This window comes from Vibrio sp. R10-SG3-ISO3 (genome assembly GCF_059834225.1).
In genome coordinates, this window is record NZ_JCBDHE010000043.1 from 57,672 (window position 1) to 115,342 (window position 57,671).

Consider the following 57,671-nt stretch of genomic DNA (forward strand, 5'->3'; position numbering starts at 1 on the left):
CTCGAGTGGAAAGTGCGCGCCGAGTAGGTAGTCACTCAACTGACGCTGAAAATCACCACTCTTTTGCCCCTGGCGCAAGGCGGCAGGTAACCACTCTTGAGCGTAACTTGCCCGCTCGCCAATAAACGCCTCAGCGCTGAACGGCACCATAGGATGAGACGTGCTCAAGTGGTGAACAAGGCGCGAGCCGGACTCATCACAGCCTAAACCTGAATCGCCTTCCAAACAGTAGTTTTGATGGCAATATTCCATTAACTCAGAGACCAACACCGATGGCATGCGCGGCGTGTTGTCTTGAATTGAGCGCCCGACATAACTGATGTAGAGCGTATCCTGCGCCGATAACAGCGCCTCTAAGAAAAGGTAGCGGTCATCATCACGGCGCGAACGGTCGCCATGCTTGGCGCGACCATTCATCAAATCAAACCCTTCCGGCGGCACAGACCTTGGGTAAACGCCTTCATTCATCCCCAATAGACACACAGTCTTAAATGGGATGGAGCGCATCGGCATGAGGGTACAGAAATTGACTTGGCCGGCAAGAAAGCGCTGACTAACCCGCGTACCAGAGAGCTTGTCACGCAAATATTGCGTCACAATCGCAGCAGAGAGCGGCGCACTGAACGCGGCATCATTCAGCTGCTCTTTGAGCATCGCCAACGTATCACGAATGGATTTGAGCGCCGCTTCACCATCCAAATCCACCAAAAAGAAATCATCCAACAGTTGAGTCAGCACTTCGCGCCACTGATCCACCCCCTGGCTCAGCGCTAACCTGGCGCGATAGTGAGCAACGGTTTCAATATAGTGAGCCAGTTTGCCCGCCAGTTCGGCGCCAAGACCTTGAACTTCGTTGAACGGCGCCAGTTCACCTTGTTCGGTGTTCAGCAGCCCTGCCGATGCAGGCATCGAATAGCCCAGCAACATGCGGTTGATACCAAATTGCCATGTATTTTGGCCAGTTTTAGGCAAATCAAATTCTTGCGCGGTGTGGCCGTCGAGCCCCCAGCGAATCCCCGATTGTTCTACCCACTGTTTTGCGCGAATAAACTCGTTATCGTCGAGACCAAATCGCGCCAAGATCGCCGGTGTTTCCAACAATTCAAGCAGCTCCGAGGCCAAACAGCGCGATTGCGGCAGCATGGTCAATAATAAGAAAGCGTTCAAGATCGGGCTTTCTTGGTTGGCACTGCGATCCGAGATAGAAAAAGGGATGAATCGTTCACCCGGCGCATTGCCAAACACAGCTTGAATGGCCGGACTGTAGGCATTGATGTCCGCCACCATCACAATCACATCACGCGGTTTGAGCGACGGATCCGCTTCAAACATTGCCAACAGTTGATCGTGCAGCACTTCCACTTCTCGCATTGGGCTATGACAAGCATGTAAGGTCAGTGAGCGGTCTTGCAGCGAAACGCGACGTTTATGGTGGCTCGTGTCGAGCAACGTATCATCTTGATGCTCTTCAAGATTGAGGATATCGGCCTGCAATTCGTGCAGCAATGAGTCTCGCTCGATATCCACAAAGGCTTCAATCTCATGGGATTCCAATTGAGAAAGCAGATACATGTTGTCGCGCCCCAATTTGCCCATTGAGGCCAGCAAGCTGTTCCCCACCACATCGGTGTGCAGCTCATCCACTATATTCTCTTCAAGGCTACCTTTGAGCGGTTCGCTCTCGCCTTGCCACTCTGAGTGATCCTCTTGCCACACCAGATGTTTGCGCCGCTTCGCCGCCAATTTTGCTAAGAATTTACGGTCACGGACCTCCCCCCAATAGTAGCGACACGGGTTGGTGAACATGAGGTGGACATCAATGTGCTCACCAATGGCTTTAAGCGCATCCATATAGCGCGGCGGTAAAGAAGTGATACCAAACACAAACAAGCGTTTAGGCAGATGGTCAAAACCACCCGTTCGATGTTCAAGCGCTTCGATAAATTCTTGATAGAGGTTGGCACGATGGTAAGGCGATTGCCCTAGCGCCAGAGTCTGATCGTAGAGCGCTTGCCAAAGGATGGGTTGCCAAGGGTGTTCATCGTGTATTTCAGCGACACCTTGCCCCGCCTCCCAACTGGCGATCCACTCAGGTCGATAAACCAGATACCCATCAAAGATGTCGGCAATTTTTTCTGCCAATTGATAGCATTTACTGCTGTCTTGATCGTCAGCCAAGTAACGGCGTAACGGTTCAAATTCGTCCCTTTCTAGCTGAGATGGCAACACTTGCATCAACTTCCATGTCATCGCCTCTTTATTAAACGCACTGCGAGTCGGCACATCGGGCAAGACCTGGGTAAACAAGTTCCAGATAAAGGTCGCGGGAAGAGGAAACTCTATGTTTGCAGCCACGCCGAACGCTTTCGCCAGTTCCATTTTCAGCCATTGAGACATGCCGGGGCTCTGAACCAAAATCTGCTCGGCTTCAAACGGGTTCTCAAGCGGCTGATGGCGAATGAGCTCCACCAACAAAGATTTCAACACATCGACTTGATTGGAATGATAGACAGTAAACACAAGGCGCTCACACGATAAGAGGACGATAGGGTGAGATTAGCATAAGCCGCCCGTAAGAGAGAGTATTTGTAACCATCTGATATCGTTCAAACAAAAATACCCATGGGCGCGAGCCTCATGGGTATTATACAAATCAATGTCGAGTTACTGGCCAATCAAATCTTTGTATGCAATGGTCTTGCCTTGAGGTTTCTCATTGGCGAGTTTAGGCTTCGGTGCACCCGGTTGAGACAACCAGTACTCTCTGTCCTTTTTCGGATTCAGTTTAGGTCCACACTCACCTTGCGCTCCACTGCGCTCTAGGCGTTGCAATACGCGATCTTGCGCTTCAGCTAATCCATCCAAAGCCTCTTGTGGCGTTTTCTCGCCACTGGCAGCTTCAGATACGTATTGCCACCAGAGCTGAGCCAGTTTCGGGTAATCTGGAACATTAGTCCCTGTCGGGGTCCATTGTTTGCGCGCATCACTGCGGTAAAACTCCACTAAGCCACCCAACATCGGCGCCGCATCGGTCATAGCTTGCGAGTTGATGTCCGATTCACGAATAGGTGTTAACCCTACAAGCGTCTTCTTCAAACTGACCGATTTTGAGACAACAAACTGAGCATATAGCCAAGCAGCTTGGCGACGATCCACTGGCGTGCTGTTGAGGAAGGTCCAAGCGCCAGCATCTTGATAGCCGAGTTTCATGCCCTCTTCCCAGTATGGTCCACGCGGTGACGGGGCCATGCGCCATTTTGGCGTACCGTCTTCATTGACGACTGGTAACCCAGGCTTGGTCATATCCGCGGTGAAGGCGGTATACCAGAAGATTTGCTGGGCAATTGCGCCTTGAGCGGGCACAGGTCCAGCTTCACCAAAGGTCATGCCTTGCGCTTCAGGTGGCGCATATTGTTTTAACCAATCTACATATTTCTGTGTCGCATATACCGCCGCAGGACCATTGGTCGCACCACCACGTGCAACATCAGAGCCGACAGGACTGCACCCTTCGATACGTATTCCCCACTCATCAACAGGTAAACCGTTAGGGATGCCTTTGTCACCCGCCCCAGCCATCGAGAACCACGAGTCTGTGAAACGCCAACCCAATGATGGATCTTTCTTACCATAGTCCATATGACCGTAGACACGTTCACCATCAATAGTTTGTACTTTGTTGCTGAAAAACTCGGCGATATCTTCATACGCTGACCAGTTCAAAGGTACGCCAAGCTCATACCCATACTCTTTTCGGAATCGATCTTTTAAATCATCACGCTCAAACCAGTCTGCGCGGAACCAATACAAGTTAGCAAACTGCTGATCTGGCAACTGATATACTTTTCCGTCAGGTCCAGTCGTAAAGTCGAGCCCGATAAAGTCATCCAGGTCTAAATAAGGGTTGGTCACACTCTTCCCTTCACCCTGAATAAAATCCGATATCGGAACCACTTTGCCGTAGCGCACGTGGGTACCAATCAAGTCAGAGTCATTAATGTAACCGTCATAGATGTTGCGTCCCGTCTGCATTTGCGTTTGCAACTTCTCAACCACATCCCCTTCTTGAATCAAGTCATGATTCACTTTGATACCTGTGATTTCGTAGAAGGCTTTCGCCAATACTTTGGCTTCATACTCATGCGTCGTGATAGTTTCCGATGCGACATTGATCTCCATACCTTGGAACGGCTTGGCGGCGTCAATGAACCATTGCATCTCTTGTTCCTGCTCTGAACTGGACAAAGTCGATGGGGTAAACTCTTCACTCATCCATTTTTTTGCTGCCGCCATGTCTGCGTAAGCACTCGGAACCAATGCCAGCGTCCCTAAAGAGAACGCTAAGCAGTGTGCAAGGTACGATTTTCTAATATCCTTTTTCATTATTGTTTCACTCCAGATTTGAGTCTTCTCGTTTTCGTCAGGAGAGCCCTCATACGATTTAGCTTCCTTCGGTTCACGTCGTTATTGGTAGTACTCGCGATCTCAAACGACCACACACTGTCTGTCACGAGTGATGGTGCAATCTGTTGTTATCCCCATTTCAATACTGTGCCTAGCCAAATTACGCACAACGTAAATGGCACCCAAATGGATAAGTCTGTTAGCCCCACAAACCCCAAGTGAAAAAATGCAGAGCTAAGCAAACCAATAAATAGTCGGTCACCTCGTGTTGTCGATATAGGAAGAAACCCTTTTCTCTCCACGCACGGAGAACGGATCTCTCGAATTGTCATGGTGAGCAATATCAAAGCGATACCGAGAAAAAACAGCGCCGACGGTGTTGTCCAAGCCATCCAAGCCATGTGTGCCTCCTTACACTCGTCCGAGGGCGAAGCCTTTCGCCACGTGGTTACGAACAAACCAAATCACCAAAATACCGGGCAAAATGGTCAACACACCAGCGGCGGCAAGCACCCCCCAGTCAATCCCTGACGCACTGACCGTGCGCGTCATAACGGCAGAAATAGGTTTGGCGTCAACGGATGTCAGGGTTCTTGCCAACAACAGTTCCACCCAGCTGAACATGAAACAAAAAAACGCCGAGACACCAATACCAGAACGAATCATCGGGAGAAAAATCTTGATAAAGAATTTCGGAAAACTGTAGCCATCAATGTAGGCGGTTTCATCGATTTCTCTTGGCACGCCCGACATGAAGCCTTCTAGAATCCATACTGCTAATGGCACGTTGAATAAACAGTGCGCCAACGCGACCGCGATGTGGGTATCAAAGAGTCCCACGGACGAATAAAGCTGAAAGAATGGCAATAGAAAAACAGCAGGTGGCGCCATTCGGTTGGTAAGCAACCAGAAAAATAGGTGCTTATCGCCGACAAACTTGTAGCGAGAAAACGCATACGCTGCTGGCAGTGCCACGGTGAGCGTGATGACCATGTTCATCACCACATAGGTGATAGAGTTGACGTATCCCATGTACCAACTCGAGTCAGAAAATATGGTGTGGTAGTTCTTAAACGTCCAATGTTGAGGAAAGAAACTCAAGCTACCAAGGATTTCCTGATTCTCTTTGAATGACATATTGAGCAGCCAATAAATCGGCAGCATCAAGCATAAGATATAAAGCGCTAAACCAATGATCTGCGTATAACGTGTGTATTTGGATTTGGTCTTATTCATAGTATTCCCTTACTTGTTCTCGCCGTGGGTCATCGCGGTGTAGAACAGCCAACTCACCAAAAGAATGATTAAGAAGTAAATGATTGAAAACGCGGCGGCGGGGCCGATATCAAACTGACCGACGGCCATTTTGGTTAATGTTTGGCTGAGAAAAGTCGTCGAATTACCCGGCCCACCCCCGGTGAGCACAAAAGGTTCGGTGTAGATCATAAAGCTGTCCATAAAACGAATCAGAACCCCGATCAGTAGAACGCTCTTGAGTTTGGGTAGTTGGATATAGCGGATAATGGACCACGTTGAAGCGCGATCGATGTTCGCCGCTTGGTAGTAGGCATCTGGAATGGCGCGTAGCCCTGAATAACACAACAACGCGATCAACGAAGTCCAATGCCACACATCCATTAAAATCACCGTCAACCAGGCATCGAGTGGATCACCGGCATAGTTATAGTCAATGCCAATACTGTTAAGTGTCCACCCCAACAGACCAATATCCGCACGACCAAAAATCTGCCAAATCGTACCGACGACATTGAGAGGGATCAGCAACGGGATCGCCAATACGATTAAGCAAAAGGCCGACCAACGACCTTTAGTTGGCATAGTAAGTGCGACGATAATGCCCAGTGGTACTTCAATCAGCAAAATGGTTAAGGTAAAACCGAACTGACGAAACAGCGCATCGTGAAGGCGTTCATCATTGAGCGTTTCTCGGTACCACTCGGTGCCGACAAAATAAGCGGTATTGGCATCGAAAATATCTTGTAGCGAGTAGTTCACCACCGTCATCAGCGGCACAATGGCGCTGAAGGCGACCAATGCAAAAACAGGTAGCACGAGAAGCCATGCTTTGTTATTTGTCACTTTATCCATTACTCGTCTCCTACTTTAACCAAGAACTCGTCGGCATAGAGCATGGTCCATTGCTCAGGAAAACTGATGTAAGCGTGACCACGTGGTACAGGTTGATCTTCTTGTAATCGCGCTTTGATCGTTTGAGTACCGATACTGAGTGTGACAATTTTGTAGGTGCCTAAGTCTTCAATATGCTCTACCTGACATCGCAAGGCAGCATCGTTGGCTTTCTCCCAGACATGAACAAACTCGGGGCGAATACCGATTTTGATGTTATCGGTATTCAGTTGACGAATAGCGTGCTGATAAACTTGAGATACAGGCAGCTCAATGCCATCAAACGAAACGCCATTCGCCGACGGCGTCACCTCGATAAGATTCATCCCTGGGCTACCGATGAAGTAGCCAACAAATGTATGATTGGGTTTTTCAAACAGCGCTCTGGGCGTACCAAACTGGACAATTTGGCCGTTGTACATAACGGCTATCTCATCGGCAAACGTCGAAGCCTCTAACTGGTCGTGAGTGACGTAAATCATGGTGATGTTGAACTGCTGATGGATTTGCTTAAGCTTTCGGCGCAGCTTCCATTTCAGCTGGGGATCGATGACGGTGAGCGGCTCATCAAATAAAATCGCAGAGACATCATCACGAACTAAACCGCGCCCCATCGAGACTTTTTGCTTTTCATCGGCGGTGAGATGTTGAGCCTTCTTACTCAACACATTAGTGAGCTCGAGAATGTCCGCAATTTCCGTTACTTTGGTGTGTATTTTGGCTTTGTGCACTTTCATGTTACGCAGTGGAAAAGCCAAATTGTCATACACAGTCATGGTGTCGTAGATCACCGGGAATTGGAAAACCTGAGCGATATTTCTGTCTTGCGGTCTGAGTTCATTCACACGGGTTTCATCAAACAATACATCGCCTTGAGATGGGATCATCAAGCCAGAAATGATGTTCAAAAGCGTTGATTTGCCACAGCCTGATGGCCCAAGTAACGCGTACGCGCCGCCCTGTTTCCACACATGATTCATCTCTTTGATGGCATAGAGTGAATCTGGAGAGGGCTTTTTGTCGTATGTATGCGCCAGTGAATTCAAAGTAATTTGGACCATCTTATTGCCCTCTTACATCACGGTTCGGGGCATGGATAAGGTGGTTATCCATACCAAATACGTAGAATTTGTGGATTGGAATATAGATCTTGATGCTTTCGTCCACGTCATAGCTGTGCACACCTGGTAGGTGAAGCACCATGTCTAAGTGAGCGTTTCGCACATGAAGGAACGTTTCTGAACCACTGATTTCCGCGACTTCAACCTGAACCGTTAGCTCAACATCGTCATCATTTTTCGGTAGCAGACTTAAGTGGCTCGGACGAATACCGAAGCAATACTTGCCAGGCTTCAAGCTGCTTAAGACATGATTGAGTGGAAAATGCGTCGTTTGATCGAAGGTCACTTCGCTGGTATTGACCTCCCCTGCAATTAAATTGATAGGAGGCTCACTGAACAAAGTCGCGGACTCGACGTTGTCTGGTTGATGGTATACGGAAGATGTCGGGCCCGCTTGAATCACTCGGCCTTCATGCAATATCGTGGTGGTTCCACCTAATGCTAGCGCTTCATTCGGCTCCGTTGTGGCATAGATGGCAATCGTGTTGCGTGTTTTGAATAGCTCGCGCATCTCTTGGCGTAACTCTTCTCGCAACTTGTAATCAAGGTTGACCAAAGGTTCATCGAAGAGAATGATATCGGCATCTTTCACCAGCGCTCTGGCCATTGCAGTACGCTGCTGCTGGCCACCAGACAACTCAAGTGGGTGCTTATTCAAATGCTCAGTGATCCGCAACATTTTGGCCGTTTCATGGACACGTTGCGCAATTTCATCATCAGACATCCCCGCTAAGCGGAGCGGAGACGCGACATTCTCGTACACCGTTAAGTTGGGGTAATTGATGAACTGCTGGTACACCATCGAGATGTTTCGTTCACGAACCGAAATCCCCGTCACATCGATACCATTCATGAGTACACGGCCAGAGGTTGGCTTATCTAGGCCAGCGATCAGCCTCATCAAAGAGGTTTTACCCGCTAGAGTTCTGCCCAGCAGTACATTGAATGATCCCGGTTCAAAGATCAGGTTAACATCGCTAAGATGTCTTTCACCGTCGACGATTTTGTTGATTTGTTCGAGTGTTAATGACACTAAAAGACTCCTTTCAATTCGAGCACTATGCATCCATTAGTGCTCAAATTGCGAAAGACGTGCCAACAAAACAAAATTAAAACATTTATTTAACAAATATCATTAAAAACTCAGTAAAAACCTTGCCATGGCTTCCCAACTCATTAAATTACAAAACATTAACCAGTAAAAACAGAGATGCGATCACTCGCACATTTGTTAACAAAATGTGTTCAGATCGTGTTCAAAATGTTCAGCTTGATGGTATGGTTATTGAGCGAATTATGAACATTTAATGTTCACTCGAAATAAAAACAATAATAAACATCTCATCTACGCTTGTTATTTGGCTAATCTATGAACGACGAACATCAACACATTATCAAAGAGTCTTGGCAACGCTGTAGACAAGCCGGGCTAGGTCATAGCAGTGCTCCAATCATTGAACAGCAGTCCCACCAGTTGGTCGCGCGTGCTCAAGATGAACACTCAGGGCTTATCACCACCACTCAACAAAAAGTTCTGCCGTTTTACGATAGTCTCCTGGCCAATAGTAATTGCTTAATTACGCTAGCTAACGCGCAAGGGCACGTACTCAACAGTTGGGGGGAACAACGTTTTTTCTCTCAGCGACAGCCGCACGTCTTTGAAAATGGCGTCAGTTGGCAAGAAAGCTTAATCGGGACCAATGCGATTGGAACCGCACTCGAAACGGGTTCAATTGTACAGGTGTTTCATGATGAGCACTTCCTCACATCCAATCGCTTTATGACTGGTAGCGCTGCACCTATTTTCGATGCACAACGAACAATGACGGGGGTATTATCGATTTCAAGTGACGCCTACATGCCTACGGCACATACGTTGGGTATGGTTAAATTGATGTCACAAGCCATTGAAAACCAACTCATCACGAGCCATTTTCAACAGCAACACTTTATGTTGTGGTTTAACTCTTCTCCTGAAAACATCGATAGTCAATGGTCTTCGATTTTAGTGTTTGATGGTTCTGGTACTGTAATTTCGGCGAATCGACGTGCCGAGGTCGTTCTCGGTCAAGATCTCGCGCTGGTGAACCTTCATCAGCTGTTTGATATTCAACTCGACAAACTCCTTTCCCACCCTGCATACACCCCTGTATCGATAACAAGCCACACTGGGCATCGTTTTTTCGCCATCATCACACCGCCAAGGCAACCGCAGGCTAGAGCCCTTGATTACCGTCTAAAGCCCACACAATCGGATCATCAAACCAACGACAAGCACATTGACTTAAAACGCCTCAACACCGGTGACCCTCGTTTATCCAAAGCGATTAATCACGCTGAGCGGATCTTAAATACCGATATTCCCATATTAATTCACGGTGAAACTGGCGTCGGAAAGGAAGTGTTTGTCAACGCTCTCCATCGCTCAAGTGAACGTCAGGCACAACCATTAATTGCGGTAAACTGCGCAGCGATTCCTGCGGAACTGGTAGAGTCAGAGCTGTTTGGGTATGAGAAAGGCGCGTTTACTGGCGCGAGCAATAAAGGCTACATCGGCCTGATTCGCAAAGCGAACAAAGGCACGCTTTTTCTTGATGAACTGGGCGACATGCCGCTCAATGTTCAAGCACGTTTGTTACGCGTGTTGCAAGAAAGGAAAGTTACCCCTCTTGGCTCAACAACCGCTTACCCAGTAGATTTCAAACTTGTCTCCGCAACAAACCGACAATTGAAGCTCGATGTCGACAAGGGACACTTTCGCCAAGACCTCTATTATCGCGTGACAGGACTCAACTTAACACTCCCTCCTCTGCGTGAGCGAACCGACAAAGACGCGCTAATCAAGGTGTTGCTGCGTCAGTTCTCCCCATCAGACTCTATAGCAACTCTCAGTTTGGAGGTATTGGCGATGTTTAAAGCCCATCCGTGGCCAGGCAACATTCGTCAAATGGTCAGCGTCATCCAAATTGCAGCTGCCATGGCTGAGGGGGGACGCATCAGTGTTGAGCACTTACCCGATGATTTCCTCGCCGATCTCAAACGCAATAATGAGTGTGTCGACAACAAAGAACCAAAAGCGAGAGAGCAAGTCACCACTCACCTCTCCGTCATCAAGTCTCCGGCAGAAAATTGGCTAGACGTATATGAAGCAAATGGTAGAAATGTATCCGCTACGGCTAAATCGCTTAATATCAGCCGCAATACACTCTATAAACGCTTACGAGAGGAAGGATTGCGTTAGGTTGCGCATCCACTGGCTATCTGTGACACTAACGATAATGTCCCGTTCCTCTACTCACTAATCTATGGCTGTAAACCTCACACTGAAACAACTGAAGGTGTTCCTTGCTGTCACTCGGTATGACACGCTCACCCACGCTGCTGACGCGCTGTATCTCTCCAAAGCGGCGGTTAGCATGACCTTGTCAGAGCTTGAGAAACAGCTTGGACACTCGTTGTTTGATCGTGTGAATAACCGTCTGCTGATCAATCAAGAGGGCATCAAACTACTGCCGATGGCCGATGAACTGTTAGAACGAGCCAGAGATATTGAACATCTGTTTGATGACACTCAAGGGTTAAGCGGCGAACTGAGAATTGGCGCTAGCGATACCATCGGCAATCAAGTAGCACCGTTTCTCCTGCGCTCCTTTCGTGACACAACTGGCCATGAGCAGCAAAGCTTATTGATCTCCAACTCCGCTTTGATCTGTGAAAAGCTGGTCGACTATGAACTGGATATCGCCTTGATTGAGGGTAAAACGCTTCATCCGGCTCTAAACTCGACCCCATTTAGTCGCGACGAGATGTGCGTTATTTGTTCGCCCTCATCACCGCTCGCGCGTCACGAACGAGTAGCAATGGATGAGCTGGAACACAGCCGCTGGGTACTGCGCGAGGCGGGGTCTGGCTCTCGCGAGTTCTTTCTGCGCGTTATCGCGCCGCGATTAGAACGATGGCAGGAATCATTTGAACTCAATACCACCGAAGCCCTGATAAACAGTGTCGCCGCTGACTTAGGTTTAGGCTGTCTATCGCGCTTATCGGCACAACCGGCGATCAATGATGGCCGAGTGATTGAGTTGCCGCTGCCCCTCGATATGACACGCCGCTTTTGGTTATTGGTGCACAAAGAAAAGTATCAAAGCCCGCTACTCAAATCCTTTATTGCTTTTTGTCAGCAGTGGAAAAATTAAGCACCTGTCTCTCATAGCGCGCACGCACACCTAGACTTAAGCGGCTCAAACCTGTATAAACAGCCAGTAATGAAACCTATCAATTTAAGTTAGAGGACCAACCATGGCTGTAATCGTCAAGTACGTGGTAGAACGCAACGGAGAAGAGAAAATGACTTTTACCTCTAAAGCGGAAGCGGACGCCTATGACAAAATGCTCGATATGGCGGACGAGCTTTTCGAGCTTCTAGGTAAAAGTGAACTGATGGAAGATGAAGCCAAGCAAGAAGATTTGGCGATGTTCCTAGCGCAAAATAAAGAAGAAGTGCTCTATGCATTAGGGGCAAAGCGCAAGCCCACTCCGAAGAAGAAAAAAGTGGTGGCCGTAGACACGGAAAACACCCCAGAAGAACAAGACGACGCGGCGTAATGCCCTCTCTTTATCGTTACCAAGCCTCTGCGATTGCAGGGGCTTTGTTTTTTATACATCCTCATAAATACCATGCTCACCAACAGGGCATCCCCAGAAACAAGGCCCCCATAAACAAGGCCCCCATAAACAAGGAAAGTATCCTTGCAGCACTTTACCCTAATACCCAACACGTTCTCTCGCTACAATAACGTAAATCCCTTTGGTAACAGAACCTATGACCACACACATTGAAGTCTGTATCGATCACATTGAATCTCTTCATCACGCCCTCAAGGGCGGTGCGACACGAATTGAGTTGTGCAGCGCGTTAGCGCTTGGCGGCCTCACCCCCAGTGCCGGATTGATGCGCCTGGCGGGCCGTTACCGTGCCCTGAGAGATATTGCCCAGAAAGAAAGTATCCAGAGAGACTTAGATTCAAACGCAAAAGGCATCCCTATTTACGCCATGATTCGCCCTCGCCAAGGCGACTTTATTTTCAGCGAACAGGATTTAGAGTGCATGTTGCACGACATCGACACCGCCGCGCAAAGTGGCCTGCAAGGCGTCGTAATTGGCGCTCTGACTGCCGATGGGAAAGTGGACACCCACATGACCTCACAACTCGTCGAACGCGCGCACGCCCATCAGTTGGGTGTGACTTTCCATCGCGCGTTTGATCAATGCCAAGAACCCGGTGAAGCCTTGGAAACCATCATCTCGTTAGGCTGTGAGCGAGTCTTAACCTCTGGCCTTGCGTTGACAGCCCCTGAAGGTGTTTCGATGCTAAAACAGTTAGTGACCCAAGCGCGCGAGCGCATTGTGATTATGGCGGGGGCGGGAGTGAATGCCAGCAACGCGCGCAAGCTCATCAACCAGACCGGCGTGACCGAGCTGCACCTATCAGGAAAAACCCTGCGCCCAAGCTTAATGCGCCCACACTCTCAAGCGGCGATGGGCGAGATTGATGACTATCAGATCCCAGTCACGGATCCAGATGCGATTGCCCAAGTGGTCAAAGCGGTAAAATGTGCCCATTCAAACACTATTGTCCCGAATAAGTGCTAACATATTGATAATAATAAAAGCTTAAAGGGATGCACCATGGCAAAGAACAGGCTTGATAAAGCCTTTTACGAAAGTGAACTGGAACGCTTGCAGATTGAACTGGTCAAGTTGCAAGAGTGGGTAAAGCAAGAAGGTCTGAAAGTCGTGGTGATCTTTGAAGGCAGAGACGCGGCTGGAAAAGGGGGCGTGATTAAGCGCATCACCGAAAAACTCAATCCGCGCGTGTGTCGTGTCACAGCGCTCCCTGCCCCAACAGAAAAAGAGAAAACGCAGTGGTATTTTCAACGCTATGTCGCGCATTTACCCAGCGCTGGCGAAATAGTACTGTTTGACCGCAGTTGGTATAACCGCGCTGGTGTTGAAAAAGTGATGGGCTTTTGTAGCGAAGCGCAATACGAAGAGTTTCTCCACTCTTGTCCGGAATTCGAGCGCATGTTGCAGCGCTCAGGCATCATCTTGATTAAGTACTGGTTTTCCGTCTCAGACGAAGAACAAGAAAAGCGCTTTCTTGGTCGTATCAATACCCCCATCAAACGTTGGAAATTCTCGCCTATGGATCTTGAGTCCCGCAACCGCTGGGCGGAATATTCAGAAGCGAAGGATAAGATGTTTGCCTACACAGACACCAAACAATCGCCGTGGTGGGTCGTTCCTTCAGATGATAAAAAACGCGCGCGCCTCAATTGCATCAGCCATCTCTTAAGCCAAATTGACTATCAAGAAATCTCTTATCCAGAGATCGTCTTACCGGACATCAACAAAGAAGGCTATATTCGTAAGCCGATGGACGACCAGACGTTTGTCCCAGAGAAGTATTAACGCTTAGGTCCAGAATTCAACGCATCATCAATGCTTTGTTCGCCCAAGTGGCGAACATCTTTGCCTTTGACAAAGTAAATGATGTATTCACAAATGTTTTGGCAGCGGTCACCCACACGTTCAATTGCCCGGGCAGACCACATCACTTGCAGGATGTTGGGGATGTTTTTCGGGTCTTCCATCATGTAAGTCATCAACTGACGAATCACGGCTTCGTACTCGGCATCTAACTTATCATCCAGCTTGTACACTTCTGCGGCGGCATCGACATCCATACGAGCGAACGCGTCCAACACTTGATGAAGCATGGTAATCGCTTGGCGACACAAAGGCTCGAGGGAAACTTGAAATTGGCGCTCTTTAGAGGATGGACTCTCAATCGCAACATAAGCCATCTTGGTGGCAACGTCGCCAATACGCTCCAGATCGGTAATGGTTTTGATGATGGCCATTATCAGGCGAAGATCTTTTGCGGTCGGCTGACGCTTGGCGATGATCCGAGTACACGCCTCATCAATCGACACCTCCATCGCGTTCACTTTATGATCGTCACGTACCACTTTTCGTGCCAATTCGATGTCCTCTTTGTGCAGCGCTTGCATAGCAAAAGAGAGTTGCTGCTCAACTAAGCCTCCCATGGTAAGCACATGGGTACGAATCGACTCTAGTTCGACATTAAACTGACCTGAAATATGACGACCAAAATTCATAAACTGTGTGTGACTCCTCTTTGATTATCCGTAACGTCCGGTGATGTAATCTTCGGTTTGCTTTTTCATTGGTGAGGTAAAGATTGAGTCGGTATCGGAGTACTCAATCAGTTTCCCCATATGAATAAATGCAGTGTGATCGCTAACCCGCGCCGCCTGCTGCATGTTATGCGTGACAATCACCACAGTATATTTGGTTTTGAGGTCATTGATCAGCTCTTCTATCGTCAAAGTGGAGATAGGATCAAGTGCTGATGTAGGTTCATCGAGCAAAAGGACCTCTGGCTCTATGGCAATCGCGCGCGCAATCACCAAACGCTGCTGCTGACCACCCGATAATCCAAACGCATTTTCGTGCAAGCGATCTTTCACTTCGTCCCATAATGCTGCGGCGCGAAGCGAACGTTCAACCGCATCATCAAGAATTCGGCTGTTTTTGACGCCTTGCAGACGCAAGCCATACACCACGTTTTCGTAAATGGATTTGGGAAAAGGATTAGGACGCTGAAACACCATCCCAACTCGGCGGCGCAACGTCGCAACATCGACCCCCGGATGGTAGACGTTTTTTTTATGCAGTTTCACTTTGCCTTCGACGCGGCAGCCTTCGACCAAGTCGTTCATACGATTAATGCAGCGCAGCAAGGTCGACTTTCCGCACCCCGATGGACCGATGAACGCCGTCACCTGACCTTTAGGGATGCGCATTGAAATATCACTCAGCGCTTGCTTGTGACGATAAAACAAGTTGAGGCCATCGATCTCGATCGCCGTTTGTTCATCGCTTAGGTTACGCACATCTAGCGGCGCTCGGTAGCCTAAGGTTTGGTTCACTGAAAACATGCTTAATCTTGTCCAAAGGTTCGATATTTTTCGCGTAAATTATTGCGAATACTGATGGCGGTTAAGTTGAGCCCGATGATGACCGTGACCAATAAAAAAGAGGTCGCGTACACTAAGGGACGCGCGCTTTCGATATTGGTGGTCTGAAAACCGACATCGTAGATATGAAAGCCCAAATGCATAAACTTGCGCTCAAGGTGCAAAAAGGGAAACTGGCTGTCAACGGGCAAACTGGAGGCCAACTTCACCGCTCCGACCAACATCAGCGGCGCCACTTCTCCCGCGGCGCGAGCAACAGCAAGAATCAATCCGGTAATAATCGCAGGGCTTGCCATCGGCAGAACAATGCGCCACATGGTCTCAAACTGCGTCGCGCCTAATGCCAAAGAGCCGTGACGCACCGAATTCGGGATGCGGCTTAAGCCCTCTTCAGTGGCCACGATGACCACAGGCAAGGTCAATACTGCCAAGGTGAGCGCTGACCAAAGTAGCCCTGGCGTTCCAAACGTCGGACTGGGCAGTTTTTCAGAATAGAAGAGTGCGTCAATCGAGCCACCTAAGGTATAGACGAAAAAGCCTAACCCAAAGACACCATAAACGATCGAAGGCACCCCAGCCAAGTTGATCACCGCCACACGAATCACTCGAGTAAACGCGTTGTTGTGCGCATACTCATGTAAGTAGACTGCCGCAATCACGCCCAGTGGCATAACAATAATCGACATGATGATCACCAGCAACACGGTACCAAACATAGCCGGAAATACGCCCCCTTCCGAGTTGGACTCTCTGGGATCATCGGTCAGAAACTTCCAAGCTTGCACCGACCACTGGCCAAGTTTTTCGAGCAGAGACATATCATTGGGATACCACACATCTAACATCTCACGCAGTGGAATCGTCACCTGTGTACCCTGCATATCCACCACGACCAGTCCTTGAAGATCAAGCTCATCACGCCAATCATCAAGCCTCGCTTCCATCGCCATCAACTGCTGGCTAAAACCTTGGGATTGCAGTTGATAACGCAGCAAAAAGGCATCGTCCAAATTTCCGTTGAGTTCTCGCTTTCGATACTCCAAGCGTAGCTTATCTGCCTGCGCACTGAGCACTTTGATCTGCTTCTCGACTAGATTCTCTATGTTGCCCCGCACCTCTTCCGCGAACGCCAGTCCACGACCAATCGCCACATCCACATTTTGGCTCATCTCGCCATCGGCTTGTCGATAAGCGATGGGTCGACCAAAAAAATCACCGCCGCGCGTGCGCTCAATCACCGCCCACCCGGAAGGGGCAGTGCGATCTAACACCTCAGTTTCAAGTACAGACACAAAATCGGCAGAATAGAGATCGCGGTTGGCGACTTTAATACTCAAGCGCTCAACCAACCCTCGCTCTTCCACCTCATCTGACAATTCAATAGCCATCTCTTGTAAATGATTAATGGGCACCGATTCAGTGGCGTAGAGTTGCCCCACCAGCACCTCACCTTGAGAGGTCTGCCATTGATAGAGTGGAGAGGGCCAGAAAAACAGAGAGACCTTTCCAACCAATCAGCAGCAATAAGCCCAGTACCGAGAGTAAGCTCACGCTGACCGCACCGCCGGTGAGCCAAATCCAAGGAGAGCCGGATTTCAGCCATTGATAACCCGGTTTTATACTAATCATGGCTCACCGCCTGAGCGGTTTTGACTCGCTTACAACGCACGATACTTCTCTCTTAACCTCTGACGCACCCACTCCGCTATCGAGTTCACTGCAAAAGTAAACATCAGCAAAATTAACGCTGCTAGGAATAGCAATCGGTAGTGGGAACTGCCCACTTCCGACTCCGGCATCTCAACCGCGATCGTCGCGGATAATGTGCGCATTCCTTCCAATATGTTCCAATCAAGGATCGGGGTGTTACCGGTGGCCATCAGCACGATCATCGTCTCACCAACGGCGCGGCCAAGCCCCATCATGACGGCCGAAAAAATACCCGGGCTGGCGGTAAGCAACACCACGTGTACTAAGGTTTGCCACTGCGTCGCACCCAAGGCCAATGACCCATCCGATAAGTGTTTCGGTACCGAGAAGATGGCGTCTTCTGCAATGGTAAAGATGGTCGGGATCACCGCAAACCCCATCGCAAACCCGACCACTAAAGCATTGCGCTGATCAAAACCAATCCCGTGCTGCGCCAAATACGCACGCACATCGCCATCAAACAACCAATCTTCTAAACCGCTAGTGTGAGAAAGCACCACCACCGTCAGCAAGATGATCACCGGCATAAGAATTACCGCATGCCAGCCATTGGCAAAGTGACGCTTCCACATTTTGGGTAGACTTTGCCACAGCGCCCCGGCCAATACGGTAGACAGCGGCAAAGCGATCAACAGCACCACCACAGACGCGAGATAGTTCTCAACAATCGGTGCAAACCACAAGCCCGCCAGAAAGCCGATGATGACCGTCGGTAGCGCCTCCATCAGTTCGATAGAGGGCTTGACGACTCGGCGCATCGCTGGCGTCATAAAATAAGCGGTATAAATGGCGCCCAATACCGCTATCGGTACCGCGAACATCATGGCGAACAATGCCGCTTTGATGGTGCCAAACGCGATCGGCACCAAGCTGAATTTGGCTTCAAACTCATCATTGGCTGAGGTGGTTTGCCAAACAAACTCAGGCTCTGGGTAGCCTTCATACCACACTTTTTGCCACAGAGAGGACAACGAGATTTCGGGGTATGGATTATCGAGATGCGAGACAGACAACTGGTCGCCACTTTGGGTCAACAAATATTGTTCATTGTTGGACATCGCGGCTAAGGTGGGCGCTTTATCAAAGGCTCGGTTAAACAGCACCAACTTTTCACTGGTGGTGTAGTGGCTTTGAACCGTGCCATTGGTATAAAAACTGTAGAAGCCTTTGCGATAGGTATCAGGCAGCAGCAATTGTAACTGCGGTGCGAGTTGAAACTCTCGAATCGGCATCAAGTGACGCTCACCCTCTTTGAGCACATCAAACCACTGCGACACTTTGCCGTCTTGGTGGCTGACCAACAAAGAGTAAGCGCCCGCTAACAGCTGCACCTCACTTACCGAATGTTTGACGTTGCCTGCACTTAAATCGACCACTTCACGAACCAAGAACCCATGACGCTGTTTGGTGGCAATGACCAACTCAGATGCGCTGCGCAAATATAGCGTGTCACCATTGGGGGTGAGCAATAGCTGATCTAAATCGATAAAAGGCTGTGGGAACTCAAATTCTTGGCGTTCCTCATTGGAATCTAACCAACGGACACGGATGCGATTGTCGTCATAGTAACCGACCAAAGTGAAAGTATCGTGCGTGAAGGCATCGCGGTCTGCAAAAGCAAATGCGCGCAACTGAGCGTCAGTGGCTGACTCACCGAGGAGCAAATCCAGCGGCGGCGTAACCACATCGACACTTGGGGTGAGTACTCGCTCACCGTTTGCCAACCTGCTGCTTAATTCAGGGCGAAAGAGCTTCACTTGCCCTGATGGCGTCGCCATCGCATGCCAAGGGTTTACACCAAGACCAGAGGCAAACAAGGTGTGCTGCGCCCCTAAATCATAGTGATAAATCGCGGAGCGGCGCTCATCATTGAGCGCCCAAAACTTGAGTGTACCAAGAGAAGATAAGGTATAAGCGGAGTGACCATAGTCATCGACGCCCAGCGCAACGATAGAGTGCTCATCTATCGTTTTAGTCGCCAAATTGGGCGTGATCTTGGCGTCAGAAAACAGAGGCAAGACCATCATGGCCAGATAAACAAAGATCAGCACCAGCGCCGCAAGCACGCCGACGCCCCCCGCAGAGACAGCCAGTTTTACGATTCTATCTTTAATAAGTCGTTTTCTGTCACGTTCTCGTAACGAAAAATCGCCTTTAGCCATCTATCCCACTTACCTAAATTAACCCAAGTGTATAATATTTCCATTAGGTGACAATTATATTACAGCTCACATTAAGCAACTGAAAGTAGTGTAATAAAAACCTGCAATAAAAATGTCATATAAAGATCTTAGCTTGGCTACCAGTTTGGTCTTATTAAGTCCTTACTCTATAGCGCCCCTTAGAGAAGGCACGTTGCAAAGGTTGGGTTATGAGTGCTGAAAAACTGTATATCGAAAAAGAGCTAAGTTGGCTGTCGTTTAATGAACGCGTACTCCAAGAAGCGGCAGATAAAGAAGTGCCACTCATCGAAAGAATTCGATTTTTAGGCATATTTTCCAACAACTTGGACGAGTTTTATAAAGTTCGATTTTCCGATGTCAAACGTCGAATTTTAATCAATCAAGAGCGTGGAGGCAGTGACAACCCCAAACACCTGCTGAGTAAAATGCAGAGCAAAGCGCTCAAACTGAATGATAAATTTGATGAGCTCTACTCTGAGCTGATCCGCGAAATGGCGCGTCGGCGGATTTTTTTAGTCAACGAAACTCAGCTCAGTGACGCACAACAAAAGTGGATAAAAAAATATTTTCGCAATGAAGTGGTTCCGCATATCACCCCGCTTTTGATGCGTGACGACATCGATGTGCTGCAATTCCTAAAAGATGAATACGCCTACATCGCTGTCGACTTACGCAAAGGCGAACACAATCAATATGCCTTGATAGAGATCCCCACCGACCACTTGCCTCGCTTTGTCATGGTGCCAGAACAAAAAGGCAAACGGCGCAAAACCATCATTCTTCTCGATAACATCATCCGATACTGTTTGGATGAACTCTTCAGTGGCTTTTTTGAGTATGACGAGCTAAACGGCTACGCGATGAAAATGACGCGTGACGCCGAATACGACCTCAGTCACGAAGTCGAGCACAGCCTTCTTGAGCAAATGTCTGAGGGGGTCAGTCAGCGCTTAACCGCGATGCCGGTTCGCTTTGTCTATGAACGTGACATGCCGACCGAAATGCTGAGTTTTCTGTGCGATAAGCTGAAAATATCCAACTACGACAGTTTGATCCCAGGTGGTCGCTACCACAACTTTAAAGACTTTATTGGTTTTCCCAATGTGGGCCGTGACTACCTCGAAAACAAACCATTACCGCCGATGAAATGTGCTGATTTCGACGGGTATGCCAACGCCTTTGATGCCATCAAAGCGCAAGATATCTTGCTCTATTACCCCTATCACACCTTTGAGCACATCAGCGAAATGGTGAGGCAGGCATCGTTCGACCCGAAAGTACTGAGCATCAAGATCAATATTTATCGCGTTGCCAAAGATTCGCGCCTGATGAACTCGATTATCGATGCGGTGCACAATGGCAAAAGTGTCACAGTGATTGTAGAGCTTCAGGCTCGATTTGATGAAGAAGCCAACATTGAGTGGTCGCGGATTCTGACCGAAGCCGGCGTGCATGTTATTTTTGGCGCGCCCGGATTAAAAATCCACTCTAAATTGCTCTTGATTACACGCCGCGAAGATGACGACATCGTCCGCTATGCGCACATCGGCACCGGCAACTTCCATGAAAAAACCGCCCGTATCTATACGGACTTCTCGCTTCTCACCGCAGACCCTGAGCTCACCAACGAAGTGCGCAATGTGTTTGGCTACATTGAGAACCCGTATCGTCCGGTGCGCTTCAATCACCTAATTGTCTCACCACAAAACTCTCGCAAGCAGCTCTATCGCCTCATCGACGCAGAAATTGCCAATGCGAAAGAGGGTAAAAAGGCCGCCATTACTCTTAAAGTCAATAACCTAGTCGATCGCGGACTGGCAAATAAACTCTACGGCGCGAGCAGCGCTGGCGTAGAGATAAAGATGATCATTCGTGGCATGTGCTCCTTGGTACCGGGTATTGATGGCGTAAGCGACAACATCAAAATCATCAGCATTGTCGACCGATTCTTGGAACACCCGCGTGTTCTTATCACGCACAATGATGGTGACCCCAAAGTGTATATCTCGTCGGCAGATTGGATGACACGGAATATCGACTATCGGATCGAAGTCGGTGCTCCAGTGCGTGACGAACGTCTTAAACAGCGCATTATCGATATCATCAACATCCACTTTACCGATACAGTAAAGGCGAGGTGGATAGACAAAGAGATGAGCAATACCTATGTGCCACGCGGAAACCGAAAGAAAATTCGCTCACAGATTGCCATTTACGACTATCTTAAGAATGTAGAAAAACAGACAAAGAAACAGAAAGAGCTTTCAATCACTCATGACCCAAACACCGGAAATTCGTGATGTTGCCGCGATTGACCTTGGCTCAAACAGCTTCCACATGGTGGTCGCCAAAGTTGTAGACCAAGACTTGCAACTGGTAAGTCGACACAAGCAGCGAGTCCGTCTCGCAGCTGGGTTAGATGCACAAAAAAATTTAGACAACGCCGCCATTGAACGTGGCTTAGAATGTTTGACCATCTTCGCTGAGCGACTGCAAGGGTTTGAGGAGAGCAATGTGCGTATCGCCGCAACGCACACCCTACGTCAAGCCAACAACGCGCATATCTTTTTGCAGCGAGCCCGTGACGTGCTGCCCTTTCCCATCGAGATCATCCCCGGCATTGAAGAAGCACGCCTAATTTATCTGGGGGTTGCCCACACGCAACCGGCGTCTGACTCCAAATTGGTGGTAGACATTGGCGGTGGCAGTACCGAAATGATCATAGGGCAAGGCTTCGAACCGCATCTAGTTAACAGTAAACAGATGGGGTGCGTCAGCTTTACCAAGCACTATTTCAAAAACAACAAACTGTCGAAGAAGAACTTTGCCAAAGCGACCTTAGCGGCGGAGCAAAAGTTGGAGTCCATTGCCCATCAATATCGCAAAAAAGGTTGGGAAGTCGCGTTTGGCTCCTCAGGGACCATTAAGGCCATTCGTGATGTACTGGTCGGAATGGGCTTTGAAGATGGTATTATCGACAGCAAACGACTCGATAAGGTCATCGATAGGCTTTGTGAGTGGGAGACGATTGATGACATCAACCTCACCGGCCTCACACCGGAACGTCAGCCTGTGTTTGCGGCGGGTGTGGCGATCCTTGCCGCCATTTTCAAAGATTTCAAAATCAACGAAATGCACTTTTCAGAGGGCGCACTGCGAGAAGGCTTACTCTACGAAATGGAATCGCGCTTTAAGCGCTCCGACATCCGCATGCGCACCACGGAAAACCTTGCCAGTAAACATCTGGTCGATCTAGAGCATGCGGCCAAAGTCAAAGGCCATGCCCGCGAGTTTTTGGATCAAACCCACCAAGCGCTTGGCATTAACAAACACTCTGAGCTGTTTGATTTGCTCGAATGGAGCGCGTTATTGCATGAAGTAGGGCTTAGCATCAGCTTACAAGCCTTCCACCGCCATTCGGCTTACATTCTCAAGCATACCTACATGCCCGGCTTTAACCGAGAGCAGCAAACCATTCTCGCCATGTTAGCGCGCTTTCAGCGCAAAGCGTTAAAGCTCAATGAAATGGAAGAGTTTTCGCTGTTTAAGAAAAAGCACGTCATCAGTTTAATTCGTATTCTGCGCCTCGCCATCTTGCTCAACGGTCAGCGTAACGATGACCCTCTGCCAGCCCTGACACTGAAAGTCGATGGCGACAGTTGGACCTTGAACTGTGATGAAGCCCAGTGGTTGGAACACAACAAACTGCTCCATGCCGATCTGCTTTGCGAGCAAGAATACTGGAACAATGTGGGCTGGGAACTGACCTTTTAGACTCAGCCTCTATCATCAAACGAAAAAACGCCGCGTTACAAGTGAACGCGGCGTTTGTTTAACCTTATGATGACAACGTCTTCGTCATTTTAATTACGTAGAGAAAGGCCGACTTTTTCTAGTTCCTGCTGCGCGATTTCAGGCGATAGAGGGACATAACCATCTTTGCTCACCAAAGCTTGCCCCTGTTTGGAGTAAATAAAGCGAATGAACTCTCGCTCGATAGGAGGCAGCGGTTTGTCAGGATGCTTGTTGACGTACACATACAGGTAGCGCGACAAAGGATAGCGACCAGTCAAAATATTTTGATAACTCGGCGCAATGTAATCTTCACCCTCTTTGGCAATCGGCAGCAGCTTCACACCTGAGACTTGATAGCCCACGCCAGAGTAGCCAATCGTATTGATCGCCGAGGATACCGATTGAACAACCGATGCCGAGCCCGGCTGCTCATTAACGTTATTTTTAAAGTCACCGCCACATAAGGCGTTGTTTTTAAAATAGCCGTACGTACCGGAGACCGAGTTACGACCAAACATTTGAATCGCACGCTTTGCCCATTGGTAGTCAAGCCCTAGTTGAGTCCAAAACTCGATACTCTCCGTACCGCCACAGCGTAAGGTTGCGGAAAAAATACGATCAAGCTGAGAAAAATTAAGCCCTTCTATCGGATTGTCGCGGTGGACAAAGACGCCAATCGCGTCGATGGCGACGCGTAACTCTGTGGGTTTGTAACCGTGCTCGCGCTCAAAGGCCTCAATTTCACGGTTGCGCATTTCGCGGCTCATCGGGCCAAATTGCGCCGTTCGCTCAGTTAATGCTGGGGGAGCGGTGGAAGAGCCAGACGCCTGGACTTGACCGTTAATACTGGGGTAAATCAGCGTAAACTCTTCCATCCATAAGGTGGTCATACCGGCAAGCGTATCAGAGCCAACACTGCTCAGGCTTCCGCTAACGCCGCGTACTTTTTGATACTCTTGCAATCCTGTCGCTCGAGCAGGGCCAGTCAATAGCCCCAATACCGCCACGCCAATCGTAATGATGATTGGCCACGCTTTTTGGCGCCCCATTACTTCACCACCAAACGTTTTGGCAACAAGAAGGAGAACTTACTGCCCACACCGACTTGCGACTCAATTTCAAGATGCGAATCGTGGTGAGTTAACGCATGTTTAACGATGGCAAGACCGAGTCCACTTCCGCCGGTATCACGCGAGCGTGCCTTATCCACTCGGTAAAAACGCTCGGTTAAACGGTGAATATGCTGTTTCTCGATCCCGTCACCGCTGTCTTCCACTTCAAGCCTCGCCCCTTGTGTCGTTTCATACCAACGCACATTGACCGTCGCACCAGCTGGGGTGTATTTCACGGCATTGTAGACCAGATTAGAAATAGCGCTGCGCAGTTGATCTTCATCACCAAGCACTCGTAACGTGTCATCAACATCAAAGTGGAGCTGATGGTTTTGCTCGCCACTGAGACTCGCCGCTTCTTTCTCAAGCACATCAAGCATCACGGGGACGTTCACGACATCTTCAAGTTCATGCATGGGCGCCGCTTCGATCTTAGAGAGAGTCAACAACTGATTGACCAAACTGTTCATGCGGTTTAGCTGCTCGGTCATTACGCCGTGTGCTTTACTCCACATGGGGCCGACCACCATGTCTGGGTCTTCCGTCATTTCCAGATACCCTTGCAGCACGGTCATCGGCGTACGAAGTTCATGAGACACGTTGGCGAAGAAGTTGCGGCGCATCCCCTCAAGCTGCTTGAGCTGAGTAACGTCACGCACCACCATCAAGTGCTCCCCTTCGGTATAAGGCACAATACGTAGCTCGAGCATTCGCTCGACGTTCAACGGTGAACGCATTTCCAGAGGGACAGAGAAATCTTGCTTATTGAGATATTTGATGAAATCAGGGGTACGAATTAGATTCGATATCGGCTGGCCCGAATCGTCTGGCCAGCGAAATCCAAGCAGATGCTGGGCGAGTTTGTTGCACCAGACAATGTTGCCCTCACTGCGAAACACCACGACCGCATCGGGTAAGGATTCGGCGCCGTTGCGGAAACGGCGGATAAGGTTGGTCAGCTCTTTGCGCTTTTTGCGCTGACGCTGCTGCAAGCGGTAAATGCCATTAAATAGCGACTCCCAGTTACCAGACCCCGACGGTGGCGTCAGGCGCTTTTCGTCCCACAGCCAAGCAGATAAACGTATTTGATTGTGCAGATGCCACAGCAACTGAATCGCCGTCGCGGCTAACAACAGCCACGGCAGATAGCCAAATACCCAACCAATGAGTACCCAAGGGGTGTAAAAAAAAGCCAGCTCCCAGGCCAGCTTTTTCCAAGTTAACCGTTCTACCACTTACCTCTCCGTTTTGCTTTCCTTATGACCTCACACGTTTAATGTGATTATGCTTTGGTGGAGAAGCGATAACCTGCACCGCGCACTGTTTGGATCAACTTATCGTGCCCGGCGGCTTCGAGTGCTTTGCGTAAACGACGGATATGAACGTCAACCGTACGATCTTCCACGTACACGTTGGTTCCCCAGACGTTATTGAGCAACTGCTCGCGGCTGTAGACACGCTCTTGGTGAGTCATAAAGAAGTGCAACATTTTGAATTCCGTTGGCCCCATATCGACAGGCTCATCGTTCGCTGTAACACGGTGAGAAACGGGATCCAATTTGAGCCCTTGAACATCAATCACATCTTCCAGCGCAGTGGGCGTCACGCGGCGAATCACCGCTTTAAGCCTCGCCACAAGCTCTTTCGGTGAAAATGGCTTGGTGATGTAATCATCCGCACCCACTTCAAGGCCACGAACCTTGTCTTCTTCTTCACCACGCGCTGTTAGCATCACTACCGGAATGTTGCGTGTCAGCTCTTCACGCTTCATGTGTTTGATGAAATTAATACCGCTGCCGCCAGGGAGCATCCAATCTAGCAGAACTAGATCTGGGAAGGGTTCAGCCAATTTGGTTACTGCAGTATCGTAATCTTCTGCTTCTACTGCTTGGTAACCTTTTTGTTCAAGAACAAAACACAGCATTTCACGAATTGGTGCCTCGTCTTCAACAACCAGAATCCTTCTAGACATAATCATTTAACCTTATGTTCGTTGAGTTTACTCAATGATTAGGGCGGGCAGCCTGCCGCCTCTTGATGCATAGGCATTATTACTAGCAATTATGACACTTTTGTGACCTTTGAAAACAAATTTTCATATAACTTTTATTCTGGATTCATCTTCATATTTTGCATTTCGGCTAGGACAATCTGGTTGAAATTCCTTATTATTGCCGACTTACTTGTAGCACTAGAGAGATCATATGTGGTTTAAAAACTGTCTGGTTTATCGCTTTAACCGCGATATTGAGTTCAATGCAGACCAATTAGAAAAACAGCTCCAAGAGTTTCGTTTTACGCCATGTGGCAGCCAAGACAAACAAAAATTCGGTTGGGTCACCGCCATGGGGAAACACGGCGACATGATGACGCACGTTTCCGAAAACCGCATTCTTATCTGCGCCAAGAAAGAAGAGAAAATGTTGCCCGCTTCCGTGATCAAAGAGTCACTCAACGCTAAAGTGGATGCCATGGAAGCGCAAGAAGGTCGACCACTGAAAAAGAAAGAAAAAGAGACCTTAAAAGACGACATCGTGATGGATTTGCTACCGCGTGCCTTTAGCCGCAGCAACCACACCTATGTGCTGATTTTGCCGAGCGAAGGCTTTATTTTGGTGGATGCGAGCAGCTACAAAAAAGCCGAAGATGTCTTAGCTCTACTGCGTAAAACCATGGGAAGCTTACCCGTCGTGCCTGCCATCCCGGAAAAACCGCTCGAACTTACAATGACAGAATGGGTAAAGAGCGGCGATCTCCCAGGAGGCCTACAAATGCTTGACGAGGCCGAACTAAAATCGGTACTGGAAGAAGGCGGTATTATCCGTTGTAAGAAGCAAGAGCTTACCAGTGATGAAATTCGTAGCCACATTGAAGCAGATAAGCAAGTCACCAAACTCGCCTTGTGGTGGCAGGAGCGCTTGGAGTTTATTTTGGCCGACGACGGCAGCATCAAACGCCTCAAGTTTTCAGATGAACTGAGAGATCAGAACGAAGATATTCCTCGTGAAGATCAAGCGGCGCGCTTTGATGCCGACTTTTCACTGATGTGCGGCGAAATGAGCACTTTCTTACCGGATCTCTACCGCATGCTTGGCGGACTACCGCACCCGAACACGTAATCTTCTGCCCCAAAGTCTCTTCAACGCCTTCGCTTAGAAGGCGTTTCATTATCCTCTCTTATGTTTTCCTAGTCACCACAGCGTATTTGACGTAAAATTTGCGCCCCTGATTCCATATGGTGGAATCGGCCTGACTTGAGATCAGATTGAAGAGAAATGACTATGACCACTGAGAAAGCTTTTGTTCCTGAGCTACTGTCACCGGCAGGCAGCTTGAAAAACATGCGTTATGCCTTTGCCTACGGCGCTGATGCCGTTTACGCGGGCCAACCTCGTTACAGCCTGCGCGTTCGTAACAACGAGTTCAACCACGAAAACCTAAAAATCGGTATCGATGAAGCGCATGCGCTGGGTAAAAAACTCTACGTGGTGTGCAACATCCAGCCGCACAACTCAAAGCTAAAAACCTTTATCCGCGACCTTAAACCTGTGGTCGAAATGGGCCCAGACGCCTTAATCATGTCTGACCCTGGTCTGATTATGATGGTACGTGAAGCCTTCCCTGATATGCCAATCCACTTATCAGTACAAGCGAACGCGGTGAACTGGGCGACGGTAAAATTCTGGGCTGCCAACGGTGTTGAACGCGTGATTGTTTCTCGTGAGCTTTCTCTAGAAGAGATCGAAGAGATCCGTGAACACTGCCCTGAAACAGAGCTCGAAGTCTTTGTTCACGGTGCACTTTGCATGGCGTATTCTGGTCGCTGTCTGCTTTCTGGCTACATCAACAAACGTGACCCAAACCAAGGCACATGTACTAACGCATGTCGTTGGGAATACAAAGTTGAGCAAGGCAAAGAAAACGACACTGGCGACATCGTTGAGAAGTTTGATCCATCACAGGCGCAGCCTGTTGAAGTTCAAGACGAGCGCCCTGAAACCACGATTGGTCGTGGCAAACCAACCGACGAAGTGGTGCTGCTCTCTGAAGCTCACCGTCCAGAAGAAAAGATGGCCGCTTACGAAGATGAGCACGGCACTTACATCATGAACTCGAAAGATCTCCGTGCGGTTCAGCACGTTGAGCGTCTAACGAAGATGGGTGTTCACTCGCTAAAAATCGAAGGCCGTACTAAGTCTTTCTACTACTGTGCGCGCACCGCGCAAGTCTACCGTAAAGCGATCGATGATGCGGTTGCTGGTCGTCCGTTTGATGAGAGCCTAATGGGCACGCTTGAAAGCCTAGCTCACCGTGGTTACACCGAAGGCTTCCTTCGCCGTCACACTCACGATGCTTACCAAAACTACGACTACGGCTACTCTGTTTCCGATTCTCAGCAGTTTGTCGGTGAGTTTACCGGTAAACGTCGCGGTGACATGGCAGAAGTGGAAGTGAAGAACAAATTCGTTGTGGGTGATAGCCTTGAGCTTATGACACCTAAAGGTAATGTAGTCTTCACGCTTGAAGCGATGGAAAACCGCAAGTCTGAGTCTATCGATGACGCAAAAGGCAATGGCCACTTTGTCTTCATTCCAGTCCCACAGGATTTGGATCTGGAATTTGGTCTATTGATGCGTAACCTTAATGCTGGTCAGGATACCCGTAACCCAACAGGTAAATAACCATGGCGTTGCTGATCACGGATAAGTGCATTAACTGCGATATGTGTGACCCTGAGTGCCCCAACGGCGCTATCTCTATGGGTGACAGCATATTCGAGATCGACCCTGATCTCTGTACAGAGTGTAAAGGGCACTACGACAAACCCACCTGTCAGTCTGTGTGTCCGATCACCAAATGCATTATCACGGACCCAAACCATATTGAGACCGAAGAGGAACTGCTCGAAAAGTTCGTCATCATTCAAGGGTTAGCCTAATACCAAAAAACGCCGCTCATCGAAGCGGCGTTTTTTTATGTTAGTCAGCGTTATTTATAACTGAGCTCTGTGGCTTTGCCTTTAAATATTCGATACACCGCAAAGGTGTAGAGCAATATCATCGGCATCACCACAACCACACCATAGCCGACGATGATCAACGTCGCATCTGAAGAGGCCGCTTGGCGAGCCTCCATAATTCCAGGTACCACTTGAGGAAAGAAACTGTACGCTAGCCCCAAAAAGCTCAGCGCATAAATCACCACAGCACCAATAAAAGGCCAACGCGCGCCCCAATCATCACTGGTCGGAACTCGACGTAAGTAGCGGTCAACTAAGTAGATTGTCGTCAAAACCACCAAAGGCACCGGGGCAAGCAGCAGAATTTCCGGAAAGCTGAACCAACGTTGCGCTACCTGTTGGTTGACTAGCGGGTTAACAATGCTGACCGAGATTATCCCTAACGCAGCAATCCAGCCCGCTCTGCGTGACCAACGCGCAGCTCTGGCTTGCAATCTTCCTTCCGTTTTGAGAACCAGCCAAGCACCGCCAATGTATACATAGGCGCACGCGACACAAAGACTACTGAGAAACGCAAACCCGTAAGCTTGTGCCGATGCTTCGAACCCCATGATGTACCTTCCCACCATGTATCCTTGGGTCAGTGCCGCGAGCAATGATCCCAATTTAAAACAATTATCCCACCGCTGCTTATAGTCCGCTTTGGCCTTGGCTCGAAAATCAAACGCGACACCTCGCATGATCAATGCAATCAGCATGAAGGCGGTCGGTAAATAGAGCTCGGTAAAAATCAGACTGTGCGCACTAGGGAAGGCTATCAACAGTATCCCAACCGCCAATACAAGCCAAGTCTCATTGGCATCCCAGAACGGTCCAATCGACGCAATCATTCTGTCTCGCTGATCTTCATCGTTGCTAGGAAGGAGCATACCTACGCCGAGATCATAGCCATCCAACACTGCATACATAAATACGGTGAAGCCAAGGATCAACAGATAAACTTCTGGTAAATAGTTCAACATTAGCATACCCCTTGTTGTACTGTTGCCGTAACTTTGTGAGCATCAACGTCCTTACGAGCGAGATAAAACAAGGTGTGGATGTACGCCAGAAGAAGAGCAGCATAAACGACAAGATACATCGACAAGGAGATCATCACATTCGATGGTGCCAATGGTGTGACGGCTTCTGCCGTTCTCAGTACACCAGTGACAAGCCAAGGTTGACGTCCTATCTCTGTGACATACCAACCTGCGAGCGTCGCTATCCACCCAGAAAACGTCATGGCGACCACGACATAGAGGTAGGGCCTCGGCAGGTCTCGAGCTCTGAGCAAGCGATAACCACCAAACCAACTTACTGCTAGCATCAATAGTCCGACCCCAACCATGACCCGAAAGCCAAAAAACAGCGGCTTTACTGGTGGGTGATTGGGTGCAAAGTCATTGAGGCCGACAATTTCCCCATCAAGCGAATGAGTGAGAATCAAACTCGCCAAATGTGGGATCCCTAGCGCGAATTCGTTCTGACGCAGCTCTTCATTTGGCCAAGCAAACAGAAGCAGCGGAGCGCCTTGCTCTGTTTCCCATACTCCTTCCATCGCCGCAATCTTCGCCGGTTGATGCTCTAAGGTGTTCAAGCCGTGCAAGTCACCGACAAAAATCTGAACAGGAATGAACAACGCCGCCGCTAACAGTGAAACTCTCAATCCAAGCTTGGCTGCACGATGGCTAGGTTGCTTAATAAGCTGATAGGCACTGATGCCTGCGATCAAAAAGCTTGCGGTCAAACCAGACGCCAATAGGGTATGCGCAAACCGATAAGGCAAAGAGGGGTTGAAGATGACGTCCTTCCAACTGGTGACATGCACCACACCATCGATGACTTCATACCCAGCTGGCGTATGCATCCAACTATTCAGTACCAGAATCCAAAACGCCGACATGGTCGTGCCGACCGCCACCAAGACGGTGGCCAAAGTATGGAACCAGTCGGGCACACGGCCTCGACCAAACAGCATCACGCCAAGAAAGGTCGCCTCCATAAAAAAGGCCGTCATTACTTCGTAGCCCAGCAGAGGACCTGCAACATTACCCACACGCTCCATAAAGCCCGGCCAATTAGTGCCAAACTGAAAACTCATCGTAATGCCTGAGACAACACCGAGTGCGAATGTGAGTGCAAACACCTTGACCCAAAAGTAATAAACATCGAGCCAAACTGGCGCTTGCGTTCGGTTGTAGCGCCATTTGAAAAACACCAACATCCATGCCAGAGCGATGGTGATGGTTGGGAATAAAATATGAAAACTAATATTGGCCGCAAACTGGATTCGCGACAACATGAGGGTATCTAACATCTCACTACCTCAACAGCTAATAACCCAAATTAAATCGAAATTTCTGAAAATTTCTTACGGATATCGGAGGGTATTGGATCGGATACTCATGAATATCGCCCGAGTAGCGCACTTTTTATCTTATTTAGAAGAAAACATGAAAACGAATGACAGGGTTCAAGACTGTTCTGCTAGTAATGCCAAACATTGGCCGGGTGGTACTTTCGGCGTTTTCTTTTTGTTTGTCGTGCTCGGTGTTAGCGTTTTGATGGCAGGTTTGGGCTGTGGTTTCCAACTGGCAAGCTCTGCGCCGCAACCATCCCCCGCAGGAGGCGCGGCTTGAGGTTGACAGGCATCACTGCCCTTAGGGCAGCGAAGCCGAACATGCATGTGGTAATGATGCCCCCACCAAGGCCTAACTTTGCGAAGCCATGTTCTGTCTTGGCTCTCTTCGCTGCGGCACAAGGTGTCTTTGATAACGGGGTGAACAAAAATTCGAGCGACGTCGTCATCACTGGCTGCAAGCTTGATCAAGTCAAAATGACGACGATCCCAGCTCGCTTTCACTAAGCGGTACTGCTCAAGGTTGACCACGCTCAGAGGCTCAGGTTTGGCCAACTGACGAGAACTCAATGGCGCATCTACCAACCTAAGCCAAATGTCGATATCGAGCCCTGTTTGATGACTTGAATGGCCCGACGAAAAACGACCGCCTTGTGGCAGAGAAAGATCGCCAATCAAGAGTGAGGTGTTCAACGTTCGATGCGCTTGCTCAGCCAAATGTTCGATGTAGCGAATCGCACTGGGGTGAGCGTAGTATCGAGCGCGCTGGCTGCGCAGCACTTGATACCCTTCCCCTTCAAGCGGTAGCGCCTTAGCCCCCGCTAAGCAGCCATTGGCGTAGCTTCCTATCGCCTGCGGCTGAGATTGAGACGGAGATGAAATGGCCTCCCAAGGCGTGGCACTGACCGATGAGCCAAAGCTCATCATCAAGGCGATAGGTAGAAAGGCGCTAAGTCGCCAAATCGTCCCTGCTTTCATGACTCATCCCTTCCCTCCATTTACCGTTGCCGCTCAGCGTTTAATAATGGTCACCATTATCATAATAGCCGCTGGCTTCAAGCGCCGTGAAAATTACCGCCACATCGACCTCTTCGCCAAGCACGCCGCGAACCTGACGAGTAATGATGCTCGCGACCGCATCTTGGGTCTCTTGGCCGCGATCAAACCACAACACTTCGACAAACGGATACGCTTGGCTGACCTCTCCATCATAAAAAAACGTGGTATAGATGTATTCAAAGGTGAAATCCTCTTTGGGGCAATCCATGTGTGGTTGGAGCTCATCAAGCAGTGTTGAGGATAAGGTTTGAACCGTTTGCGGCTCCACCGCTCGAAAACGTAGATGAGGCATAGATAAGATCCTATTGTTGAGTTTGCTCCATGATAACAAGATATTGAGCAATGCCCATCGCATTCCTGCATGCGACGACCTCTAACATTATCGTGGCTCGAACGTCACGCGAAGAACCCCATCCTGACTGACGATCATCGCTCGCCAATCTCGATGTTGATAGACTAGGCGCTGGGTAGACCGAGGCGAGGCTTGCCCCAGAAGCCGCACTATTTTGGTTTCGACCTCTTGGTTTGACGCAAGCGCGAGTTCTGTCTCGATATCTAAACTCTGATCATCGATGGTGACGCGGTTGAGCACAAAACCATCTTGGCGAAGATGTAACTGCAGCTGACTCCATTGATGGGGTGAAAACGATGACAGTAATTTGATTGAAAGCGTTGCACCGTCTAAGGTGGCTTCAGCAATATAGTGCTCTTTATGATAGTCCAGCGCCATCTCACACCAAGTATCGCGCTCACACGCCAGCCAAGTTTCCTGGATCTCTTGGCGTATTGCATCGCCATTCAATATCGGTATCAACAGCGTATTGGCGCAGGCCAGTGGACTCACCAGCATCACTAGCAACAATCGAATTCTCATCACTCTTCCTTCGGTGAGTAGGAACAAAAAAGCCGCTGACATCAGCGGCTTTGGAGTAGCTCAAATAGAGGTAGCGAGCACGGAGAATGTAAGAGAGCCATTAAGGCATCTCATCAAACTCAGCGCCCTCTTTTTCAACTTGAGGTGGCATCAGGTGCTCTCGGGTGATACCCAGCTTCAATGCCAGCGCTGAGGCAACATAGATAGAAGAGTAAGTACCCACTGTGATACCAAGCAATAGCGCAGTGGCAAAACCGTGAATCATCGCACCACCTTGGGTAAACAAGGCGATAACCACAAACAAGGTCGTGCCCGAAGTGATCAAGGTACGGCTCAGCGTTTGGGTAATGGAGTTGTTCATGACCTCAGCCGATTCGCCTTTACGCATCTTGCGGAAGTTTTCACGGATACGGTCAAAGACAACAATCGTATCGTTGAGCGAGTAACCCACTACCGTCAGCAAGGCCGCGACAATGGTAAGATCCACTTCAATTTGCATCAAAGAGAAGATGCCCAAGGTGATGATAACGTCGTGAGCCAAGGCAAGTACCGCGCCCGCCGCCAAACGCCACTCAAAGCGCACCGAGACGTAAATCAAGATACAGATCAGCGACACCAAGATCGCCAGACCGCCCGCTTCTGTCAGCTCATCACCCACGTTCGGGCCGACAAACTCGATACGGCGCATCTCTACGTTTTCACCCGTGCCCTCTTTAATGGCACTGATGATTTGGTTGCCTAAGGTTTCGCCTGAAGCGTCATCACGAGGACGCAAACGCACCATGACATCACGGGCACTACCAAAGTTTTGCACCGTAGCGTCACCGAAGCCTTTGGCATCAAGCGCACCACGAATCTCTTCAAGGTTTGCCGGTTGCTCAAAGCCCACTTCAATCAGCGTACCGCCAGTGAAGTCTAAGCCCCAATTCAACCATTTAGTTGATAGCGTGAAGAGCGCCGCAGCGATCATCACAATAGACAGCGCGAATGCTGCCTTTGACCAACGCATAAAGTCGATCGTTTTCTCTGCTTTTAGAATCTGAAACATACGTATTCCTAGCCCTAGATCGACAGTTTATTAATGCGCTTACCGCCGTACAGTAGGTTAACCACACAACGGGTACCGACGATAGCAGTAAACATGGAGGTCAAAATACCGATAGACAGCGTGACCGCAAAACCTTTGATGGCACCAGTACCAACGGCAAACAAGATAATCGCGGTGATCAACGTCGTGATGTTTGCATCCGCAATAGTACTGAACGCGTTGGCGTAACCTTGGTGAATCGCTTGTTGTGGATTGCGTCCATCACGCAGCTCTTCTCGGATACGCTCAAAAATCAGCACGTTGGCATCCACCGCCATACCGACCGTCAAGACAATACCGGCAATCCCTGGCAGCGTCATGGTTGCCCCTGGAATCATCGACATTACCCCGATAATAAGCACCAAGTTCGCCATCAGCGCCATGTTGGCAATCAAGCCAAACTTGCGGTAGTAGAGCAAGGTAAACAACATGACTGCGACCATACCCCAAATACACGCTTGGACACCCATATCGATGTTCTGCTGTCCCATTGATGGACCAATGGTACGCTCTTCAACAATCGAGATTGGCGCAATCAGAGCCCCCGCACGTAGTAGCAACGCAAGGTTGTGCGCTTCGGCGGCAGAATCGATACCTGTGATGCGGAAGTTACGTCCAAGTGCCGATTGAATGGTCGCCTGGTTGATCACTTCTTCATGCTTAGACAGAATCACTTTGCCTTCAGGAGTGCGTTTACCGCTGTCTTTGTACTCTGCAAATACCGTTGCCATCAGCTTACCGATATTTTGACGCGAGAACGCCGACATCTTGTTGCCACCTTCACTGTCGAGTGAGATGTTCACCTGTGGGCGACCGTACTCATCCACGCTGGAGCTCGCATCCGTGATGCTTGAACCACCAAGAATGACACGCTTTTTCAGCACGACAGGGCGACCATCACGATCTTGCTTGATTTCACTGCCCGCTGGCGCGCGGCCACTGGCAGCAGCAGCAAGGTCAGCGCTCGCATCCACTTCACGGAACTCAAGCGTCGCCGTCGCACCGAGAATTTCTTTCGCGCGAGCGGTGTCTTGTACGCCGGGAAGCTCGACCACAATGCGGCTTGCACCTTGACGCTGAACCAATGGCTCCGCAACACCTAGTTCGTTCACACGGTTACGCAAAATCGTAATGTTCTGCTCTACCGCGTAGTTGCGAATTTCGGTGAGGCGTTGCTCGGTAAAGGTTGCTTTGAGTGCAAAGCGGCTCTCGCTGCCTGACTCCACAAACAACATGTCAGGGTGTAGACCTTCGAGAACACGTTTTGCTTGCGCTAGCTGCTCGCCATCACGAAGCAGCACTTCGACCGCATCTTTGCCCAGTGGGCGAATGGCGCGGTAACGAATTTTCTCTTCGCGAAGCTCACTACGAAACGCTTCTTCTTGCTGGCCGACGAGTTTTTCCATCGCCGCGTCCATATCCACTTCCATCAGGAAGTGAACACCACCACGCAAGTCTAGACCTAACTTCATTGGCGCAGCGCCAATCGCTTCTAGCCAGTCCGGTGTGGATGGTGCAAGGTTAAGTGCGACAATAGTATCGTTACCGAGCGCTTCGCTGATGACGTCGCGCGCACTGATTTGCGTATCGGTACTCGTAAAGCGTACAAGGATGGATCCATTTTCTAGAGCAATGGATTTATGAGATAAGCCCTCTTTTTCAAGAGCTTGAGTGACAGAGTCCAGCGTTGACAGATCAACAGAGGCGCCGCGCGCCCCTGTCACTTGAATTGCCGGATCTTCACCGTATAAATTCGGAAGTGCGTACAACGCAGCGATAGCGATGGTTAGCACCACCATCAAATACTTCCATAACGGATAGCGGTTAAGCACAGCGAGGATCCTCTAGCTGTTTATAGAGATTTCAGCGTACCTTTTGGTAGCACTGCAGTCACGAAGTCTTTCTTGATCACAACTTCGTTGTTCGCGTTAAGTTCGATTGAGATGTAATCGTTGTCTTCTGCAATCTTAGTGATCTTACCCACTAGACCACCGCTCGTCAGCACTTCGTCACCTTTGCCCATAGAAGCCATTAGGTTCTTGTGCTCTTTCACACGCTTAGACTGTGGGCGGTAGATCATGAAGTAAAAGATAACCGCGAACATACCTAGCATGATCAACATTTCGAAACCGCCACCTGCTGGTGCGCCTTCAGCGGCTGCGTGAGCTTGAGAAATAAACATTAAAATAATCCTCTATTTATATTTTATTGATATCCAAATTGGGCTTTAGCCAAACACTTTCAAGGGTCAGATTAAACAATAGAGATCACCCTCTCAAAAATGCACGCTGTTTGCCTATTTTATTAGCAAAAGCCTCTGACCATAGGTCAAAGGCTTTCAATCGTTATGCTTTCGTCAGTGGCGGCACTTCGCGGTCACGACGTGCATAGAACTCTTCCACAAACGCGTCAAAGCGGTCTTCATCAATCGCCTTTCGGATGCTTGCCATCAAGCGTTGGTAGTAGCGCAAATTGTGAATCGTGTTCAAACGCGCGCCCAAAATCTCATTGCAGCGCTCTAGGTGATGCAAATAGGACTTCGAGTAGTTTTGGCAAGTGTAACAGTCACAGTGTGGATCCAATGGCGTCGTATCCGTTTTGTGTTTTGCATTACGGATCTTGATCACACCGCCAGTGACAAACAGGTGGCCATTACGAGCGTTGCGCGTTGGCATCACACAGTCAAACATGTCGATGCCACGGCGAACACCTTCTACCAAATCTTCCGGTTTGCCAACCCCCATTAAGTAACGAGGTTTGTCTTCAGGCAGTTGCGGACAGGTGTGCTCAAGAATGCGGTGCATGTCTTCTTTTGGCTCACCCACGGCCAAACCACCCACAGCGTAACCATCAAAGCCTATGTCTGTCAGACCTTTCACTGACACATCACGCAAGTCTTCGTACACGCCGCCCTGAACAATACCAAATAGACTGTTCGGGTTTTCGAGCTTATCAAAATGATCGCGTGAACGCTGCGCCCAACGCAGTGACATTTCCATCGACTTCTTCGCTTCATCGTGTGTCGCTGGGTATGGCGTACACTCGTCAAAGATCATCACAATATCCGAGCCCAGATCGTATTGAATTTCCATCGACTTTTCAGCGTCCATGAAAATTTTGTCACCGTTCACCGGGTTACGAAAGTGAACCCCCTCTTCGGTGATCTTTCGAATATCGCCAAGACTGAAGACCTGGAAGCCACCAGAGTCAGTCAAAATCGGCCCTTGCCAGTTCATAAAGTCATGCAGGTCACCATGCAGCTTCATCACTTCTTGCCCCGGGCGTAACCACAGATGGAAAGTGTTACCAAGCAAGATCTCGGCGCCGATCCCTTTTACTTCTTCAGGGGTCATGCCTTTCACCGTACCATAGGTACCCACAGGCATAAACGCTGGCGTTTGCACGGTTCCGCGCTCAAAGGTCAATTGACCACGGCGCGCAACGCCATCTTTTTTCTTAAGTTCAAATGTTAACTTCACGAAGCCTCCAGTGTCAGAGAAACAGTCTGACGGTTTAATATCGCACCAACGCCAATTACGCGTTAGCGCTCTGAGTCTTTTTGGAGATGAACATGGCATCGCCGTAAGAGAAAAAGCGATATTGCTTCTCCACCGCGTGGCGGTAAGCGTTCATCGTATTGTCGTAGCCCGCAAATGCACTCACCAGCATGATGAGCGTCGACTCTGGGAGATGGAAATTGGTGATAAGCGCATCCACCAATTGGTACTCATAGCCAGGGTAGATGAAGATTTCCGTATCACCGAAAAATGGCGCCAGTGGCGTGCCTTTTTTCAACGCATCTTGCGCGGCACTTTCTAAAGAGCGTACCGACGTGGTACCGACCGCAATCACTCGACCGCCGCGTGCCCGAGTCGCTTCAATCGCCTCGACCACCTCTTGTGGTACTTCGACGTATTCAGCGTGCATGTGGTGGTCATTGATGTTCTCAACCTTCACTGGCTGGAATGTCCCCGCCCCAACGTGCAACGTCACGTAAGCAAATTCTGCCCCTTTCTGAGCGATTTTATCCAGTAGAGGCTGGTCAAAGTGCAAGCCTGCTGTCGGCGCCGCAACTGCGCCAGGTTTTTGGTTGTAAACCGTTTGATAACGCTCTTTGTCTGAGTCTTCGTCTGGGCGATCAATGTAAGGTGGCAGCGGCATATGCCCTATCTGCTCTAAGATGGAGAGCACATTGAGATCGGATTGAAAATCGAGTTCGAACAAGGCGTCATGACGCGCGACCATCAGGGCAGAAAATTCATCATTGTCGCCGACAAAAATGGTCGAGCCCGGCTTGGGTGATTTTGAGCAGCGCACATGGGCGAGAATGCGCGTTTCGTCGAGCACTCGCTCAACCAACACCTCAAGTTTGCCGCCCGATGCTTTACGCCCAAAGAGGCGCGCGGGAATCACTCGAGTATTGTTAAACACCACTAAGTCGCCAGGCTGAATCTTGTCGAGAACATCGGTAAATGTGCCATCAACCAATTCACCGCTGTTGCCATCCAATTGCAGTAAACGGCTCGCCGTACGCTCTGGTTGTGGGTAGCGAGCAATCAGCTCATCAGGCAGGTCAAAATGAAAATCGGATACTTGCATATTACTAGTCTATCGCAGTGCATGAATGAGGCCGCAAAGAAGGCGCCCCAATTCAGGGTTAGATTCAAATGCTTGCTCGCTCTGATTCTGTCACAAACAGACGACAAGTTTTTCGCAGCCGACTAGTATATGCGCCGCACGGTCAATAGCAAGAAAAGAGAGTGGATTTATTCCGATCCGTGCCGGAATAAGGTTAAGCAAAAGCGCAAGTTTTGCACCTTGTCACGCCGCATCAATTCGCTGCGTCAAAGAGCATAAAAATAGGTCGGGCTCTCACATTCAACGCCGGAAAGTGACTATATTTAATGAGTAAAAAATAACAACTCAGGAGGCAGCCATGATCAAGGTCGAAGACATGATGACGCGTAATCCACACACGCTTCTCCGCTCTCACAATCTTGGCGACGCAAAGAACATGATGACCGCACTGGACATCCGCCACATTCCCATTGTCGATGCGAATAAAAAACTGCTTGGTGTGGTGTCACATCGCGATGTGTTAGCCGCCCAAGAATCAAGCTTACAAGCCCTACCAGAGAGCCAATCTTATACGCTACAAACGCCGCTATACGAAGTGATGAAAACCAGCGTGATGACGGTTGATCCACAAGCAGGGCTCAAAGAGAGCGCCGTCTACATGCAAAAACACAAAGTGGGCTGCTTGCCCGTGGTGCACAAAGGCCACTTGGTCGGCATCATTACCGACAGTGACTTTGTTTCTATCGCCATCAATTTGCTTGAGCTGCAAGAAGAGTCTGAGCCGGAGGAGATGGAATAAGTCCATATCGATGAAATAGGGATGATAAACAAAAGAGTGAGACGCACTGGCGGCTCACTCTTTTTAAAGGTCGGGCTTAGGCTTGAAGAGCGCCCGAGGCAAGCCGTCAAAAACTGACGCGCTTTTGCTTCACCAGTAGCGCCGAAAGAATACAGATCACACCACCAAGGCCAACATAACGCACCGCGCACTGGGCTTGCTGCTCCACTTTAGGTTTGGCGTGATAAGCAATACCGAGCCCCGCCCGCTCCATCATCACAAGATCGTTCGCGCCATCACCAATGGCTATGGTGTTGTGTGGTTCGATATCATACTGCTCGGCTAGCCTATCCACGATGTCCGCTTTGGTTTGTGCGCCGACGATGTCGCCAAGGACATTGCCGGTCAACTTGCCCTGCACAATCTCCAATTGGTTTGACTGAGCATGATCAAGCGCTAGCGTCTCTTTCAAGTAGTCCGAGAAGTAGGTAAAGCCACCAGAGGCAATAGCGGTTTTCCAACCAAACGCTTTGAAGGTCGCCACCAGCTCGGGTAAATCAGGCATCAGTGGCAACTCAGCGCGTACCGAGCCTAAAATGGACTCGTCGGCCCCTTTTAACTTGCCGACACGCTGACGAAGGCTCTGTTCAAAATCCAGTTCTCCTTGCATCGCGCGCTCGGTCACCTCGGCGACCTCTTCGCCCACTCCGGCTAGTTTGGCGATTTCATCAATGCATTCAATTTGAATCGCGGTGGAGTCCATGTCCATCACCACCAATCCGGGTTTGCTCAGCTCTGGAATGTCGTTCAGGCGAGCGTAATCCAGCTCAATCGCTTGGAGAATTTCTTCATGCTCAGTGGTGAGCTCGCCGGCCATTAAAGCTACTTCGTATTGACCGACTTTCCACACTTCGACAATCGCATTGTACTGCCCGGTGTAAAAATCGATATCTTCAAAGAGATTGGCGCTTAAGTAGTGACCGAAAACAATCCAATTGGCTTTATTGATATCAAAGCGGCTGGTGTGTCGGGTTTCTGGTATACGATTGCACAGTGGGATGTGCTTACGAATTGAAAGCGGTTTGCTGACCGAGAGAGCAGCGTGTATATCGGTGTTGAACGTGTCCATGTATCACTTCCCTAGAATTTCTCTCCACACGTTAACCTATTGCAATTTATCTGTGCAAGTATCAATATGCCGATTGGTGGAATTAAACTCGCGGGGCTTTCATGGACACCTCACTCTTCTCATTTCGGATGGCCATTCGCGCCGTCGCGATCTTAGCCTTGATTGCAATGGTGGTGACGATTGGTGTCAACAGTGTCAAAATTACTCAGGGTAATGAGGAAATCCAAGCCAACCAGCTTGAGACATTGACCAAGATCTTGATCTCGCAAGCCTCACTCTCTTCCAGCGATATGATTTTAAACGACGACCAAGAGCGGCTGTTGGCACTGGCTAACCAATTGGCCAACGACCGTTTGGTGTATGATGCGACCATTTATGATGCCGAAGGCATTCGTCTTGCGGCCAGCGATCAAGCCAAATCGGTGCGGGAAACATTGGGGCTGGACACCCCACTGCAAACCGCCAGCATTGGCAAACAGCAACTGGTCGAGCCTATCTACAACGACGGTGTGGTGATTGGCTTTGTGCGCATCACGTTCGAAACAGGGCGCTTAACCGCGTTTTCCGATCACTACTACCGAAAAAGTGACCGCTACATGGTCACCATGGTGGCGATGAGCTTTATTGCCGGCCTCCTGCTTGCGCTCATCATCCGCAGAAAGCCAAAAGTGAAACAAGAGAATTTACTGCTCAAAGAGATGAGTTAACCCTCCTCACCCACACGCTAAGCCACAAGTAAGCATTCAAAAAAAGAGCCCCGCGATTGCGGGGCTCTTTGTACAACAAAGCAAGAATACTTACAGAGTATCGCCAATCAGTACAGAATCGAGTGCGACCACCATCATGTCATTGAAGGTCGTTTGACGCTCATCGGATGTGGTTTGCTCGCCAGTTTTGATGTGGTCAGAAACGGTACAGATGGTCAGTGCTTTCGCGCCGTACTCGGCACACACACCGTAGATGCCTGCCGCTTCCATTTCCACACCCACGATGCCGTACTTATCCATCACATCAAACATCTCTGGATCTGGCGTGTAGAACAACTCAGCCGAGAACAGGTTACCGACTTTAACGTCAATACCACGTGCCTTTGCAGCTTCTTCTGCCGCGCGCACCATTTTGTAATCTGCAATCGCTGCGAAGTCATGACCTTTGAAGCGGATGCGGTTCACTTTCGAATCGGTACAAGCTCCCATGCCGATCACGACGTCGCGCACTTTGATATCGGTGCTCACCGCGCCGCAGCTACCCACACGAATGATCTTTTTCACACCGAAGTCTTTGATAAGCTCAGTGGCGTAAATGGAGCAAGAAGGAATGCCCATGCCGTGTCCCATTACTGAAACTTTGCGGCCTTTATACGTGCCCGTGTAACCGAACATATTACGCACATCACACACTTGAACGACATCATCGAGGAAGGTTTCCGCGATGTATTTTGCACGTAGTGGGTCACCTGGCATCAATACGACGTCAGCAAATGCCCCCATTTCTGCGTTAATATGTGGAGTTGCCATAATTCAATGTCCTTAGTTGAAACGAATGAAATAAAGCAGAGGTGAGCAGCTATCGCTTGCAACCTCTGCGTGAGAGTCAGGGAAAAACCGCCTCTTTTAGAGGAAGTTCTTACCGTAATCCATTGGCGAAGTGCCAAAATAGCTCGCGAGCGTTTGGCCGATATCGGCAAATGACTCGCGGCGACCCAATGACCCAGCCGGCACTTTTTGCCCGTAGACAATCACAGGAATGTGCTCACGGGTATGATCGGTTCCTGGCCAAGTGGGATCGCAGCCGTGGTCCGCCGTCAGAATCAGCACATCGTCTTCCTGCATCAGTGCCATCACTTCGTTGATGCGACCATCAAAGTATTCCAATGCCGCCGCATAACCTGCAACATCACGGCGGTGGCCGTAGGCAGAATCAAAGTCAACGAAGTTGGTGAACACTATGGTGTTGTCCTGTGCGGCTTTGATTTGCTCAAGAGTCGCTTCAAACAAAGCAGGAATACCCGTGGCTTTCACTTTTTTGGTGATGCCACAGTTGGCGTAGATGTCGGCAATCTTACCAATCGAGACCACTTCTCCTTGCTTCTCTTCAACCAGTTTTTGCAACACGGTCGCAGATGGCGGTTCAACAGAGAGATCGCGACGATTACCCGTACGCTCAAATTGACCTTTACCCGGACCAATAAATGGACGCGCAATGACGCGACCAATGTTGTAGTCTTCAAGCTCTTCACGAGCGATTTGGCAAAGCTCAAGCAATCTATCAAGACCAAACGTCTCTTCATGGCAGGCGATTTGGAATACCGAATCAGCCGACGTATAGAAGATAGGTTTGCCGGTTTTCATGTGCTCTTCACCAAGATCATCGAGCACTTGCGTGCCTGATGCATGGCAGTTGCCAAGAAATCCATCTAAACCCGCACGCTCAAGAATGCGATCCGTCAGCGCTGACGGGAAGCTGCTCGATTTGTCGCTAAAGTAGCCCCAATCAAACAGAACGGGTACACCTGCGATCTCCCAGTGACCCGATGGGGTATCTTTACCGGAAGAGAGCTCTGCCGCATGACCGTAGGCACCGATAACCTCTGCGTTATCATCAAGCCCCGGAGCAAAGCGTCCGGTTGATTCTTTATGCGCCATCGCCAAGCCAAGCTTAGACAGGTTCGGCAGGCGCAACGCACCTTGGCGTTGCTCGTTGTCCGCTAGGCCTTGCTCACACTGATCCGCAATATGACCCAGTGTGTCGGAGCCCACATCGCCAAACTTATCCGCATCCGCCGTCGCGCCGATACCGAATGAGTCTAGGACTAAAATAAATGCTCTTTTCATTGCGTATTCCTTTCGCCCACTCAGCTACTGTGTGCCTGAATGGGCCTAATGTAATGATGTCGTCGATTAAATGTCTTCTGCGCGAATCTGACGGTAAACCTCAGGGGTTGGGGTGTATTCACCACCAATTTTGATTGCACTGCGCAGCGCCTGCGCGGCCTCTTCCCACTGAGCCTCATTGCGTGCATGAATGACGGCAAGAGGTTGTTCGCTGCTAGCGATCTCACCGAGGCGAATAAATTGATCAAAGCCCACGGCGTAATCAATCTTGTCGCTGGCCACGCGGCGTCCGCCGCCCATGGCAACCACCGCCATCCCAATCGCGCGTGTATCCATCGCCGAAACGACACCGGACTCTTGCGCGTAAACCGGTTTAATGATGTCCGCTTTTTCTAGGTATTGCTCATAGTTCTCAACAAAATCCGCTGGGCCACCCAGGCCTGCCACCATTTTGCCAAAACACTCTGCCGCTTTACCGTTATCGAGTACCTTCATTAATTTAGCGCGCGCGTCTTGTGTGTCGTCGGCTAAATTTCCGAGCACCAGCATTTCTGCACAAGAGGCCAGCGTCACTTCAAGAAGGCGTGGATTGCGATATTCACCCGTTAGGAAGCGCACCGCTTCGCGCACTTCCACGGCGTTTCCAGCAGACGAGGCGAGGACCTGGTTCATGTCCGTCAAAATTGCGGTGGTTTTGGTGCCCGCACCATTGGCCACCGCGACAATAGACTTAGCCAACTCTTCTGAGGCTTCATACGTTGGCATAAAGGCGCCCGAGCCAACTTTCACGTCCATCACCAAAGACTCAAGACCCGCTGCGAGTTTCTTAGACAGGATGGACGCTGTGATCAAGGAGATGTTATCGACCGTCGCAGTAATGTCACGCGTCGCGTAAACACGCTTATCAGCCGGTGCTAGATCGCCGGTTTGACCGATGATCGCCACCCCTGCCTCTTTGGTCACTTGACCAAACACCTCATTACTTGGCGTGATGTTGTAGCCGGGAATCGATTCCAGTTTGTCCAGTGTGCCACCGGTATGACCGAGGCCACGCCCCGAGATCATAGGAACAAAACCGCCACAGGCAGCGACCATTGGCCCTAACATCAGCGAGGTCACATCACCCACACCACCGGTGGAATGCTTATCGACAATCGGGCCATCAAAGTTCATGTGGCTCCAGTCGATCACCATGCCAGAGTCACGCATCGCACAAGTCAGTGCAATGCGCTCGGGCATGGTCATTTCATTGAAGAAAACCGCCATCGCAAACGCCGCTATCTGACCTTCAGATACGCTGTCGTTTGCAACGCCTTGGATAAAAAAGTTAATTTCGTCTGCGGTGAGCACTTCACCGTCACGTTTTTTACGAATAATTTCTTGTGGTAAGTACATTAGAGCCTCCCACGCATTGAATGCGGTGGTAATAAGGTAAAGAGGTAAGGTGGCGCACAACGCGCCACCGAACAAACCGACGTCGCTTAGTAAGCGCTTGGATCCGCCGTTTCGTCTGTTACTTCTAATGTATTGAGTAGGTTTGTCAGCAGGCTAGACGCACCAAAGCGGTAGTGACGCGCATCGACCCAGTTGTCGCCTAGGATCTCATCGGCCATCGCTAGGTACGCGGCAGCATCTTCTGCGGTACGTACGCCGCCTGCAGGTTTGAAGCCAACGGTCTCAGCCACACCCATATCGCGGATAACTTCGAGCATCATGCGAGCGTATTCAGGTGTTGCATTCACCGGCACTTTGCCTGTTGAGGTTTTAATAAAATCAGCGCCTGCTTTGATGCAGATTTCTGACGCTTTCTTGATTAGCGCTTCTTCTTTCAGCTCACCAGTTTCGATGATCACTTTGAGCAAGATATCGCCACACGCTGCTTTACATTGCTTCACCAATTCGAAGCCCACTTCCTCATTGCCCGCCATCAGTGCGCGGTATGGGAACACCACATCGACCTCATCAGCACCATAAGCCACAGCAGCTTTGGTTTCCGCTACCGCAATCTCGATATCGTCATTGCCGTGTGGGAAGTTCGTTACCGTTGCGATACGAACGTCAGGTGTGCCTTGCTCACGAAGGGTCTTCTTAGCAATAGGAATAAAGCGAGGGTAAATACAGATGGCAGCTGTGTTACCTACCGCTGATTTTGCATCATGACACAGTGAAATAACTTTCGCGTCAGTGTCATCGTCATTCAGCGTAGTTAGGTCCATAAGTTTTAGTGCACGTAGTGCAGCTGCTTTTAAATCGCTCATTTCTATCTCCGATCAATATTCAAAAAGTTCACCGCCTTAATCCCTATGATTAAGGTGTAATCATTAATGAACGGACTTGGTTCCTTGAAGACTTGCTACATACAGCGAACATGTACCAATTGCTATCCTTGTCACCGCACAGTACCAATTTGGTCTATGGCACAACAATCTGCGATTGCGGTGTCTAACGTGTCTAGGCGCTTTGTGACGCCTCAGGCAACCGATGTTGCCGCGCTAATCATACTCCTTGTATTAATTAGCGTTAACTAAAAAACCTTTCAATGATCCATTGAAAGGTTACACCACCAAGATAAACGCCCACAATTCCCATCACTCCCGGTAATACTGGAGGTGCTGGAATGGGCAGCTTGATGGCGGAAAACAGGATTCCGACAACAAAGCCCGCTAAGGTCGCGAGAATCACATCATTCATCAGTTTAGGCCTATTTTCTTTACACCTATACAGTATAGATATTTATCGCAAAACTGTAGTCGCACACAGAGCGCAAACGGTTTGTATCTCAAAAAAGATCCGGCTTAACGATTGCTGAGTTTTATCCACTGCACAAACGTTATGAATCTTGTTGTCTGGAAATACTCCAGACCTTTAAACAACGAAAAAACCCCGTAGTACATAGCAAGCTATGCAACTACGGGGTCTTATAAAACGGCGTCTATATAATCTATCGCTTCTTAAATTAGAAAGATAGGAAGAAGCCAGCGATGGTTGCTGCCATCAAGTTAGACAGAGTACCTGCTGCGACCGCTTTCACACCCATACGAGCGATGTCGTGACGACGGTTTGGCGCTAGACCACCTAGACCACCTAGTAGAATCGCAATTGAAGAAAGGTTTGCGAAACCACATAGCGCGAACGAGATGATAGCGGCTGTCTTAGTCGACATCACTTCACCGGTTGCTGGTACAACTTGAGCTGCATCACCAACGTAAGGAACGAAGTTTAGGTAAGCAACGAATTCGTTCACCACCAGTTTCTGACCGATGAATGAACCCGCTAGCGTCGCTTCTTCCCAAGGCACACCAATTAGGAATGCAAGTGGTGAGAAGATGTAACCTAGAAGAATTTCTAGTGTCAGTTCAGGCATACCGAACCAACCGCCAACGCCACCTAGGATGCCGTTGATAAGAGCAATAAGGCCGATGAACGCAAGTAGCATTGCACCAACGTTAAGCGCAAGCTGTAGACCGACAGACGCACCGCCAGCTGCTGCATCGATAACGTTAGCAGGCTTGTCGTCACCACCGTCGATGTCCGCGCCTAGATCGTCATTTGGCGTGTCAGTTTCAGGTTTGATGATTTTAGCGAACAGTAGACCACCTGGTGCTGCCATGAATGATGCAGCAACAAGGTACTCTAGAGGTACACCCATTGAAGCGTAACCAGCAAGTACACCACCTGCTACAGACGCTAGACCACCACACATCACTGCAAATAGCTCAGACTGAGTCATTTTAGGTACAAACGGACGAACCACAAGTGGTGCCTCAGTTTGACCTACGAAAATGTTCGCTGCTGCAGACATAGACTCGGCACGTGATGTACCCAGTGCTTTTTGTAGACCGCCACCAAGAATCTTGATAACCCACTGCATCACACCGATGTAGTAAAGTACAGAAATTAGCGCAGAGAAGAAGATTAGCGTTGGTAGTACTTGGAAAGCAAAGATGAAACCGATACCGTCAACTGAGAAGTTAACTAGGCTGCCGAATAGGAAACCAGTACCGTCTTTACCGTAGTCGATCACGTTTTGTACACCAGCTGAGAAACCAGCTAGAAGATCACGACCCCATGGTACGTACAGAACGAAACCACCGATGATGAATTGGATAGCAAAAGCGCCACCCACAGTTCTTAGATTGATAGCTTTGCGGTTATCAGACAGTAGAAGCGCGATAGCGATCAAAACTGCCATACCGACTAGGCTCATAAACAGGCTCATAGTTTATGACTTCCTTATTAAGTTATTTGTTGGCGTGTTACAAAATGGAGCTCAAAAGCACGGGCAATTATACTCATCCGTCCACCGATAAAGTAATGCCGCGTTCACAGTTTCTGATAAGATTCACCACTTGTTCACTCGTAAGTGTGACAATAGTCACAACCAAAGTTTACAGAAATCATAAAAAGCACATTTTATTTAGAATTCATTCACAAATAGACAGTGCCAAAAAGCTGTTTTTCCAAACGTTTTCCGCAACCGTTTGCTCACAACTCTGCTTCAGTTGCGCCAATGTCGTTAACACTTGGGGTAAACGCTTAGGATGATTGGCTTGGCCTTGATACCCTGACAACGGCATGTCTGGCGCGTCGGTTTCCAAAACAAGATGGTCGATGGGCACCTGCGTCACCGCTTGACGCGTCTTATTCGCTCTTGGGTAGGTAATCACTCCGCCCACACCGATGTAGAAACCGAGCTCAACAAATTGCATCGCTTGCTGATAGCTGCCGGAAAACCCATGCAAAATCCCACCGTAGTGAAAACGGTGCTGTTTAAGCAGTTGCAACAAGCGGTGATAGTTTTTTCGCCCGTGAAGAATCAAGGGCCGCCGCAGGTTCTTGGCCACGCTGATCTGCGCCTCAAACACCGCTTCTTGTCGCTGCGCGTCGACATCGATCATGGCATCTAAGCCGCACTCTCCGACCGCGACACACACTGAGCCTGCCGACTCACATTGAGCTTCTAGGCGACTGACCTCAATCAATGAGTCGGTGTGAACAAAATAGGGATGGCACCCCAAACTGACGTACAAGCTCGTGTGCTGGTGAGATAGCGCAATAAGATCGCTCCAATTGCTTTCGCCAATCGCAGGAACAAGAAAACGCTCGACTCCTTGCTCACTGGCTTCTTGCAATGTTGCCCCCAATTGAGCCTTAAATGGGGCAAAATCGAGATGACAGTGAGTATCAAAAAGGCGCATTACTGCTGCGCCTTTGAAGTGGGTGATGAGGACGAAGTGGCAGCGTCGCTCTGCCTTGCATCATCAGATCGGTACGGCACGCAACTGCGCTTTTGCCCAGGAGTAAGGCCCATCGAGTGGCACCAAGCGTCGTAGCGCTCAAGCCAATGTTTTAATCTCTTCCACATGTGCATGACTCCCCTGCCCGATGCTAGCAACGATGACCACTCGCCTTCACTACTGCTCTTCACGTTTGAAGACTAACTCAGTCGCGCTCGACTCATCCTCAGCAAAGGTGTACCCCGCCGTGTTGAACTGGGTCAAATCCGCGACACTCTCGATGCGGTTTTCGATAATAAAACGCGCCATCATGCCGCGCGCTTTTTTGGCATAAAAGCTGATCACTTTATATTGGCCGTTTTTGCAGTCTTTAAACACCGGCGTAATCACCTGCGCATCCAAGTTCTTTTGCTTAACCGCCTTAAAATACTCATTGGAGGCTAGGTTGACCAAGACGTTGTCCCCTTGTTCGGTGATCGCTTGATTGAGCTTGTCGGTAATCACATTCCCCCAGAACTGATACAAGTTGGTGCCTTTCTCATTGGCAAGCTTAGTCCCCATTTCAAGACGGTATGGTTGCATCAGGTCAAGCGGCTTAAGCAGACCATAAAGGCCAGACAGCATACGTAAATGGCGCTGAGCGTACTCGAAATCCGCCTCTGTGAGTGTCTGGGCATCAAGACCTGTATAGACATCGCCTTTGAACGCCAAAATCGCTTGGCGGGCATTGTCGAGTGTGAATGTCTCGCTCCACTCTTGGAAGCGGCCAACGTTCAGATCGGCGATTTTGTCACTGACCTTCATCAAACTCGCCACATCGGCTGGCGTCAGTTTACGGCACACCTCAATCAACTGCTTGGAGTAGTCAATTAACTCAGGCTGTGTGTAGGTTTCGGTCACCAAGGGTGATTCGTAATCTAAGGTTTTCGCTGGAGAAACGACGATTAACATGACTTTACTCTTATTGATTGTTTACCTTAGGGTACAAAAAAAGCCGTGCAATGTCTGCACGGCTTTATGAATCATTTCAATAGTATTCAGCTATCAATTCTTTTCTTTTTGATCCCAGATGCCATCTTCAAGCTGAGATTTCAACTCTGGGAAATCATTGGCATCAAAGGTCGGAACGTTGCCTTCATTAAGCTGACGATTGTAGTCTTTTGCTAGCTTAACCACAGTACCAGAGAGCAAGATAATCGCGACTAGGTTCACCAGTGCCATTAAGCCCATTGATGCATCGGCCATATCCCAAACCACTGGCAGCGCTGCCACAGAGCCAAACATCACCATACCCAGAACCACGATACGGAACAGGCCAAGGCCCGCCTTGTGATTGTGCTCTAGGAAGATCAGGTTAGTTTCTGCGTATGAGTAGTTTGCAATGATCGAGGTAAACGCGAAGAAGAAGATTGCTACAGCAACAAAGATCCCACCCCAATCACCCACTTGTGAGCTTAGCGCGCGCTGAGTCAGCTCGATACCTGTCACCGCCGTTTCAGTACCTAGGTACTCACCCGACATCAAGATGATCGCTACCGTTGCTGAACAGATCACAATGGTGTCCATGAATACGCCCAACATTTGCACGTAACCTTGTGACGCTGGGTGTGGTGGATAAGGCGTTGCAGAAGCTGCTGCATTAGGCGCAGAACCCATACCCGCTTCGTTCGAGAACAGGCCACGCTTGATGCCGTTGATCATCGCTTGAGCAATCGCATAACCTAGGCCACCAGCCGCCGCTTCTTGCAGACCAAATGCGCTCTTAATAATTAGTGAAAGCACGCCTGGCAACTTCTCAAGGTTGGTCAGCATGATAAACATCGCCAATAGCAAGTAAGCCAGCGCCATAACCGGTACAATAAGCTCAGCCACTTTTGCAATACGCTTAATACCGCCAAAGATAACCACAGCAGACAGCAATACCACTGCAATGCCAACGACTTTGGTATCCCAACCAAACGCGGTATTCATCGCGCTAGCAATCGAGTTTGCTTGCACGGCATTGAAGACCAAACCAAAGGCAATAATAAGGAAGATGGAGAACATCACGCCCATCCAGCGCATGCCCAAGCCTTTTTCCATGTAATAAGCAGGACCACCACGGTAGTTACCGTCATCGTCTTTCGTTTTGTATAGCTGTGCCAACGTGCTCTCTGCAAATGACGTTGCCATACCTAGCATGGCAATCAACCACATCCAAAAAATAGCGCCAGGGCCGCCAACGGTCAGTGCAACGGCCACACCCGCCATGTTACCCGTGCCGACACGCGCCGCCAAACTGGTACAAAGGGCTTGGAAAGAGGAGATACCCGCTTGGTCGGCTTTACGGCTGTTTTTCAGCACTGAGAACATGTGGCCAAAGTGGCGGAACTGGATAAAGCCCAGTCTTACGGTGAAGTAAACGCCGACACCAACCAGTAGATAAACGAGAATAGACCCCCACAGCAGGTCATTCATCAAATTAATTAAGTCTGTCATAGGATCCTCATAGTGAGTGTTCGCTGGTTAGGCATCCGAGCCTACGTTGGGTTGCGCTGTTGAGTGTCAAAGTGTAGCTCAAACTATATATTATCATTGTCTGCAACCTCAGCGTGTCACGCCCCAAAGGCACGTCCTTTACATCTCAGCGGAAATTTTGACGGCGCGATAATGCAACCTGAGCAAACAAAAATCAATACGCAACAGTGAGACTAAGCTTGTTATTTTTCACCGTAAAATCACCAACAGTTAACACAAACAAGCACAAAAACCACACAACAACAAAACAACTCAATAAAAAATTAACAACGCACAGAGTCTTGCCAATGACGACCTATTAATGCCGCCAAAGCAACAGACAACCCCTTACTCTGCATAGCTTGCGAGGCTCTCGATGCACTGAGCATCAAGATAAAAAATGAAGTATGGTTTAATGCCACTCTTGTATGGCAAGAGACACGCACAACCCTAATCACCTCCACAAGCCTTTAACATCCACTTTTTTCGCATTTAATCGTTTGCGTGAACTCGTTTGAACAAATTTCAACCACCTCAAGCACGATTTTTTGTGATTCAGTGAAGAAAAGTCAGAAAAAACTTCATCGAAACGTAACAAATGAGAAACGAATCATGGTTAGTCTCCACGTTGAGTGGTATTAAGAATTTACCCCGTTTAGGACGGTCATAACGATAAAATGAGGTAGCTTATGGAAGGCTTAAATTTTGATGACTTTATGGACTATGAGGCGCCGCGCGCACGAGCAGCGCGCTCTAAACCCGTTAAACGTAAGTGGCGAGAAATCGAAGCAATCAAAGATCGTCAACGGCTAAAGAAAGAGCTGATGGATATGGATATCGGTTTTGACGATGTGGAGAGCATCGAATACTAAGAATTAAGAAAGAGAGGCCTTGAGCCTCTCTTTCTGCTTTTCACGCGCTAGGAACAGCAAAGGATCACGTACACTCGTGCTCAGTTTGATGAATGCGCTCTGCCAACTGTTGGTATTGCTCTGCTATCGTCTCACCAAACACTGGGTCGTCTTCGCACACACTCCACTGAGCTTCGACTGCCTGCCAATCCTCTACCGTAAAGACATCCATTAAGTACGGGAAGACCTGCTTTTCTTCCATTTCGAGGTGCTGTTTTTGCATATTGAGGAACGACTCTAACTGGTCAATGAAGACCTGCTGCGGGATCACTGCATCTTGCAAGACCATATCCACCGTTTGCAAAAAATCATGGGTCTTTTCTGATAGCGCCTGATGATCGTGTTCAAGATCATCAATCTTATGGTGTTGACCATAATGCGATTGGTAGTAGTGATAGAGAATGTCTTCTTTCGGGTGATGGACCCGTTCAGAGTGGGTCGCCAGATAATCGACGATTTCACGCAGAACCGCGTAATTAACGGGACGCTCGTCTTTTAACTGGTTCAATTTATGGCGAAGTATGGCGAGCAAACGCACCATGTATCCATGCTCTCGCCTTATCCGTTCAATCATCATAGCGTTTCTCCTTAACACCGACACGTAAACAGTGTATTAGAGAAACGCAAAGCGTGTTTTGATGCTGTTCGAAAAAACAACATCTTTACCATTATTTTTGTATGGCTTTATACCTCAACAGTTTGAGGCAGCTGCCAATCAATCGGTGTTTTTCCTTGCGCGACAAGCCGTTCGTTGGTCGCCGAAAAGTGCCCACAGCCCAAAAAGCCACGATGCGCCGATAACGGTGAAGGGTGCGGCGCCGTCAATACATGATGTTGGTTACGGTCAATAAAACGGCCTTTCTTTTGCGCATGCGCGCCCCACAACAAGAAAACAACGCCTTGTTGATGGCGGTTGATCGCATCAATCACGGCATCCGTAAAGGTCTCCCACCCCGTTTTGGCGTGCGAATGCGCTTTACCTTGCTCCACGGTCAGAACCGTATTCAGAAGCAGTACCCCTTGCTCTGCCCAGCGTTGCAAATAACCGTGTTGAGGAATCTGAAAGCCATCGATGTCTTGCGCCAACTCTTTGTACATATTGGCGAGCGATGGCGGCGTCTTGATACCCGGCAGGACAGAAAAACACAGCCCGTGCGCCTGATTAGGACCATGATAGGGATCTTGGCCCAAGATCACGACTTTCACATCGCCAAACTCGGTCGCTCGAAAAGCGTTAAAGACATCTTTCGCTGGCGGGAAAATCGCTTTGCCCGCCGCACGCTCTGCGTCAACAAACGCGAGAGTGTCTTGAAAATAGGTCTGCTGCTTTTGCTCACCAATCACATCTTGCCACGTGAGTGAAGGGGTCATTGTCTGTTCCTTTTGTCCAATCAGTCAGCGGATTGTCGCAAAAGTTACAATAAGAGCAAAGCCCTCTGTTAGGCGAGCTAAACTCACTTAACGCTTAGGTTGCGGCGAACGATGATGTCCTTGACCATTCACATGACGGTTGGGCATAGGTAAACGTGCAAAACGGATCGCAGGTGTAACAACTGAATGAGGCATAATAGGCACCCTCTTGTGAGTAACATCACTATTTACTATGAAAGATTGGTGCCAATTTTAGTTACGCTGAGACATTTACCGATGATTTTTGATCGATGCGGCGCAAACGAGCAATTTCATCAGGCCAAAGATCAGGCTTAATTGTTTCTAATATCAAAGGGATAGAATCAAACCGTGCATCATTGGCGATATAGTCAAAACATGGCCAGCCAATCTCCCCCTCGCCCAGCGCATGGTGGCGATCCACTTTGCTGCCCAAGGCCGACTTTGAATCATTGATGTGCATCGCCCGTAAATAGTGCATGCCGACCACTTGATCAAACTCGGAAAACGTCGCTTCACATGCCTCAACACTGCGAAGATCATAGCCAGCGGCAAAGGTGTGGCAAGTATCGAGGCAAACGCCCACCCGAGTTTTATCGTCCACCTGTTCAATGATCTGCGCCAAATGCTCAAAGCGCCAACCAAGGTTCGTGCCTTGGCCTGCTGTATTTTCGATCACTGCGACAACATCTGGCACCGCTTGATGGGCGAGATTGATCGACTCGGCGATCCTAGCTAAACACGCTTGCTCAGAAAGCTTCTTTAAATGACTCCCAGGATGAAAATTCAACAAGCTCAGTCCTAACTGCTGACATCTCCACATTTCATCAATAAATGCCACTCTAGATTTTTTGAGCTTTTCCTCTTCAGGCGCACCAAGATTAATCAGGTAGGAGTCATGCGGTAAGATTTGCTCATGTGTAAAGCCGTACTTTTTGCAGTTGGCTTTAAAACGCGCGATGGTCTCTGCGTCGAGTGGCTTCGCCGCCCACTGGCGTTGATTTTTGGTGAACAAAGCAAAGGCGTTGGCGCCAATATCATGAGCGCGAATCGGTGCCATATCGACACCACCCGCGGCGGAAACATGCGCGCCGACCCATTTTCTATCACTGTTCGATGATGAGATTGTCATTTAATCACTTTACACTTTCAGTTCGGGGATGGAATTACAACAACTTATCGTCTGCGTCTCAATCAATACATGCAAAATGTAGTAAATTTACAACATTCATAGCATTCAAAAATAGTTAATGTTTTAAAATATTTTTTAAAATACTATTTTTAAAGGTTTTATTGATTTATCGCAAAGAATTAACCTTAAAATAATTAATGTTTTTAGTTGTTTTTTGACCTAAATCAATACTATCATAAGGGACATTCGCTATATAATACGTAGCTCAACGAAATTCGAAAGTTAACACCAACTCACCACCCAAGAGTGGACTAGGAGACAGTAATGATTCAAGGCATTCAGATTACTAAAGCAGCAAACGACGCACTACTTAACTCAATCTGGCTACTAGACAGCGAGAAAAATGAAGCACGCTGCGTAGCGGCAAACACTGGCTACGAAGCAGACCAAGTCGTAGCGATTAACGAATTGGGTGAGTACGAAAGCCGTGAAGTAGCCATTGAAACGGCACCAAAGATCGAAGGTGGTCAGCACCTAAACGTCAACGTTCTTAAGCGTGAAACCCTTGAAGACGCCGTTGCTCACCCTGAGAAATACCCTCAGCTAACCATTCGTGTTTCTGGTTACGCAGTGCGTTTCAACTCACTGACGCCTGAACAGCAGCGCGACGTTATTGCTCGTACATTTACCGAGTCTTTGTAAGCTCGACACCATCATAAAAAAACGGCGCATCTCGCGCCGTTTTTTATTCTCTAATCGACTGTTTTTTTTCTAATCGACTGTTTTTTTTCTAATCTATTCACAGTGCTTTGATTGAATTCTGCGCTCTAAAACCAAGCCAAAATGGTACTCTGATGCTGTTCCCAGAGTAACTTCAGCGCCATCAACATCGACATAATAATGACCAGCGGGCGAATCCACTTCTGACCTTGCGCGATTACCACTTTCGCCCCCAATCTAGCGCCGAGAAAACCGCCGACCGCCATCACTAGCCCTAGCTCCCAAATCGGTAAACCTGCCAGAACAAATAGTAACAGCGCGGCGATGTTCGAAGTAAAGTTCAGGACTTTGGTTCTTGCCGTCGCATCCACTAAGGAGTAGTGGCCTAACGCGACAAAGCAAACCGTAAAAATCGAACCTGTCCCCGGCCCAAAAAAACCGTCGTAGAACCCCACGCCCCCACCGACCGAGAGTGCAAACATCGCTTCAGAGAGTCGAGGCTCGCCCGATTGCGCCTTGGTCTTTGGCATCAAAAGAAAATAGAGCGAGATCGCCACCAGCAGCAGCGGAATCAAACTGGTTAAGACGCCAGCATCAATGTATTGCACGACTTGGGCGCCAAGTGCAGCGCCGACAAAGGTGCAGAGAATCGCAAGGCGCATCGCTTTCAAATTAACAATGCCGCGCCGAACAAAATACCAAGTTGCGGAGAAACTCCCAAATGAGCTTTGTAGCTTATTGGTCGCCAACGCCTGTGCTGGCGTGATGCCTACGGCCAACAAAGCCGGAAGCGTAATAAGCCCGCCTCCCCCTGCCATCGCATCAATAAAGCCAGCGAATGCCGCGACAAAAAACAGCAGGGTGAAAATATCTAAGGTGAGTTCCATGACGATCAGTTGATAAGGGGTAAGATGCGCAGAGTACCACTGGTGACTTGATGATGGAAAACAAAAAAGAGCGACCGATGGCCGCTCAAAAGCATGTCAATACAAATGCCTAAACAGTTGAGTCATGGGGATAACAGCCTGCATTTTGTTATCCCACATAAGACTCATAAGGGTGGGGACTACTAGAATTGGTCTTCTTCGGTTGAGCCGGTTAATGCAGTCACTGATGATTGACCACCTTGGATGGTGTTGGTCATCTTATCAAAGTACCCGGTGCCCACTTCTTGTTGGTGCGCAACGAAGGTATAGCCTTTTTCTGCCGCTTGGAACTCAGGACGCTGCACTTTCTCCACGTAGTGGCGCATGCCTTCGCCTTTCGCATAGTCGTGCGCCAGTTCGAACATGTTGAACCACATGTTGTGGATACCCGCTAGAGTGATGAACTGGTACTTGTAGCCCATATCCGACAGTTCTTGTTGGAACTTGGCGATGGTCTCTGCATCCAAGTTTTTCTCCCAGTTAAATGATGGCGAGCAGTTGTACGCCAACAGTTGATCTGGGTACTCGGCATGAATCGCTTCAGCAAACTTACGCGCTTCTTCAAGACACGGCGTGGCGGTTTCACACCAGATGAGATCCGCATACGGAGCGTAAGCAAGACC

General features: G+C 49.2%; 53 protein-coding genes and 2 pseudogenes (2 of these 55 cut by a window edge). 14 read left to right on the forward strand and 41 right to left on the reverse strand.

Annotated features, from left to right (window positions below; all coding sequences use genetic code 11):
- From recC to AC6R1A_RS12145, 7 genes are all read right to left on the reverse strand, one after another.
- On the reverse strand, positions 1-2,520 hold the 5' portion of the coding sequence (recC, locus tag AC6R1A_RS12115; protein ID WP_500633747.1) for an exodeoxyribonuclease V subunit gamma. It extends 939 nt beyond the left edge of the window; only the first 2,520 of its 3,459 coding nucleotides appear in the window; its start codon is at positions 2,518-2,520; the stop codon falls past the left edge of the window.
- Positions 2,521-2,664: 144 nt separating this feature from the next.
- On the reverse strand, positions 2,665-4,383 hold the full coding sequence (locus AC6R1A_RS12120; RefSeq protein WP_500633746.1) for an ABC transporter substrate-binding protein: 1,719 nt from the start codon (positions 4,381-4,383) through the stop codon (positions 2,665-2,667).
- Positions 4,384-4,532: 149 nt separating this feature from the next.
- Entirely contained in the window at positions 4,533-4,805 is a 273-nt protein-coding gene (locus tag AC6R1A_RS12125; protein ID WP_500633745.1) for a DUF2160 domain-containing protein, read from the reverse strand.
- Between the two features lie 10 nt (positions 4,806-4,815).
- On the reverse strand, positions 4,816-5,640 hold the full coding sequence (locus tag AC6R1A_RS12130; protein ID WP_334551334.1) for a carbohydrate ABC transporter permease: 825 nt from the start codon (positions 5,638-5,640) through the stop codon (positions 4,816-4,818).
- 9 nt (positions 5,641-5,649) lie between these two features.
- On the reverse strand, positions 5,650-6,513 hold the full coding sequence (locus AC6R1A_RS12135; RefSeq protein ID WP_500633744.1) for a carbohydrate ABC transporter permease: 864 nt from the start codon (positions 6,511-6,513) through the stop codon (positions 5,650-5,652).
- A complete protein-coding gene (locus tag AC6R1A_RS12140; protein ID WP_500633743.1) occupies positions 6,513-7,613 on the reverse strand; it encodes an ABC transporter ATP-binding protein in 1,101 nt (366 codons plus the stop codon). Before AC6R1A_RS12140 ends, AC6R1A_RS12135 begins: the two co-directional genes overlap by 1 nt.
- Position 7,614: 1 nt before the next feature.
- Positions 7,615-8,706 (reverse strand): ABC transporter ATP-binding protein, encoded by a 1,092-nt coding sequence (locus AC6R1A_RS12145; RefSeq protein ID WP_487901690.1) that lies wholly within the window; start codon positions 8,704-8,706, stop codon positions 7,615-7,617.
- Between the two features lie 336 nt (positions 8,707-9,042).
- Here AC6R1A_RS12145 and AC6R1A_RS12150 point away from each other — a divergent pair, with 336 nt between their 5' ends.
- The 5 genes from AC6R1A_RS12150 to ppk2 all read left to right on the forward strand — a co-directional run bounded on the left by AC6R1A_RS12150 (position 9,043) and on the right by ppk2 (position 14,145).
- A complete protein-coding gene (locus AC6R1A_RS12150) occupies positions 9,043-10,914 on the forward strand; it encodes a sigma-54-dependent Fis family transcriptional regulator (protein WP_500633742.1) in 1,872 nt (623 codons plus the stop codon).
- Positions 10,915-10,978: 64 nt separating this feature from the next.
- Entirely contained in the window at positions 10,979-11,869 is an 891-nt protein-coding gene (locus tag AC6R1A_RS12155) for a LysR substrate-binding domain-containing protein (RefSeq protein ID WP_500633741.1), read from the forward strand.
- A gap of 103 nt (positions 11,870-11,972) precedes the next feature.
- Positions 11,973-12,278 carry a YebG family protein gene (locus AC6R1A_RS12160; protein ID WP_334551342.1) on the forward strand — a complete coding sequence of 102 codons (306 nt, stop codon included), beginning with the start codon at positions 11,973-11,975 and terminating at the stop codon, positions 12,276-12,278.
- A gap of 217 nt (positions 12,279-12,495) precedes the next feature.
- The gene (locus AC6R1A_RS12165) at positions 12,496-13,326 is read left to right on the forward strand and encodes a copper homeostasis protein CutC (RefSeq protein ID WP_500633740.1); all 831 of its coding nucleotides are present in this window, start codon (positions 12,496-12,498) and stop codon (positions 13,324-13,326) included.
- A 36-nt stretch (positions 13,327-13,362) separates the two neighbouring features.
- On the forward strand, positions 13,363-14,145 hold the full coding sequence (gene ppk2 / locus AC6R1A_RS12170; RefSeq protein WP_500633739.1) for a polyphosphate kinase 2: 783 nt from the start codon (positions 13,363-13,365) through the stop codon (positions 14,143-14,145).
- Here ppk2 and phoU read toward each other — a convergent pair.
- From phoU to AC6R1A_RS12195, 5 genes and pseudogenes are all read right to left on the reverse strand, one after another.
- A complete protein-coding gene (gene phoU / locus AC6R1A_RS12175; protein ID WP_487901695.1) occupies positions 14,142-14,855 on the reverse strand; it encodes a phosphate signaling complex protein PhoU in 714 nt (237 codons plus the stop codon). The two genes, ppk2 and phoU, sit on opposite strands and share 4 nt — an antisense overlap.
- 24 nt (positions 14,856-14,879) lie before the next feature.
- Positions 14,880-15,698 carry a phosphate ABC transporter ATP-binding protein PstB gene (pstB, locus tag AC6R1A_RS12180; protein WP_334551352.1) on the reverse strand — a complete coding sequence of 273 codons (819 nt, stop codon included), beginning with the start codon at positions 15,696-15,698 and terminating at the stop codon, positions 14,880-14,882.
- A gap of 2 nt (positions 15,699-15,700) precedes the next feature.
- A pseudogene (gene pstA / locus AC6R1A_RS12185) lies at positions 15,701-16,633 on the reverse strand (phosphate ABC transporter permease PstA); the annotation flags it as partial.
- A 299-nt stretch (positions 16,634-16,932) separates the two neighbouring features.
- Positions 16,933-17,366 (reverse strand): annotated as a pseudogene (locus AC6R1A_RS12190) (phosphate ABC transporter permease PstA); the annotation flags it as partial.
- A 29-nt stretch (positions 17,367-17,395) separates the two neighbouring features.
- Positions 17,396-19,609, reverse strand: coding sequence for an ABC transporter permease subunit (locus tag AC6R1A_RS12195; protein ID WP_500633737.1), 2,214 nt, complete (start codon positions 19,607-19,609; stop codon positions 17,396-17,398).
- A 209-nt stretch (positions 19,610-19,818) separates the two neighbouring features.
- On the opposite strand from AC6R1A_RS12195, the gene ppk1 reads away from it, so the two are divergent.
- On the forward strand, positions 19,819-21,930 hold the full coding sequence (gene ppk1, locus AC6R1A_RS12200) for a polyphosphate kinase 1 (RefSeq protein WP_500627008.1): 2,112 nt from the start codon (positions 19,819-19,821) through the stop codon (positions 21,928-21,930).
- Positions 21,905-23,404: an exopolyphosphatase gene (gene ppx, locus AC6R1A_RS12205; protein WP_500631516.1), complete on the forward strand. Its 1,500-nt coding sequence runs from the start codon at positions 21,905-21,907 to the stop codon at positions 23,402-23,404. Before ppk1 ends, ppx begins: the two co-directional genes overlap by 26 nt.
- 89 nt (positions 23,405-23,493) lie before the next feature.
- Here the strand turns inward: ppx and AC6R1A_RS12210 are convergent, their stop codons facing one another.
- Genes AC6R1A_RS12210 through phoB form a run of 3 tightly spaced genes read right to left on the reverse strand, consistent with a single transcriptional unit; the run spans position 23,494 to position 26,509 of the window.
- Positions 23,494-24,474: a PstS family phosphate ABC transporter substrate-binding protein gene (locus AC6R1A_RS12210; RefSeq protein WP_500631517.1), complete on the reverse strand. Its 981-nt coding sequence runs from the start codon at positions 24,472-24,474 to the stop codon at positions 23,494-23,496.
- Positions 24,474-25,772: a phosphate regulon sensor histidine kinase PhoR gene (gene phoR, locus AC6R1A_RS12215; RefSeq protein ID WP_500631518.1), complete on the reverse strand. Its 1,299-nt coding sequence runs from the start codon at positions 25,770-25,772 to the stop codon at positions 24,474-24,476. The genes AC6R1A_RS12210 and phoR overlap by 1 nt, the downstream gene beginning before the upstream one ends.
- Before the next feature lie 47 nt (positions 25,773-25,819).
- Positions 25,820-26,509 (reverse strand): phosphate regulon transcriptional regulator PhoB, encoded by a 690-nt coding sequence (gene phoB / locus AC6R1A_RS12220; RefSeq protein WP_334551363.1) that lies wholly within the window; start codon positions 26,507-26,509, stop codon positions 25,820-25,822.
- A 232-nt stretch (positions 26,510-26,741) separates the two neighbouring features.
- Here phoB and rdgC point away from each other — a divergent pair, with 232 nt between their 5' ends.
- The 3 genes from rdgC (at position 26,742) to AC6R1A_RS12235 (ending at position 29,476) form a co-directional block, all read left to right on the forward strand.
- Positions 26,742-27,656, forward strand: a complete 915-nt coding sequence (gene rdgC, locus AC6R1A_RS12225; protein WP_500631519.1) for a recombination-associated protein RdgC — start codon at positions 26,742-26,744, stop codon at positions 27,654-27,656.
- 162 nt (positions 27,657-27,818) lie between these two features.
- On the forward strand, positions 27,819-29,219 hold the full coding sequence (gene trhP / locus AC6R1A_RS12230) for a prephenate-dependent tRNA uridine(34) hydroxylase TrhP (protein WP_334551365.1): 1,401 nt from the start codon (positions 27,819-27,821) through the stop codon (positions 29,217-29,219).
- Between the two features lie 2 nt (positions 29,220-29,221).
- Complete coding sequence (locus AC6R1A_RS12235) at positions 29,222-29,476, forward strand: YfhL family 4Fe-4S dicluster ferredoxin (RefSeq protein ID WP_334551367.1); 255 nt, start codon at positions 29,222-29,224, stop codon at positions 29,474-29,476.
- Between the two features lie 50 nt (positions 29,477-29,526).
- On the opposite strand, the gene AC6R1A_RS12240 is transcribed toward AC6R1A_RS12235, so the two are convergent.
- The 10 genes from AC6R1A_RS12240 to queA all read right to left on the reverse strand — a co-directional run bounded on the left by AC6R1A_RS12240 (position 29,527) and on the right by queA (position 39,517).
- Positions 29,527-30,519, reverse strand: coding sequence for a cytochrome d ubiquinol oxidase subunit II (locus tag AC6R1A_RS12240; protein WP_500633736.1), 993 nt, complete (start codon positions 30,517-30,519; stop codon positions 29,527-29,529).
- Positions 30,519-31,856 (reverse strand): cytochrome ubiquinol oxidase subunit I, encoded by a 1,338-nt coding sequence (locus tag AC6R1A_RS12245; protein WP_500631521.1) that lies wholly within the window; start codon positions 31,854-31,856, stop codon positions 30,519-30,521. The genes AC6R1A_RS12240 and AC6R1A_RS12245 overlap by 1 nt, the downstream gene beginning before the upstream one ends.
- A 156-nt stretch (positions 31,857-32,012) precedes the next feature.
- Positions 32,013-32,876, reverse strand: coding sequence for a penicillin-insensitive murein endopeptidase (mepA, locus tag AC6R1A_RS12250; RefSeq protein WP_500633735.1), 864 nt, complete (start codon positions 32,874-32,876; stop codon positions 32,013-32,015).
- A 40-nt stretch (positions 32,877-32,916) separates the two neighbouring features.
- Entirely contained in the window at positions 32,917-33,249 is a 333-nt protein-coding gene (locus AC6R1A_RS12255; protein WP_334551370.1) for a DUF1904 domain-containing protein, read from the reverse strand.
- An 87-nt stretch (positions 33,250-33,336) separates the two neighbouring features.
- Complete coding sequence (locus AC6R1A_RS12260) at positions 33,337-33,831, reverse strand: hypothetical protein (protein WP_500633734.1); 495 nt, start codon at positions 33,829-33,831, stop codon at positions 33,337-33,339.
- Positions 33,832-33,931: 100 nt separating this feature from the next.
- Positions 33,932-34,879, reverse strand: a complete 948-nt coding sequence (gene secF, locus AC6R1A_RS12265; protein WP_334551374.1) for a protein translocase subunit SecF — start codon at positions 34,877-34,879, stop codon at positions 33,932-33,934.
- Between the two features lie 14 nt (positions 34,880-34,893).
- Positions 34,894-36,750, reverse strand: coding sequence for a protein translocase subunit SecD (gene secD, locus AC6R1A_RS12270; RefSeq protein WP_334551376.1), 1,857 nt, complete (start codon positions 36,748-36,750; stop codon positions 34,894-34,896).
- Positions 36,751-36,770: 20 nt separating this feature from the next.
- Entirely contained in the window at positions 36,771-37,100 is a 330-nt protein-coding gene (yajC, locus tag AC6R1A_RS12275) for a preprotein translocase subunit YajC (protein WP_334568317.1), read from the reverse strand.
- 163 nt (positions 37,101-37,263) lie between these two features.
- Positions 37,264-38,397, reverse strand: coding sequence for a tRNA guanosine(34) transglycosylase Tgt (gene tgt / locus AC6R1A_RS12280; RefSeq protein ID WP_334551378.1), 1,134 nt, complete (start codon positions 38,395-38,397; stop codon positions 37,264-37,266).
- A gap of 55 nt (positions 38,398-38,452) precedes the next feature.
- Positions 38,453-39,517, reverse strand: a complete 1,065-nt coding sequence (gene queA, locus AC6R1A_RS12285; protein ID WP_500631524.1) for a tRNA preQ1(34) S-adenosylmethionine ribosyltransferase-isomerase QueA — start codon at positions 39,515-39,517, stop codon at positions 38,453-38,455.
- 337 nt (positions 39,518-39,854) lie between these two features.
- Between queA and AC6R1A_RS12290 the strand changes: the two genes are divergently transcribed.
- On the forward strand, positions 39,855-40,295 hold the full coding sequence (locus tag AC6R1A_RS12290; protein ID WP_334551382.1) for a CBS domain-containing protein: 441 nt from the start codon (positions 39,855-39,857) through the stop codon (positions 40,293-40,295).
- Between the two features lie 106 nt (positions 40,296-40,401).
- Here the strand turns inward: AC6R1A_RS12290 and serB are convergent, their stop codons facing one another.
- Positions 40,402-41,403 (reverse strand): phosphoserine phosphatase, encoded by a 1,002-nt coding sequence (gene serB, locus AC6R1A_RS12295; protein WP_500633733.1) that lies wholly within the window; start codon positions 41,401-41,403, stop codon positions 40,402-40,404.
- A gap of 101 nt (positions 41,404-41,504) precedes the next feature.
- Between serB and AC6R1A_RS12300 the strand changes: the two genes are divergently transcribed.
- Positions 41,505-42,110, forward strand: a complete 606-nt coding sequence (locus AC6R1A_RS12300) for a YtjB family periplasmic protein (RefSeq protein ID WP_500626999.1) — start codon at positions 41,505-41,507, stop codon at positions 42,108-42,110.
- A gap of 90 nt (positions 42,111-42,200) precedes the next feature.
- Here AC6R1A_RS12300 and deoD read toward each other — a convergent pair whose 3' ends face one another.
- The 10 genes from deoD to AC6R1A_RS12350 all read right to left on the reverse strand — a co-directional run bounded on the left by deoD (position 42,201) and on the right by AC6R1A_RS12350 (position 51,952).
- Positions 42,201-42,920, reverse strand: a complete 720-nt coding sequence (gene deoD / locus AC6R1A_RS12305) for a purine-nucleoside phosphorylase (protein WP_334551387.1) — start codon at positions 42,918-42,920, stop codon at positions 42,201-42,203.
- A 96-nt stretch (positions 42,921-43,016) separates the two neighbouring features.
- Positions 43,017-44,237, reverse strand: coding sequence for a phosphopentomutase (locus AC6R1A_RS12310; protein ID WP_500633732.1), 1,221 nt, complete (start codon positions 44,235-44,237; stop codon positions 43,017-43,019).
- Positions 44,238-44,303: 66 nt separating this feature from the next.
- Positions 44,304-45,632: a thymidine phosphorylase gene (gene deoA / locus AC6R1A_RS12315; RefSeq protein WP_500633731.1), complete on the reverse strand. Its 1,329-nt coding sequence runs from the start codon at positions 45,630-45,632 to the stop codon at positions 44,304-44,306.
- Positions 45,633-45,718: 86 nt separating this feature from the next.
- The gene (gene deoC / locus AC6R1A_RS12320; protein WP_500626996.1) at positions 45,719-46,495 is read right to left on the reverse strand and encodes a deoxyribose-phosphate aldolase; all 777 of its coding nucleotides are present in this window, start codon (positions 46,493-46,495) and stop codon (positions 45,719-45,721) included.
- A gap of 262 nt (positions 46,496-46,757) precedes the next feature.
- The gene (locus AC6R1A_RS12325; protein WP_334551391.1) at positions 46,758-46,928 is read right to left on the reverse strand and encodes a XapX domain-containing protein; all 171 of its coding nucleotides are present in this window, start codon (positions 46,926-46,928) and stop codon (positions 46,758-46,760) included.
- Between the two features lie 265 nt (positions 46,929-47,193).
- Positions 47,194-48,456: a NupC/NupG family nucleoside CNT transporter gene (locus AC6R1A_RS12330; protein ID WP_334551393.1), complete on the reverse strand. Its 1,263-nt coding sequence runs from the start codon at positions 48,454-48,456 to the stop codon at positions 47,194-47,196.
- A gap of 205 nt (positions 48,457-48,661) precedes the next feature.
- On the reverse strand, positions 48,662-49,435 hold the full coding sequence (locus AC6R1A_RS12335) for a TatD family hydrolase (RefSeq protein WP_500633730.1): 774 nt from the start codon (positions 49,433-49,435) through the stop codon (positions 48,662-48,664).
- Positions 49,435-49,602, reverse strand: a complete 168-nt coding sequence (locus tag AC6R1A_RS12340) for a DUF5363 family protein (protein ID WP_334568323.1) — start codon at positions 49,600-49,602, stop codon at positions 49,435-49,437. Before AC6R1A_RS12340 ends, AC6R1A_RS12335 begins: the two co-directional genes overlap by 1 nt.
- Before the next feature lie 49 nt (positions 49,603-49,651).
- Entirely contained in the window at positions 49,652-50,425 is a 774-nt protein-coding gene (yaaA, locus tag AC6R1A_RS12345; protein ID WP_500633729.1) for a peroxide stress protein YaaA, read from the reverse strand.
- Between the two features lie 93 nt (positions 50,426-50,518).
- Entirely contained in the window at positions 50,519-51,952 is a 1,434-nt protein-coding gene (locus AC6R1A_RS12350; protein WP_500633728.1) for an alanine/glycine:cation symporter family protein, read from the reverse strand.
- Between the two features lie 707 nt (positions 51,953-52,659).
- On the opposite strand from AC6R1A_RS12350, the gene AC6R1A_RS12355 reads away from it, so the two are divergent.
- Positions 52,660-52,842, forward strand: coding sequence for a DUF3545 family protein (locus AC6R1A_RS12355; protein WP_500626993.1), 183 nt, complete (start codon positions 52,660-52,662; stop codon positions 52,840-52,842).
- Between the two features lie 64 nt (positions 52,843-52,906).
- Here AC6R1A_RS12355 and AC6R1A_RS12360 read toward each other — a convergent pair whose 3' ends face one another.
- From AC6R1A_RS12360 to nfo, 3 genes are all read right to left on the reverse strand, one after another.
- Entirely contained in the window at positions 52,907-53,458 is a 552-nt protein-coding gene (locus tag AC6R1A_RS12360) for a hemerythrin domain-containing protein (RefSeq protein ID WP_334551402.1), read from the reverse strand.
- Between the two features lie 107 nt (positions 53,459-53,565).
- On the reverse strand, positions 53,566-54,252 hold the full coding sequence (ung, locus tag AC6R1A_RS12365) for a uracil-DNA glycosylase (RefSeq protein WP_500629204.1): 687 nt from the start codon (positions 54,250-54,252) through the stop codon (positions 53,566-53,568).
- 256 nt (positions 54,253-54,508) lie between these two features.
- Positions 54,509-55,402 carry a deoxyribonuclease IV gene (gene nfo, locus AC6R1A_RS12370; RefSeq protein ID WP_500633727.1) on the reverse strand — a complete coding sequence of 298 codons (894 nt, stop codon included), beginning with the start codon at positions 55,400-55,402 and terminating at the stop codon, positions 54,509-54,511.
- A 324-nt stretch (positions 55,403-55,726) separates the two neighbouring features.
- On the opposite strand from nfo, the gene grcA reads away from it, so the two are divergent.
- A complete protein-coding gene (grcA, locus tag AC6R1A_RS12375) occupies positions 55,727-56,104 on the forward strand; it encodes an autonomous glycyl radical cofactor GrcA (RefSeq protein ID WP_334551405.1) in 378 nt (125 codons plus the stop codon).
- A gap of 125 nt (positions 56,105-56,229) precedes the next feature.
- On the opposite strand, the gene AC6R1A_RS12380 is transcribed toward grcA, so the two are convergent.
- Positions 56,230-57,009, reverse strand: a complete 780-nt coding sequence (locus AC6R1A_RS12380; protein WP_500633726.1) for a TSUP family transporter — start codon at positions 57,007-57,009, stop codon at positions 56,230-56,232.
- Between the two features lie 182 nt (positions 57,010-57,191).
- Positions 57,192-57,671 carry the 3' portion of an isocitrate lyase gene (aceA, locus tag AC6R1A_RS12385; RefSeq protein WP_487901723.1) on the reverse strand. The gene runs 834 nt beyond the window's last position, so only the last 480 of its 1,314 coding nucleotides appear in the window; its start codon lies beyond the right edge, outside the window — the gene reads right to left on this strand; it ends in the stop codon at positions 57,192-57,194.

Bases quoted from the DNA above. Each gene is read 5' to 3' on its own strand.
- AC6R1A_RS12330 (WP_334551393.1), bottom strand. From the start codon at position 48,456: ATGAGCCTGTTTATGAGCCTAGTCGGTATGGCAGTTTTGATCGCTATC.
- AC6R1A_RS12160 (WP_334551342.1), top strand. From the start codon at position 11,973: ATGGCTGTAATCGTCAAGTACGTGGTAGAACGCAACGGAGAAGAGAAA.
- AC6R1A_RS12340 (WP_334568323.1), bottom strand. From the start codon at position 49,602: ATGTGGAAGAGATTAAAACATTGGCTTGAGCGCTACGACGCTTGGTGC.
- trhP (WP_334551365.1), top strand. From the start codon at position 27,819: ATGACCACTGAGAAAGCTTTTGTTCCTGAGCTACTGTCACCGGCAGGC.
- AC6R1A_RS12150 (WP_500633742.1), top strand. From the start codon at position 9,043: ATGAACGACGAACATCAACACATTATCAAAGAGTCTTGGCAACGCTGT.
- phoU (WP_487901695.1), bottom strand. From the start codon at position 14,855: ATGAATTTTGGTCGTCATATTTCAGGTCAGTTTAATGTCGAACTAGAG.
- ppk1 (WP_500627008.1), top strand. From the start codon at position 19,819: ATGAGTGCTGAAAAACTGTATATCGAAAAAGAGCTAAGTTGGCTGTCG.
- deoC (WP_500626996.1), bottom strand. From the start codon at position 46,495: ATGAGCGATTTAAAAGCAGCTGCACTACGTGCACTAAAACTTATGGAC.
- mepA (WP_500633735.1), bottom strand. From the start codon at position 32,876: ATGAAAGCAGGGACGATTTGGCGACTTAGCGCCTTTCTACCTATCGCC.
- AC6R1A_RS12210 (WP_500631517.1), bottom strand. From the start codon at position 24,474: ATGGGGCGCCAAAAAGCGTGGCCAATCATCATTACGATTGGCGTGGCG.
- AC6R1A_RS12260 (WP_500633734.1), bottom strand. From the start codon at position 33,831: ATGAGAATTCGATTGTTGCTAGTGATGCTGGTGAGTCCACTGGCCTGC.
- deoA (WP_500633731.1), bottom strand. From the start codon at position 45,632: ATGTACTTACCACAAGAAATTATTCGTAAAAAACGTGACGGTGAAGTG.
- phoB (WP_334551363.1), bottom strand. From the start codon at position 26,509: ATGTCTAGAAGGATTCTGGTTGTTGAAGACGAGGCACCAATTCGTGAA.
- pstB (WP_334551352.1), bottom strand. From the start codon at position 15,698: ATGTTTTCAGTGAACCAAACCTTAGGCTACCGAGCGCCGCTAGATGTG.
- grcA (WP_334551405.1), top strand. From the start codon at position 55,727: ATGATTCAAGGCATTCAGATTACTAAAGCAGCAAACGACGCACTACTT.
- yajC (WP_334568317.1), bottom strand. From the start codon at position 37,100: ATGTTTATTTCTCAAGCTCACGCAGCCGCTGAAGGCGCACCAGCAGGT.
- AC6R1A_RS12290 (WP_334551382.1), top strand. From the start codon at position 39,855: ATGATCAAGGTCGAAGACATGATGACGCGTAATCCACACACGCTTCTC.
- ung (WP_500629204.1), bottom strand. From the start codon at position 54,252: ATGACCCCTTCACTCACGTGGCAAGATGTGATTGGTGAGCAAAAGCAG.
- AC6R1A_RS12140 (WP_500633743.1), bottom strand. From the start codon at position 7,613: ATGGTCCAAATTACTTTGAATTCACTGGCGCATACATACGACAAAAAG.
- AC6R1A_RS12380 (WP_500633726.1), bottom strand. From the start codon at position 57,009: ATGGAACTCACCTTAGATATTTTCACCCTGCTGTTTTTTGTCGCGGCA.
- AC6R1A_RS12165 (WP_500633740.1), top strand. From the start codon at position 12,496: ATGACCACACACATTGAAGTCTGTATCGATCACATTGAATCTCTTCAT.
- AC6R1A_RS12310 (WP_500633732.1), bottom strand. From the start codon at position 44,237: ATGAAAAGAGCATTTATTTTAGTCCTAGACTCATTCGGTATCGGCGCG.
- deoD (WP_334551387.1), bottom strand. From the start codon at position 42,920: ATGGCAACTCCACATATTAACGCAGAAATGGGGGCATTTGCTGACGTC.
- ppx (WP_500631516.1), top strand. From the start codon at position 21,905: ATGACCCAAACACCGGAAATTCGTGATGTTGCCGCGATTGACCTTGGC.
- AC6R1A_RS12155 (WP_500633741.1), top strand. From the start codon at position 10,979: ATGGCTGTAAACCTCACACTGAAACAACTGAAGGTGTTCCTTGCTGTC.
- AC6R1A_RS12195 (WP_500633737.1), bottom strand. From the start codon at position 19,609: ATGGCTAAAGGCGATTTTTCGTTACGAGAACGTGACAGAAAACGACTT.
- AC6R1A_RS12325 (WP_334551391.1), bottom strand. From the start codon at position 46,928: ATGAATGATGTGATTCTCGCGACCTTAGCGGGCTTTGTTGTCGGAATC.
- serB (WP_500633733.1), bottom strand. From the start codon at position 41,403: ATGGACACGTTCAACACCGATATACACGCTGCTCTCTCGGTCAGCAAA.
- AC6R1A_RS12350 (WP_500633728.1), bottom strand. From the start codon at position 51,952: ATGACAGACTTAATTAATTTGATGAATGACCTGCTGTGGGGGTCTATT.
- AC6R1A_RS12125 (WP_500633745.1), bottom strand. From the start codon at position 4,805: ATGGCTTGGATGGCTTGGACAACACCGTCGGCGCTGTTTTTTCTCGGT.
- ppk2 (WP_500633739.1), top strand. From the start codon at position 13,363: ATGGCAAAGAACAGGCTTGATAAAGCCTTTTACGAAAGTGAACTGGAA.
- AC6R1A_RS12120 (WP_500633746.1), bottom strand. From the start codon at position 4,383: ATGAAAAAGGATATTAGAAAATCGTACCTTGCACACTGCTTAGCGTTC.
- AC6R1A_RS12240 (WP_500633736.1), bottom strand. From the start codon at position 30,519: ATGTTGAACTATTTACCAGAAGTTTATCTGTTGATCCTTGGCTTCACC.
- secF (WP_334551374.1), bottom strand. From the start codon at position 34,879: ATGTTTCAGATTCTAAAAGCAGAGAAAACGATCGACTTTATGCGTTGG.
- AC6R1A_RS12135 (WP_500633744.1), bottom strand. From the start codon at position 6,513: ATGGATAAAGTGACAAATAACAAAGCATGGCTTCTCGTGCTACCTGTT.
- AC6R1A_RS12300 (WP_500626999.1), top strand. From the start codon at position 41,505: ATGGACACCTCACTCTTCTCATTTCGGATGGCCATTCGCGCCGTCGCG.
- AC6R1A_RS12245 (WP_500631521.1), bottom strand. From the start codon at position 31,856: ATGTTAGATACCCTCATGTTGTCGCGAATCCAGTTTGCGGCCAATATT.
- AC6R1A_RS12335 (WP_500633730.1), bottom strand. From the start codon at position 49,435: ATGCGCCTTTTTGATACTCACTGTCATCTCGATTTTGCCCCATTTAAG.
- AC6R1A_RS12355 (WP_500626993.1), top strand. From the start codon at position 52,660: ATGGAAGGCTTAAATTTTGATGACTTTATGGACTATGAGGCGCCGCGC.
- AC6R1A_RS12255 (WP_334551370.1), bottom strand. From the start codon at position 33,249: ATGCCTCATCTACGTTTTCGAGCGGTGGAGCCGCAAACGGTTCAAACC.
- rdgC (WP_500631519.1), top strand. From the start codon at position 26,742: ATGTGGTTTAAAAACTGTCTGGTTTATCGCTTTAACCGCGATATTGAG.
- AC6R1A_RS12130 (WP_334551334.1), bottom strand. From the start codon at position 5,640: ATGAATAAGACCAAATCCAAATACACACGTTATACGCAGATCATTGGT.
- nfo (WP_500633727.1), bottom strand. From the start codon at position 55,402: ATGACAATCTCATCATCGAACAGTGATAGAAAATGGGTCGGCGCGCAT.
- AC6R1A_RS12360 (WP_334551402.1), bottom strand. From the start codon at position 53,458: ATGATGATTGAACGGATAAGGCGAGAGCATGGATACATGGTGCGTTTG.
- yaaA (WP_500633729.1), bottom strand. From the start codon at position 50,425: ATGTTAATCGTCGTTTCTCCAGCGAAAACCTTAGATTACGAATCACCC.
- queA (WP_500631524.1), bottom strand. From the start codon at position 39,517: ATGCAAGTATCCGATTTTCATTTTGACCTGCCTGATGAGCTGATTGCT.
- AC6R1A_RS12235 (WP_334551367.1), top strand. From the start codon at position 29,222: ATGGCGTTGCTGATCACGGATAAGTGCATTAACTGCGATATGTGTGAC.